The sequence below is a fragment of the Citrobacter sp. Cpo103 genome (genome assembly GCF_030332605.1).
GTDB lineage: Bacteria > Pseudomonadota > Gammaproteobacteria > Enterobacterales > Enterobacteriaceae > Citrobacter > Citrobacter portucalensis.
In genome coordinates, this window is record NZ_JAOWHO010000020.1 from 230685 (window position 1) to 288138 (window position 57454).

General features: G+C 53.0%; 57 protein-coding genes, 3 tRNA genes and 1 other annotated feature (2 of these 61 only partly in view). Of the genes, 24 read left to right on the top strand and 36 right to left on the bottom strand.

Annotated elements, in window-relative coordinates; translation table 11 throughout:
- From thrC to yjjY, 6 genes are all read right to left on the bottom strand, one after another.
- Positions 1–907: the 5' portion of a threonine synthase gene (gene thrC / locus OGX89_RS03665; RefSeq protein WP_003829757.1), read on the bottom strand. 380 nt of this gene lie to the left of the window's left edge; only the first 907 of its 1287 coding nucleotides appear in the window; the start codon lies at positions 905–907; its stop codon lies off the left edge, out of view.
- Between the two features lie 3 nt (positions 908–910).
- Entirely contained in the window at positions 911–1840 is a 930-nt protein-coding gene (gene thrB / locus OGX89_RS03670) for a homoserine kinase (RefSeq protein WP_008786144.1), read from the bottom strand.
- A 1-nt stretch (position 1841) separates the two neighbouring features.
- Positions 1842–4304 carry a bifunctional aspartate kinase/homoserine dehydrogenase I gene (thrA, locus tag OGX89_RS03675; protein WP_003829761.1) on the bottom strand — a complete coding sequence of 821 codons (2463 nt, stop codon included), beginning with the start codon at positions 4302–4304 and terminating at the stop codon, positions 1842–1844.
- A 23-nt stretch (positions 4305–4327) separates the two neighbouring features.
- Positions 4328–4454, bottom strand: a sequence feature (Thr leader region).
- Positions 4384–4449: a thr operon leader peptide gene (gene thrL / locus OGX89_RS03680; protein ID WP_032337689.1), complete on the bottom strand. Its 66-nt coding sequence runs from the start codon at positions 4447–4449 to the stop codon at positions 4384–4386. Its footprint overlaps the feature before it by 66 nt.
- Before the next feature lie 206 nt (positions 4455–4660).
- The gene (locus OGX89_RS03685) at positions 4661–5347 is read right to left on the bottom strand and encodes a tRNA/rRNA methyltransferase (protein WP_003829762.1); all 687 of its coding nucleotides are present in this window, start codon (positions 5345–5347) and stop codon (positions 4661–4663) included.
- 399 nt (positions 5348–5746) lie between these two features.
- Positions 5747–5887 (bottom strand): YjjY family protein, encoded by a 141-nt coding sequence (gene yjjY / locus OGX89_RS03690; RefSeq protein ID WP_042998021.1) that lies wholly within the window; start codon positions 5885–5887, stop codon positions 5747–5749.
- A gap of 95 nt (positions 5888–5982) precedes the next feature.
- Between yjjY and arcA the strand changes: the two genes are divergently transcribed.
- Complete coding sequence (gene arcA, locus OGX89_RS03695; RefSeq protein WP_001194359.1) at positions 5983–6699, top strand: two-component system response regulator ArcA; 717 nt, start codon at positions 5983–5985, stop codon at positions 6697–6699.
- 60 nt (positions 6700–6759) lie between these two features.
- On the opposite strand, the gene creD is transcribed toward arcA, so the two are convergent.
- Genes creD through creA form a run of 4 tightly spaced genes read right to left on the bottom strand, consistent with a single transcriptional unit; the run spans position 6760 to position 10778 of the window.
- The gene (gene creD, locus OGX89_RS03700) at positions 6760–8121 is read right to left on the bottom strand and encodes a cell envelope integrity protein CreD (protein WP_126956932.1); all 1362 of its coding nucleotides are present in this window, start codon (positions 8119–8121) and stop codon (positions 6760–6762) included.
- 57 nt (positions 8122–8178) lie between these two features.
- Entirely contained in the window at positions 8179–9603 is a 1425-nt protein-coding gene (gene creC / locus OGX89_RS03705) for a two-component system sensor histidine kinase CreC (RefSeq protein WP_126956934.1), read from the bottom strand.
- Positions 9603–10292 (bottom strand): two-component system response regulator CreB, encoded by a 690-nt coding sequence (gene creB / locus OGX89_RS03710; protein WP_003829928.1) that lies wholly within the window; start codon positions 10290–10292, stop codon positions 9603–9605. The genes creC and creB overlap by 1 nt, the downstream gene beginning before the upstream one ends.
- 12 nt (positions 10293–10304) lie before the next feature.
- Positions 10305–10778 carry a protein CreA gene (gene creA, locus OGX89_RS03715; protein ID WP_003018998.1) on the bottom strand — a complete coding sequence of 158 codons (474 nt, stop codon included), beginning with the start codon at positions 10776–10778 and terminating at the stop codon, positions 10305–10307.
- A gap of 211 nt (positions 10779–10989) precedes the next feature.
- Between creA and robA the strand changes: the two genes are divergently transcribed.
- Positions 10990–11859, top strand: a complete 870-nt coding sequence (robA, locus tag OGX89_RS03720; protein WP_003829933.1) for an MDR efflux pump AcrAB transcriptional activator RobA — start codon at positions 10990–10992, stop codon at positions 11857–11859.
- On the opposite strand, the gene gpmB is transcribed toward robA, so the two are convergent.
- Positions 11856–12503, bottom strand: a complete 648-nt coding sequence (gpmB, locus tag OGX89_RS03725; protein ID WP_003019006.1) for a 2,3-diphosphoglycerate-dependent phosphoglycerate mutase GpmB — start codon at positions 12501–12503, stop codon at positions 11856–11858. The genes robA and gpmB overlap by 4 nt on opposite strands.
- Before the next feature lie 174 nt (positions 12504–12677).
- On the opposite strand from gpmB, the gene yjjX reads away from it, so the two are divergent.
- On the top strand, positions 12678–13193 hold the full coding sequence (yjjX, locus tag OGX89_RS03730; protein ID WP_063941076.1) for an inosine/xanthosine triphosphatase: 516 nt from the start codon (positions 12678–12680) through the stop codon (positions 13191–13193).
- A gap of 55 nt (positions 13194–13248) precedes the next feature.
- On the opposite strand, the gene trpR is transcribed toward yjjX, so the two are convergent.
- Positions 13249–13575, bottom strand: coding sequence for a trp operon repressor (gene trpR / locus OGX89_RS03735; protein ID WP_003837292.1), 327 nt, complete (start codon positions 13573–13575; stop codon positions 13249–13251).
- A gap of 89 nt (positions 13576–13664) precedes the next feature.
- On the bottom strand, positions 13665–15602 hold the full coding sequence (gene sltY, locus OGX89_RS03740; RefSeq protein ID WP_063941075.1) for a murein transglycosylase: 1938 nt from the start codon (positions 15600–15602) through the stop codon (positions 13665–13667).
- Between the two features lie 211 nt (positions 15603–15813).
- Between sltY and ettA the strand changes: the two genes are divergently transcribed.
- The gene (gene ettA / locus OGX89_RS03745) at positions 15814–17481 is read left to right on the top strand and encodes an energy-dependent translational throttle protein EttA (RefSeq protein WP_003829940.1); all 1668 of its coding nucleotides are present in this window, start codon (positions 15814–15816) and stop codon (positions 17479–17481) included.
- A gap of 112 nt (positions 17482–17593) precedes the next feature.
- Here ettA and nadR read toward each other — a convergent pair whose 3' ends face one another.
- The 3 genes from nadR to serB form a co-directional block, all read right to left on the bottom strand.
- Entirely contained in the window at positions 17594–18823 is a 1230-nt protein-coding gene (gene nadR, locus OGX89_RS03750; protein WP_003829942.1) for a multifunctional transcriptional regulator/nicotinamide-nucleotide adenylyltransferase/ribosylnicotinamide kinase NadR, read from the bottom strand.
- An 88-nt stretch (positions 18824–18911) separates the two neighbouring features.
- A complete protein-coding gene (gene radA / locus OGX89_RS03755; protein ID WP_003829944.1) occupies positions 18912–20294 on the bottom strand; it encodes a DNA repair protein RadA in 1383 nt (460 codons plus the stop codon).
- A gap of 83 nt (positions 20295–20377) precedes the next feature.
- Complete coding sequence (gene serB / locus OGX89_RS03760; protein WP_003829946.1) at positions 20378–21346, bottom strand: phosphoserine phosphatase; 969 nt, start codon at positions 21344–21346, stop codon at positions 20378–20380.
- A 115-nt stretch (positions 21347–21461) separates the two neighbouring features.
- On the opposite strand from serB, the gene OGX89_RS03765 reads away from it, so the two are divergent.
- Together OGX89_RS03765 and lplA are read left to right on the top strand one after the other, a co-directional pair.
- Positions 21462–22103: a YtjB family periplasmic protein gene (locus OGX89_RS03765; RefSeq protein WP_003829948.1), complete on the top strand. Its 642-nt coding sequence runs from the start codon at positions 21462–21464 to the stop codon at positions 22101–22103.
- A 37-nt stretch (positions 22104–22140) separates the two neighbouring features.
- Entirely contained in the window at positions 22141–23157 is a 1017-nt protein-coding gene (gene lplA, locus OGX89_RS03770; protein ID WP_126956938.1) for a lipoate--protein ligase, read from the top strand.
- 150 nt (positions 23158–23307) lie between these two features.
- On the opposite strand, the gene deoD is transcribed toward lplA, so the two are convergent.
- From deoD to deoC, 4 genes are all read right to left on the bottom strand, one after another.
- Positions 23308–24027 carry a purine-nucleoside phosphorylase gene (gene deoD, locus OGX89_RS03775; protein ID WP_000224864.1) on the bottom strand — a complete coding sequence of 240 codons (720 nt, stop codon included), beginning with the start codon at positions 24025–24027 and terminating at the stop codon, positions 23308–23310.
- A gap of 204 nt (positions 24028–24231) precedes the next feature.
- Entirely contained in the window at positions 24232–25455 is a 1224-nt protein-coding gene (deoB, locus tag OGX89_RS03780; RefSeq protein WP_003019037.1) for a phosphopentomutase, read from the bottom strand.
- Between the two features lie 51 nt (positions 25456–25506).
- A complete protein-coding gene (gene deoA / locus OGX89_RS03785) occupies positions 25507–26829 on the bottom strand; it encodes a thymidine phosphorylase (RefSeq protein WP_016151609.1) in 1323 nt (440 codons plus the stop codon).
- A 135-nt stretch (positions 26830–26964) separates the two neighbouring features.
- A complete protein-coding gene (gene deoC / locus OGX89_RS03790) occupies positions 26965–27744 on the bottom strand; it encodes a deoxyribose-phosphate aldolase (RefSeq protein ID WP_003019042.1) in 780 nt (259 codons plus the stop codon).
- 261 nt (positions 27745–28005) lie between these two features.
- On the opposite strand from deoC, the gene OGX89_RS03795 reads away from it, so the two are divergent.
- On the top strand, positions 28006–29556 hold the full coding sequence (locus OGX89_RS03795) for a YjjI family glycine radical enzyme (protein WP_126956940.1): 1551 nt from the start codon (positions 28006–28008) through the stop codon (positions 29554–29556).
- Positions 29528–30391 (top strand): YjjW family glycine radical enzyme activase, encoded by an 864-nt coding sequence (locus OGX89_RS03800; protein WP_126956942.1) that lies wholly within the window; start codon positions 29528–29530, stop codon positions 30389–30391. The genes OGX89_RS03795 and OGX89_RS03800 overlap by 29 nt, the downstream gene beginning before the upstream one ends.
- Before the next feature lie 130 nt (positions 30392–30521).
- Here OGX89_RS03800 and OGX89_RS03805 read toward each other — a convergent pair whose 3' ends face one another.
- The 8 genes from OGX89_RS03805 to holD all read right to left on the bottom strand — a co-directional run bounded on the left by OGX89_RS03805 (position 30522) and on the right by holD (position 36910).
- Complete coding sequence (locus OGX89_RS03805; protein WP_003829976.1) at positions 30522–31298, bottom strand: metal-dependent hydrolase; 777 nt, start codon at positions 31296–31298, stop codon at positions 30522–30524.
- On the bottom strand, positions 31295–32368 hold the full coding sequence (locus OGX89_RS03810; protein ID WP_126956944.1) for a patatin-like phospholipase family protein: 1074 nt from the start codon (positions 32366–32368) through the stop codon (positions 31295–31297). Before OGX89_RS03810 ends, OGX89_RS03805 begins: the two co-directional genes overlap by 4 nt.
- Positions 32369–32489: 121 nt before the next feature.
- Positions 32490–32651, bottom strand: a complete 162-nt coding sequence (locus OGX89_RS03815; protein WP_003019081.1) for a DUF1328 domain-containing protein — start codon at positions 32649–32651, stop codon at positions 32490–32492.
- 127 nt (positions 32652–32778) lie between these two features.
- Positions 32779–33396: a molecular chaperone OsmY gene (gene osmY / locus OGX89_RS03820; RefSeq protein WP_003829980.1), complete on the bottom strand. Its 618-nt coding sequence runs from the start codon at positions 33394–33396 to the stop codon at positions 32779–32781.
- Between the two features lie 308 nt (positions 33397–33704).
- The gene (gene prfC / locus OGX89_RS03825) at positions 33705–35294 is read right to left on the bottom strand and encodes a peptide chain release factor 3 (protein ID WP_003829982.1); all 1590 of its coding nucleotides are present in this window, start codon (positions 35292–35294) and stop codon (positions 33705–33707) included.
- Positions 35295–35386: 92 nt separating this feature from the next.
- Positions 35387–36067 carry a pyrimidine 5'-nucleotidase gene (gene yjjG, locus OGX89_RS03830; protein ID WP_003829984.1) on the bottom strand — a complete coding sequence of 227 codons (681 nt, stop codon included), beginning with the start codon at positions 36065–36067 and terminating at the stop codon, positions 35387–35389.
- A 14-nt stretch (positions 36068–36081) separates the two neighbouring features.
- Entirely contained in the window at positions 36082–36528 is a 447-nt protein-coding gene (gene rimI, locus OGX89_RS03835) for a ribosomal protein S18-alanine N-acetyltransferase (protein WP_003829985.1), read from the bottom strand.
- Positions 36497–36910 (bottom strand): DNA polymerase III subunit psi, encoded by a 414-nt coding sequence (gene holD / locus OGX89_RS03840; protein WP_126956946.1) that lies wholly within the window; start codon positions 36908–36910, stop codon positions 36497–36499. Before holD ends, rimI begins: the two co-directional genes overlap by 32 nt.
- 103 nt (positions 36911–37013) lie before the next feature.
- Here holD and rsmC point away from each other — a divergent pair, with 103 nt between their 5' ends.
- The 4 genes from rsmC to OGX89_RS03860 all read left to right on the top strand — a co-directional run bounded on the left by rsmC (position 37014) and on the right by OGX89_RS03860 (position 38585).
- Positions 37014–38045: a 16S rRNA (guanine(1207)-N(2))-methyltransferase RsmC gene (gene rsmC, locus OGX89_RS03845; RefSeq protein WP_126956948.1), complete on the top strand. Its 1032-nt coding sequence runs from the start codon at positions 37014–37016 to the stop codon at positions 38043–38045.
- Positions 38046–38266: 221 nt separating this feature from the next.
- Positions 38267–38353: transfer RNA gene (locus OGX89_RS03850), tRNA-Leu, on the top strand.
- Positions 38354–38381: 28 nt separating this feature from the next.
- Positions 38382–38467: transfer RNA gene (locus tag OGX89_RS03855), tRNA-Leu, on the top strand.
- 32 nt (positions 38468–38499) lie between these two features.
- Positions 38500–38585 (top strand) — tRNA-Leu (locus OGX89_RS03860).
- Positions 38586–38624: 39 nt separating this feature from the next.
- Here the strand turns inward: OGX89_RS03860 and OGX89_RS03865 are convergent.
- On the bottom strand, positions 38625–38861 hold the full coding sequence (locus OGX89_RS03865) for a DUF1435 domain-containing protein (RefSeq protein ID WP_003019100.1): 237 nt from the start codon (positions 38859–38861) through the stop codon (positions 38625–38627).
- A 255-nt stretch (positions 38862–39116) separates the two neighbouring features.
- Here OGX89_RS03865 and OGX89_RS03870 point away from each other — a divergent pair, with 255 nt between their 5' ends.
- Entirely contained in the window at positions 39117–40193 is a 1077-nt protein-coding gene (locus OGX89_RS03870) for a diguanylate cyclase (protein WP_126957786.1), read from the top strand.
- A 108-nt stretch (positions 40194–40301) separates the two neighbouring features.
- Positions 40302–41090, top strand: coding sequence for a siderophore-iron reductase FhuF (gene fhuF / locus OGX89_RS03875; RefSeq protein ID WP_126957784.1), 789 nt, complete (start codon positions 40302–40304; stop codon positions 41088–41090).
- 29 nt (positions 41091–41119) lie between these two features.
- Here the strand turns inward: fhuF and OGX89_RS03880 are convergent, their stop codons facing one another.
- Entirely contained in the window at positions 41120–42463 is a 1344-nt protein-coding gene (locus OGX89_RS03880; protein ID WP_063941069.1) for a PTS sugar transporter subunit IIC, read from the bottom strand.
- Positions 42453–42596 (bottom strand): hypothetical protein, encoded by a 144-nt coding sequence (locus tag OGX89_RS03885; protein WP_003829999.1) that lies wholly within the window; start codon positions 42594–42596, stop codon positions 42453–42455. Before OGX89_RS03885 ends, OGX89_RS03880 begins: the two co-directional genes overlap by 11 nt.
- Before the next feature lie 235 nt (positions 42597–42831).
- On the opposite strand from OGX89_RS03885, the gene OGX89_RS03890 reads away from it, so the two are divergent.
- Entirely contained in the window at positions 42832–43290 is a 459-nt protein-coding gene (locus OGX89_RS03890) for a YbaK/EbsC family protein (RefSeq protein ID WP_003830001.1), read from the top strand.
- 57 nt (positions 43291–43347) lie between these two features.
- Here OGX89_RS03890 and bglJ read toward each other — a convergent pair whose 3' ends face one another.
- Positions 43348–44025 (bottom strand): DNA-binding transcriptional activator BglJ, encoded by a 678-nt coding sequence (gene bglJ / locus OGX89_RS03895; RefSeq protein ID WP_003830003.1) that lies wholly within the window; start codon positions 44023–44025, stop codon positions 43348–43350.
- Entirely contained in the window at positions 43986–44711 is a 726-nt protein-coding gene (locus OGX89_RS03900; RefSeq protein ID WP_003830004.1) for a helix-turn-helix transcriptional regulator, read from the bottom strand. The genes bglJ and OGX89_RS03900 overlap by 40 nt, the downstream gene beginning before the upstream one ends.
- Positions 44712–45169: 458 nt before the next feature.
- Between OGX89_RS03900 and OGX89_RS03905 the strand changes: the two genes are divergently transcribed.
- From OGX89_RS03905 to opgB, 6 genes are all read left to right on the top strand, one after another.
- Entirely contained in the window at positions 45170–45946 is a 777-nt protein-coding gene (locus tag OGX89_RS03905; protein ID WP_003830006.1) for a threonine/serine exporter family protein, read from the top strand.
- Positions 45937–46410 carry a threonine/serine exporter gene (locus OGX89_RS03910; protein ID WP_003830008.1) on the top strand — a complete coding sequence of 158 codons (474 nt, stop codon included), beginning with the start codon at positions 45937–45939 and terminating at the stop codon, positions 46408–46410. The genes OGX89_RS03905 and OGX89_RS03910 overlap by 10 nt, the downstream gene beginning before the upstream one ends.
- 125 nt (positions 46411–46535) lie before the next feature.
- Entirely contained in the window at positions 46536–47075 is a 540-nt protein-coding gene (dnaT, locus tag OGX89_RS03915; protein WP_126957782.1) for a primosomal protein DnaT, read from the top strand.
- Positions 47076–47077: 2 nt separating this feature from the next.
- On the top strand, positions 47078–47815 hold the full coding sequence (dnaC, locus tag OGX89_RS03920) for a replicative helicase loader DnaC (protein WP_003019133.1): 738 nt from the start codon (positions 47078–47080) through the stop codon (positions 47813–47815).
- Between the two features lie 70 nt (positions 47816–47885).
- A complete protein-coding gene (locus tag OGX89_RS03925; RefSeq protein WP_003830016.1) occupies positions 47886–48377 on the top strand; it encodes a YjjA family protein in 492 nt (163 codons plus the stop codon).
- Positions 48378–48607: 230 nt separating this feature from the next.
- A complete protein-coding gene (gene opgB / locus OGX89_RS03930; protein WP_126957780.1) occupies positions 48608–50899 on the top strand; it encodes a phosphatidylglycerol--membrane-oligosaccharide glycerophosphotransferase in 2292 nt (763 codons plus the stop codon).
- A 105-nt stretch (positions 50900–51004) separates the two neighbouring features.
- Here the strand turns inward: opgB and OGX89_RS03935 are convergent, their stop codons facing one another.
- Positions 51005–52450: a tagaturonate reductase gene (locus OGX89_RS03935; protein WP_126957778.1), complete on the bottom strand. Its 1446-nt coding sequence runs from the start codon at positions 52448–52450 to the stop codon at positions 51005–51007.
- Between the two features lie 13 nt (positions 52451–52463).
- Positions 52464–53486: a zinc-binding alcohol dehydrogenase family protein gene (locus OGX89_RS03940; RefSeq protein WP_126957776.1), complete on the bottom strand. Its 1023-nt coding sequence runs from the start codon at positions 53484–53486 to the stop codon at positions 52464–52466.
- Between the two features lie 137 nt (positions 53487–53623).
- On the opposite strand from OGX89_RS03940, the gene OGX89_RS03945 reads away from it, so the two are divergent.
- From OGX89_RS03945 to OGX89_RS03955, 3 genes are all read left to right on the top strand, one after another.
- On the top strand, positions 53624–54538 hold the full coding sequence (locus tag OGX89_RS03945; RefSeq protein WP_003830023.1) for a GntR family transcriptional regulator: 915 nt from the start codon (positions 53624–53626) through the stop codon (positions 54536–54538).
- Positions 54539–54751: 213 nt separating this feature from the next.
- Complete coding sequence (locus tag OGX89_RS03950; RefSeq protein ID WP_003830025.1) at positions 54752–56113, top strand: MFS transporter; 1362 nt, start codon at positions 54752–54754, stop codon at positions 56111–56113.
- A gap of 52 nt (positions 56114–56165) precedes the next feature.
- Positions 56166–56681 (top strand): GNAT family N-acetyltransferase, encoded by a 516-nt coding sequence (locus tag OGX89_RS03955; RefSeq protein WP_126957774.1) that lies wholly within the window; start codon positions 56166–56168, stop codon positions 56679–56681.
- A 231-nt stretch (positions 56682–56912) separates the two neighbouring features.
- On the opposite strand, the gene tsr is transcribed toward OGX89_RS03955, so the two are convergent.
- A protein-coding gene (tsr, locus tag OGX89_RS03960; protein ID WP_063941063.1) for a methyl-accepting chemotaxis protein crosses the window boundary here: on the bottom strand, positions 56913–57454 show its final stretch. 1120 nt of this gene lie beyond the right edge of the window; only the last 542 of its 1662 coding nucleotides appear in the window; its start codon lies beyond the right edge, outside the window; the stop codon is at positions 56913–56915.

Consider the following 57454-nt stretch of genomic DNA (forward strand, 5'->3'; position numbering starts at 1 on the left):
CATCCATCGCATTCGACAACGTCGCCTGAGTCGCTTTCGGTGCCCACTCACCTTCTGCAAGGAAGCGCGGAACCGTATCATTAACGTTAGTCGCCGCGATAAAACGCTTCACCGGCAAGCCCAGTGATTTCGCCAGCAGCCCGGCAGTCAGATCGCCAAAGTTACCGCTGGGAACGGAAATCACCAGTTGATTACGCGCCTCTTGCGGCAGTTGAGCCACAGCCTCAAAGTAGTAACAGATTTGCGCCAGCAGACGGCTAATGTTAATTGAGTTAGCCGAGTTCAGTCCCAGAGCCACCTTCAGCTCTTCGTCATCAAACGCCTGTTTCACCAGCGCCTGGCAGGCATCAAAATCGCCATCAATAGCCACAGTTTCAATGTTACCGCCCAGCGTACAGAACAGTTTTTCCTGTAATGGGCTGATCTTGCCGTTCGGGTAGAGGATCACCACGCGCACATTTTTCAGGCCATAAAAGGCATGCGCAACGGCCGCCCCGGTATCTCCGGAGGTCGCCGTCAGAATCGTTACCGGTTTGTCGCCACTAATGTGCGTCAGCATCTGCGCCATAAAGCGCCCGCCAAAGTCTTTAAATGCAAGCGTTGGGCCGTGGAACAGTTCCAGACAGCCGACATCCGCGGCAACCTGAGCAACCGGTGCCGGAAAGGCAAATGCCGCACGCACGCGCTCTTCCAGAATTTCCTGAGGGATCTCATCACCAATAAATGCGGACAGGATCTTCGCGCTGCGGCTAACGAAGTCCTGCTTCAGCATCTCATCCACTTCTGTCAGATTGAATTCCGGTAGATCGTGCGGAAAAAACAATCCCTGATTCTTGCCCAGTCCTTGCGTAACAGCCTGTGCAAAGCTGACCTGTTCGTTGTGATCTTTCAGATTATACAGTTTCATTGATTATCCCAGTACCCGTGCGCCCGCCGTGTCCAGCCGGCAAATATGAACAAAGCCTTCCTGATTTTGCAGGTAATTTTTACCCAGCCAATCTGCTACGCGCTGTGCCGTATCCGGCTTATCGCACAAGGCGAACAACGTCGGCCCAGACCCAGATATACCGCTGGCCAGTGCGCCAATTTCGGCTACCGCCTGACGCGCCTGGCTAAAGCCTGGCAGCAAGCGGGTACGATACGGCTCAGCAATGACATCTTTCATCAGCTTCGCGGCCAGAAGAGGCTGACGGGAATAGCAGGCATGGATGAATCCCGCCAGATGCCGCCCGTGAGCGATACAGTCCTGACGGCGATACTGCGCTGGGAGAATCGCCCGCGCTTCAGCCGTCGACACTTTAATCCCTGGATACGCCAGTACCCACAGCCACTCATCAAAGCCTGGCACCTGCTGGCTAATAATGCCGTTTTCTTCAATCATTAACTGCATACCGCCCAAAAAGCACGGGGCGACGTTATCGTAATGAATACTGCCGGAGATACGTCCTTCAAGTTCGCCCATTATCGCTAACAGGCGCGTATCGTTGAGCGGCTTACCGCAATGTTCGTTCATAGCGACTAACGCCGCCACGACGGAACAGGCGCTGGAGCCTAACCCGGAGCCAATCGGCATATTTTTTTCCAGCGTCATCGCCACCGGAACGGTTTTACCCAGCTCCTGGCAGAATCGCTCCCAACACTGGTAGACAATATTTTCACGTGGCTCGGACGGCAGCTTATTGGCAAAGCGCCCAAGGTTGTTCAGGCTAAACTGGTCAGCCGCCTCAACGGACACCACATCACCCAACAGCGAACCATCCACCGGAGTTACCGCCGCACCGAGGACATCAAACCCGACGCTCATATTGGCACTGGAAGCCGGGGCATAAACTCTCACCATGTCAGACTCCTAACTTCCATGAAAGGGTGCGTAGCAGGTCGGCAAAGACGCCCGCCGCCGTCACATCGTTACCCGCGCCATATCCGCGCAGAACCAACGGTAACGGCTGATAATAGTGGCTATAGAACGCCAGCGCGTTTTCACCGTTTTTCACTTTAAACAGCGGATCGTTGCCGTCTACTGCATCAATTTTCACGCGACAAACGCCGTCCTCTTCGATATTGCCAACATAGCGCAATACTTTTCCCTCATCACGGGCTTTCGCCACGCGCGCGGCAAAGACGTCATCCAGCTGCGACAATTTCGCCATAAACGCGGAAACATCACCGGAGTCATCAAACTCTTTTGGCAGGACCGGCTCAATGACAATGTCAGAAAGCTCCAGCTCACGACCGGTTTCACGGGCCAGGATCAGCAGCTTACGCGCCACGTCCGTACCGGAAAGATCGTCACGCGGATCGGGTTCGGTATAGCCCATCTCACGCGCCAGGGTGGTGGCCTGCGAGAAGCTCATGCCTTCATCCAGCTTGCCGAAAATAAACGACAGTGAGCCAGAAAGGATGCCTGAAAAACGTTGCAGTTCATCACCTGCGCTGAGCAGATTTTGCAGGTTTTCAATAACCGGCAGGCCCGCGCCCACGTTGGTGTCGTACAGGAATTTACGACGTGACTTCGCGGCGGCAAAACGCAGCTGATGGTAGTAATCCATCGACGACGTATTGGCCTTTTTGTTCGGCGTAACCACATGGAAGCCTTCGCGCAGGAAGTCGGCATACTGGTCTGCTACCGCCTGGCTTGACGTACAGTCGACAATCACCGGATTGAGCAGATGGTATTCTTTCACCAGACGAATTAAGCGCCCAAGATTGAAAGGCTCTTTCGCGCTCTCCAGCTCCGACTGCCAGTTTTCCAGATTCAGACCGTGGACGTTGGTCAGCAGGGCCTTCGAGTTCGCCACGCCGCACACGCGCAGATCGATGTGTTTCTTTTTGAGCCAGGTTTGCTGACGTTTAAGCTGCTCCAGCAGCGCACCGCCCACGCCGCCTACGCCAATCACAAACACTTCAATCACCTGGTCGGTGTTGAACAGCATCTGATGGGTAACGCGTACGCCGGTGGTCGCGTCATCGTTATTCACCACCACCGAAATAGAACGCTCAGACGAGCCCTGGGCGATCGCTACAATATTGATGTTCGCCCGAGCCAGCGCGGCAAAGAACTTCGCCGAGATGCCGCGCAGGGTGCGCATACCATCGCCAACGACCGAGATGATGGCCAGACGCTCAGTCACCGCCAGCGGCTCCAGCAGGCCTTCTTTCAGTTCGAGATAGAATTCATCCTGCATGGCGCGTTGCGCACGCGCGCAGTCGCCCTGCGGGACGCAGAAGCTGATGCTGTATTCAGAAGAGGATTGGGTGATCAGCACTACCGAGATGCCCGCACGCGACATTGCGGCAAAAACGCGCGCCGCCATGCCCACCATACCTTTCATTCCAGGGCCGGAAACGCTAAACATCGCCATGTTATTGAGGTTAGAAATACCTTTTACCGGCAAATCATCGTCATCACTGCTGGCACCGATCAGCGTGCCGGGCGCTTGCGGATTGCCGGTATTTTTAATCAGGCACGGGATCTGGAACTGGGCAATAGGGGTAATGGTGCGCGGGTGCAGCACTTTAGCGCCGAAGTAAGAAAGCTCCATCGCTTCCTGATAAGACATCGACTTCAGCAGTCGGGCGTCGGGTACCTGACGCGGATCGCAAGTATATACGCCGTCGACATCGGTCCAGATTTCACAACAATCGGCACGCAAACAGGCGGCCAGTACGGCGGCAGAGTAGTCAGAGCCGTTACGCCCCAACACCACTAACTCACCTTTTTCATTTCCGGCAGTAAACCCTGCCATCAGAATCATGTGGTCCGCAGGAATACGGCTGGCGGCGATGCGGCGCGTAGATTCGGCGATATCAACGGTAGATTCGAGGTAATGGCCGACAGCCAGCAATTTCTCCACCGGGTCGATGACCGTTACGTTATGCCCGCGTGCTTCCAGCAGGCCGGCCATGATAGCAATCGACATTTTTTCACCACGGCAGATAAGCGCGGCATTGATGCTGTCCGGGCACTGTCCCAGCAGGCTGATGCCGTGCAGGACGTGCTTAATCTGAGCAAATTCTTGTTCAACAAAGGCTTTGAGCTGCGCCAGCGGAAAACCTGGTTGCTCGGCGGCAAGACCCACCAGCAGCTCGGAGAAAATGCGTTCGGCATCGCTGATATTGGCTAAAGCATCCTGACCACCGATGGTCTTCTCAATCATTGCCACCAGATGGTTGGTAATTTTTGCGGGGGCAGAGAGAACGGTCGCGACCTGCCCCTGTCTGGCATTGCTTTCCAGAATATCGGCAACCCGCAGAAAGCGCTCTGCATTTGCCACTGATGTACCGCCGAACTTCAACACTCGCATGGTTTACCTCATTGCCTTTGGTCGAAAAAAAAGCCCGCACTGTTTAGGTGCGGGCTTTTTCTTGTGTTTCCTGTACGCGTCAGCCCGCACCGTTACCTGTGGTAATGGTGATGGTTGTAGTAATGGTGATGCTGATGCGTTTCATGATGTTGTGTGCTCTGTAATTATTTATTATCTGTCCTGTATTCTTTTAGGGTTAAAGTATCTGCTGACCTAAGTCAATAAATTTTTAAATTGATCACATTCCGAAACTTGTTCATGAGCGACTGCTTGCCCTTTTACTTTCAACCAATACAGCATGTCGAGCCCACTTGAACCAAGATCAAAACACTACAAAACAAAAATTATTCAACATTTTATTTTGTGATGTTTTTTTCAATATCATGTAAAAAACGGTGCAACATTGCCGTGTCTCGCTGCCCCAACAGACCCATTCGCTGTTGCAACCAGTCCGTCAGCTTGATGTCGTCAGAAACGTTCAGCGTGGCTAATAAACGCAAAACGCGCGCGCGCAATGCCTGCAGCTGAAGCTCATCCGTCACCTCAACGTTTTTGGCCGGTTGTTGTATTAAACCTGCTAATTGATAGCAATACACCATCACCGCCTGCCCCAAATTGAGTGAAGGATAGTCAGCGACCATCGGTACACCAGTGAGTACATCTGCCAGCGCTAATTCTTCATTGGTCAGCCCCGAATCTTCGCGACCAAACACCAGCGCAGCATGTTCCATCCACGTGGATTTCTCCTGTAACAGGGGAACCAGTTCGACCGGGGTGGCGTAATAATGGAACTTCGCCCGGCTACGCGCGGTGGTCGCAACGGTAAAATCAACGTCGTGAAGCGCATCGGCTAACGTTGGAAAAACGTTAATATTATCAATAATGTCGCCCGATCCATGCGCGACCCATCGCGTGGCGGGTTCCAGATGCGCCTCGCTGTCAACGATACGTAATTGAGTGAATCCCATGGTCTTCATCGCACGGGCAGCCGCGCCAATATTTTCCGCTCTGGCAGGGGCAACCAGAATAATTGTTAAACGCATTTCGATACTCTTTTTGGTCAGTCTGCAAGTAATAATGTGACGCACATCAACATATTACGCAGCGCAAATTTACATTTTTTTAACAGAAGTCACTGAAAAAGGATTTCGCATCCGGTAAAAAATGCTAAACTATTTCCAAACTGTACTATTGCTTTTTATGTTAACAGAAGTTGTATATCCCTCTGTTTATCCATGATAATTTATTTTAAAATGGATCGCATTGGTTGGATTCATTACATTTATTAATTAGCTCGTGCAACTAGTTGTAATATTGCAATTTTGTGATGAAAGCAAACATTTGGATACGTTGATTTCATCAAACTGTTAACGTGCTACAATTGAACTTGATATATGTCAACGAAGCGTAGTTTTATTGGGTGTCCGGCATGTCTTAGCCTGTTATGTTGCTGTTAAAATGGTTAGGATGACAGCCGTTTTTGACACTGTCGGGTCCAGAGGGAAACTACCCACGACCAAGCTAATGATGTTGTTGACGTTGATGGAAAGTGCATCAAGAACGCAATTACGTACTTTAGTCATGTTACGCCGATCATGTTAATTTACGGCATGCATCAGGCAGGTCAGGGACTTTTGTACTTCCTGTTTCGATTTAGTTGGCAATTTAGGTAGCAAACATGCAGACCCCGCACATTCTTATCGTTGAAGACGAGTTAGTAACACGCAACACGTTGAAAAGCATTTTCGAAGCAGAAGGCTATGATGTATTCGAAGCGACAGATGGCGCGGAAATGCATCAGATTCTCTCTGAATATGACATCAACCTTGTGATTATGGATATCAATCTGCCTGGGAAAAATGGCCTCCTGTTAGCGCGCGAACTTCGCGAACAAGCTAACGTTGCGTTGATGTTCCTGACGGGCCGTGATAACGAAGTCGATAAAATTCTCGGCCTCGAAATCGGCGCAGACGATTACATCACCAAGCCGTTTAACCCGCGCGAACTGACTATCCGTGCTCGTAACCTGCTGTCCCGTACCATGAACCTGGGTACTGTCAGCGAAGAACGCCGTAGCGTCGAAAGCTACAAGTTCAACGGCTGGGAGCTGGACATCAACAGCCGCTCTCTGATTGGTCCTGACGGCGAGCAGTATAAACTGCCACGCAGCGAATTCCGTGCAATGCTTCACTTCTGTGAGAATCCGGGCAAAATCCAGTCTCGCGCAGAACTGCTGAAAAAAATGACCGGTCGCGAACTGAAGCCGCATGACCGTACCGTTGACGTGACTATCCGCCGCATTCGTAAACATTTCGAATCTACGCCGGATACGCCAGAAATCATCGCCACCATTCACGGTGAAGGCTACCGTTTCTGCGGCGACCTGCAGGATTAATTCAATCCTTACAGGTAAAAAAACGGCGCATTATGCGCCGTTTTTCATTTCACCACAGCCCTATTTCCATAAGCGAAACTCGTCACTCTGCGCAGGCTGAGGCTTCGGAATTTCTGTCGGCTTTGGTTTTGGCTGTGCCAGCGAGTGCCAGTCAAGATGACGCGTCAGGAACATCACGCCACACAACGCCACCAACAGCACGCCAGTTCCCAGCAGTAAAGAGCTGTCCTGTGAACGTAGCAGCACCCACATCACCCCATCCAGCCCCAGTAGCGCCACGGTGAACAAAATACTGTTCCGCCAACTCTGTAATATCGCCTGCAGATACACCCCGTTCATCAATGCCCCCACCAGGCTTGCCGTAATCCACGCCGCCGTAAAACCAATGTGCTCAGACAATGCCAGTAGCAGCAGATAAAACATCACCAGCGATAGCCCCACCAGCAGATACTGCATCGGGTGCAGACGCAGGCTGGTCATACTTTCAAGCACGAAGAAAGACATAAAGGTCAGTACAATCAGCAGGATGGCATACTTGGTAGCCCTGTCCGTTAACTGATACTGATCCGCTGGCGTGGCGACGGCAACGCTAAATGCAGGCATTCCCTTCCAGCCAATCTTTTCGCCATCAAAGCGTTCGCCGAGGTTATTCGCGAACCAGCTGCTCTGCCACTGGGCCTTAAATCCTGATTCGCTGATTTCGCGCTTCGCCGGGAGGAAATCCCCCAGAAAGTTGGGATGCGGCCAGTTGCTGGTTAAGATCATTTCACTGTTACGGCCAACCGGAACAACGGAGAAATCTCCGGTTCCGCTCAAATTCAGCGACAGCGCCATGCTCAGGTTTTGCTCCGCCCAGCTCGCGTCAGGTAGCGGAATGTGGATCCCTTGAGCCCCTCCATCCAGCCCCGTCCCTGGCTCAACGGCCAGTGATTCCCCATTGATCTGCGGCGCTTGCACCACACCGATCCCGCGCGCATCCCCCACGCCAACCACGATAAACGGTTTGCCGACGCTGACGTTGGGATGGTTTAAATCACGCAAACGTTCAGCGTTAAACTCGGCCTTCACCGAGAGTTCATTGTGCCAGACCTGGCCCTCATAAATGCCGATTTTACGCGCTTCAACGTTCTGATTCCCCTCAACCACCAACGAATCCGGCAGCCAGAAATGGATATAGCTGCGCTTACGCTGGATCTCTTTGCCATCCTCCAGCGAGGTGTAAAGCTCTGTCACCGGAATGGCTATCAACGGCCCGACCATCTTTTGCGGCCCGCTGGTGCTCTGGCGGATAGCATCTTCGACTTCATCACGATAATCCGATCGCTCAACGATTATCTGCCTGACCATCGTCAGTGGTATTAACAGCAGTATTATGGCGCCGCCTAAGGTGACGATTTTCCAAAACAGGGGTGATTTAAACATAGCGTTCTCCTTTGCAATATCAGCAAGGTAGAACAGCTATGTGCGGAGAATTTGAAGTTATGTGAAGTGACGGTGAAGCGTAAACGAGGCCTGTGCGCCGCCCTCTGGTCGGTTAGATAATGTCACCGTACCTTCATGCAGTCGTGCAACTTCACTGACAAACGCCAGCCCCAAACCGCTGCTCTTGTGTCCATTCTCGCGGGGCAGCGAGTAGAAGCGCTCAAAAATACGCGGCAATGCAAAATCAGGGATGCCGCTACCGCTGTCGGTAACCTGCAATGTGACCAGCTCCTCCTGCTGATGCGCGCTCAGCGTAATCGTCCCGTCCTGTGGCGTGAAGTCGATAGCATTGTCGAGTAAATTCCCCAACGCCTGCTCCAGTAACGCAGGATCGGCAGCGACGCTAAGCGATGAAGGCAAAATGGTCAGCGTGATGTTTTTTGCCGCCAGCTGCACGCTACGCGCCTCTTTGAGCTGAGCAAATAGCGTATCTACCTCCACCGCCGTCAACGTAACGTCCTGTCGATTCTCCAGTCGCGCCTGGCGCAGCAAAGTTTCGACCAGCGCCTGCATACGCGCATTTTGCGTCAGAATATTATCGGTAAAACGCGCTACCACGTTTGGCGGCGGGCCTTCTCGCAATATCTCTGCCGCGCCACGAATGGCCGCCAGCGGACTTTTCAGCTCATGCGTTAACGCGTAGACATACTGCTCAATGTAGTTCTTGCCTTCGAGCTTCAGACGCATACTTTCCAGCGCCTGCGCCAGTTTGCGTAACTCGCTGCTGCCTAAATCAGGCAGTGGGACGGGGCGATTCTCGGTAACGGAGTCGGCATAACGCGCCAGCCGGGCAATAGATCGGTTTATCCACCATACCATCCCGAAGCCAATCACCAGGGCAATGCCCAGCAATACGGCGCTGGCCCACAGCATTCGCCGTTCACTGCGTTTAATCACCGGTGCCATCGCCGCATTTGGTTTGCCGACACTGAGCACGCCGATAATACGCCCACCGTCTACGATCGGCGCGGCAACGTACATCACCGAGCTTTCCGGATCGTTCGGGTTTTGCGGCGTACTGCGGGCGCCATACTCACCACGCAGCGTTAACCACACGTCGTTCCAGCGGGAGTAGTCCTGACCGACGGCCTGGTTGGCGGAATCAAACAACACCTTGCCCTGCGCGTCGGTCATGTAGACATGGTATTCGTTACGCACTTTGTTAATGCCACTGATGTTGGCGTTAAATGGGCGGTTATGCAGCTGCGCAAATGCCTGCGCCAGCTTGCCGTTAGCCGGTGAGTCAGAGAGCACGTCATCACGCGCCAGTGCAGCCAGCAGCGTGGCGGTATCAATTAAAGTACCTTCGGTCGCCCGACGGACGCCTGGCTTAATTTCCTGCACAAAGATAGACAGAACAAACCAGGCGGCGACCGCGACAATCAGAAAATAGCCGAGCAGCAAACGCATGCCAATGCGCATCAGCAATTCCTCAGGCTGTATCCCATACCGCGATGCGTATTGATGGGGGAAAGCTCCGGATTGATAGCCCGCAGCTTGGCGCGCAGCGTTTTGATGTGAGTATCAACCGTTCTGTCAAAGGTATCCTGCGCGTCTGCCCAGACTAAATCCATCAGTTGCTGGCGAGAGTAAATACGTCCCGGCGACATCAGCAATGTTTTCAGCAGCAGGAATTCATAACGCGTCAGGTTCAACGGCATGCTGAACCAGGTAATCTGCGCGGCCAGCTCATTAAGTTCAAAATCCCCACAGCGTGTCATCGATGAAGGCGTGGAGAATTTTTGCACCCGCCGCAGCAGCGTACGCACACGAGCGCACACCTCGCGCGGCGAGAAAGGCTTGGCAACATAGTCATCTGCGCCAATTTCCAGCCCCAACAGGCGATCCACTTCATCGCTGCGCGCGGTCAGAAAAAGGATCGGCAGCGCCGGGTGGCGTTCCAGTAAACGTCGGCACAGTTCAAAACCGCTGATATCCGGTAGCCCGACATCCAGAATGATGGCATCAGGGCATTGCTGGCGAGATTTCTCCAGCACGGGAAATCCGCGCTCAAACGCCTCTACGCTAAACCCTTCCTGTTGCAGCATGTAGATAAGCGTATCAGCGATTCCCTGCTCATCCTCAACCAACCAGATCAACGGCTGTTGCATTGTGCTTCCTTGTTATTGCCGCCACGGCATGATGGGTACCGCACTGATGGCATTTTTGGGCGATCCATCGACAACTTTATCTGAATAGGCCAGATAGGCCAGCGCATTACGTTTCGCATCGTAAAAACGCACGACCTGTAAAGATTTAAACACCAGCGAGGTACGTTTCTTAAATACCACTTCGCCCTGAGCTTTACCGTTCTTGATTCTGTCGCTCAGTTCTACCGGCCCAACCTGCTGGCAAGAGATGGCGGCATCGGAAGTATCTTCCGCCAGCCCCAGTCCACCTTTGATGCCGCCGGTCTTCGCACGACTCACGTAACAGGTCACATTGGTAACATCCGGATCGTCAAACGCTTCGACCACAATTTTATGATCCGGCCCAAACATTTTGAACACTGTATCGACAGATCCAATCTGCTCCGCATGGGCGACCTGCGCCAACATCAGCAGAATTGAGGAAATGACTAAGCTCTTATATTTCATATTGTTACCATTCTTAAAAGTTGTTCTGCGTGATTATTAAACATTTTATGATAAAATGTATACAGATCACAGGATTACAATAATCACGCTTTCGTATGTCCGAAAAAAGCACTTATGAGCAAAAAAAACACTGAATGCTAAAACAGCAAAAAATGCTATTATCCTCATACCTGACGTCAGGTACTCGTTGTTGAAAGGATGAGGATATTTTATGGATCAGGCTGGCATTATTCGCGACCTATTAATCTGGCTGGAAGGTCATCTGGATCAGCCTTTGTCGCTTGACAATGTGGCGGCAAAAGCGGGCTATTCCAAGTGGCACCTGCAGAGAATGTTTAAGGACGTGACGGGCCATGCTATTGGCGCCTATATCCGCGCCCGTCGTTTATCGAAATCCGCAGTGGCGCTGCGCCTGACTGCGCGTCCAATTTTGGATATTGCGCTGCAATATCGCTTCGACTCTCAACAAACTTTTACTCGCGCATTCAAGAAACAATTTTCGCAGACACCAGCGCTGTATCGCCGCTCCCCGGAATGGAGCGCATTCGGTATTCGCCCACCAATGCGACTGGGTGAATTTACAATGCCTGCGCACGAGTTTGTCACCCTGGAAGATACGCAACTGCTCGGCACCACGCAAAGCTATTCCTGCTCGCTGGAACAGATTTCAGATTTCCGTCATGAAATGCGTATTCAGTTCTGGCGCGACTTCCTTGCTCAGGCTCCGGCGATCCCGCCAGTGCTGTACGGGCTTAACGAAACGCGTCCGAGCATTGAAAAAGATGACGAACAGGAAGTGTTTTACACCACAGCACTGACGCCGGAACAGGCCAATGGCTATGTGCCGTCGGCGCAGCCTATCCTGTTACAGGGTGGCGAGTACGTGATGTTTACCTACGAAGGGCTGGGAACCGGTGTGCAAGAGTTTATCCTGACGGTTTACGGCACATGCATGCCAATGCTGAACCTGACGCGCCGTAAAGGACAGGATATCGAGCGATACTACCCGGCAGAAGATGCCAAAGCGGGAGATCGCCCGATTAACCTGCGCTGCGAATTCCTGATTCCGATTCGCCGCTAGCGCTGCAGTTCATCCAACGCAGGGGCGTCCAGATGTGAGATGTCCCCTGCCGTTTCAACGACCCATCCCGGCGCCAGCCATAAGCTTTCCTGGTAATCAACTCGAGAAATAGAACAGTTGCGCAGACGCAAGCGACGTTCAGCCCATGCCGGTAATCCCAGAATTGTACTCACCAGGCAACCCAGCGCGATACCGTGACTGACCAGCAGCGGACGACTTCCCGGCGGCAATTCCAGACAGGATGCCAGCGCCGCGTTGACGCGATCGCTCAATTCCTGCATCGATTCCCCTTCCGGGATACGACCATCCACCGTGCCATTCACCAACTGGCGACGCCAGCCCTCTTCCTCTGGCGTCAGCGTATCGATGTGACGTTTTTCCAGCACTCCCATATTTAGCTCGCGCAGACGGGAGTCATAGGTGATATCACAGCCACAGGCCTGGGCGATGATTTCTGCGGTGCGTCGTGTACGACCAAGATCGCTACTGATGACATGCGTAATACCAAACGAGCGGGCGCGTTCACCCACCTGCATGGCTTGTTGTTCACCTTTAGCGGTTAGTGGGCTGTCTGACTGGCCTTGAATACGTCGCTCGGCGTTCCACTGCGTTTCGCCATGGCGAACAAGGTATACCTGTAACATGCTTTTTTTCCGTTATATACTCGTCATACTTTGAGTAACAGATGCGTTGGTTTCGCTCGCTCACCCCAGTCACATAGTTATCTATGTTCCTGAGGATTCCCTTGCTTACCGCCTTTCTGTTACTCAAATTATTTAGAGTAGACTCTGCGATGAATTTTCAAACTGAGCTTAATTATGCACAAGGTTATCTCTGCGACCACCAATCCTGCCAAAATTCAGGCAATTCTGCGGGCATTTGAAGAGATTTTCGGGGAAGGATCCTGCCATATTGAACCCGTCGCCGTCGAGAGTGGCGTGCCGGAACAACCTTTCGGAAACCAGGAAACGCGCACTGGCGCACGAAATCGCGTTGTTAACGCTCGCCGCCTGCACCCGCAGGCTGATTTCTGGGTCGCCATTGAAGCAGGAATTGACGATGACGCCACCTTCAGTTGGGTGGTGATTGATAACGGCATTCAGCGCGGTGAAGCCCGTTCAGCCACGCTGCCATTGCCGACTGTCATTCTCGACAGAGTCCGCAAAGGTGAAGCACTCGGCCCGGTGATGTCGGACTATACGGGTATTGATGAAATTGGCCGTAAAGAAGGCGCAATCGGCGTTTTTACCGCGGGCAAGCTGACGCGCTCAAGCGTCTATCACCAGGCGGTGATTCTGGCGCTCAGCCCGTTTCATAACGCGGTGTATTTATAGCATTGTGCCGGATGTTCAATCGTAGGCCGGATAAGGCAAAGCCGCATCCGGCGGATCAATTTTTCCCGAGCAACACCTGTTCCAGCCACTGACGCAAATCCACCGGTGCGGATTTGAGGCTGTTCGACCCCCGCGTAATAGTGGCAATTCCCGCCCCGAGCTCGTTTTTAAGCTCACGCTGGCTCATCTCGCCGCGCAGCAGCTCTTCAATGATACGCACACGCGTGCCCAACGCTTCACGCTCATCCGGCGTTAACATCAAATTGAGCAGTGGCAGGTGTAAATCTTGTTCGTAGGCGTGTTTAAGCAGATCGACAAAACGTAACCACTCCTGGTGACGTTGTTCTGCCATCTCTGCTGAATAGGGTGATTGCTGAGTCATAAGATATCGCCATCGTTGCGGGGGAAGCGTGCTTGCTTCCCCCTTTTGTACTCTTTAACGAGTACGATAGCATAACACAATCGACACGATCAGTAACGACGTTGCCATTCTGCCTCGCTCATCAACTCCGGTTTATCGCCGAGGAAATAGCGATAGTACGCATCATAAGCCAGCACATTCTTCACGTAACCACGCGTCTCTGAGAATGGAATACTTTCGACAAACGCCACAGCATCAATGCGTCCAGCGCTATTGCCAAGCCAGGTGCGAACGCGCCCCGGACCGGCGTTATAGGCTGCCGACGCAAAGATGCGGTTATTGCCGAATTGCTGATATACGTACTGCAAATAGCTGGTACCAATGTTGATGTTGGTATCAGGATCCAGTAGCTGGCTCGGACTGCTGTAACCTGGAATCGAGAACATTTTCACCGTATGCGTCGCCGTGCCCGGCATAATCTGCATCAGCCCGCTGGCGCCGACCGGTGATTTCACTTTCGGGTTCCAGGCGCTTTCCTGACGCGCTATCGCCATCGCATAGCTTGGCTGAATATCCTTGCCGCTGGTGTAACGGGTAAACAGATCTTTATAGGCCAACGGGAAACGCTCTTCCAGATGATCCCACAGCTTACCGGCGATCGTCGCCTGAACGCTAAGATCCCACCAGTGATTGTTGAACGCGTAACGCGCCAACTGAGCCTGCTCGGACTTGGTACGGCTGGTGACCAAATTTGCCCATTCACTGCGCGCGGTATTATCCATGTTCCAGTACATTAGCTCGCGTACGCGTGCCATTTCTGGCCCCTGAGTCAGCGCAGAATCAACGTTCGCTGGCGCTTTATCCACTTTCAGCTCGTACTCTTCGCCCAGGCGCTGTGCCGCCACCATCGGATAGAAACCGCGTTGCTGCATGAGCTGGTGCAGGATCTCTTTGGCTTCCGCATCACGTCCGCGCTCCAGCAGCAGATCCGCCTGCCAGTAGCGCCACTCGTCTTTTTCTTTTGCTTCCATTGGCAGACGCGCCAGCCAGGTATTCAGGCCACGACGATCGCCGGTTCCCAGCGCCATGCGCACCCGGCGCTCCACAAGCGAGGTGGAATTGGAGCGCATAATCGCATCATCACGCCATTTGGCCTGCTCGTCGGTGACATCATTGCCCATCAGACGCCAGGCAACAATATCGCGCAGCTCCTGGGTTTGCTCATCATTAAGCTGTTGCGCCTGCACCAGGGACGGGATCATCAGGCGGGCGTTTTCCACATCCTGACGCGCCACGCTGGCAAAGGCGACCGCCGCCATCTGTCGGGTGAAATCCGTGGCGCCGGTGGTACGTGCAAAAGTCATCACCGAATTCGGATCGTTGGCCAGCGAGATGATCGCAGAGGCAATGGTTTGGTATTGCGCGGGCATCTGTCCGGCTAGCGCCGTCACCAGACCGGTATTCCCGGCTTTCATCGCCAGACGAATACGCTCCAGATACGCCAGCGGATCCTGAGTGCCTGAGGCGCGCCATACGCCAAATAATTTGTCACAGGCGTTCGGCTGACTTTTCCCGGTCAACCACAGCTCTTTCGCGCCCTGCCAGGCTTCTTCGGTTTGCCCGGTACTCCATTTCGCGAAGTAATAGTTACATTGCGCTTCCGTGGTACCCGGTTTTTCCGGGCTGAACGCCAGCAGTCCACGCCAGTCTTCGCGGCGCGCCAGTTCATTCACGAAACGCGATTGCAGCGTACGCGCAGGGGGCAGTGTCGGATTGGCACGCACAAAATTGGTAACGGTAATGGTGGGCTGATTCATCAGATCGTCAGTGATTTGACGATATTCCAGATACGGGTACAGAGGATAGTTCTTCAGGCCGGGCATCATCTGCTCTACGACATCCATCTGTCGGTTGTCCCAGGCTTGCTTGATTTGCGCATAACGATTGCGCTGCTCATCCAGAGAGTCGGCTCGCGCCACCTGACTGACCGTCAGCAGACATACGCTTGCTGCCAGCAGGCGCCAGGTAAATTGATTGGCTTTGTCCACAAGCTCTTCCTCTTCTCATGTTATGTCTGTGCAGCATCTTGCCGCTTAATTAATTCATGCTAACCAGACATTGCAGAATGCGCCACGTCACGGACACTTTTTTACTTTTGTTGCGAGTGGGATCTGCTGGCTGGGATTGGGCAATGAAAAAGGCTACACTTCGCCTTTGATAACTATTCATCATCACGATAAACATAGAGGCGAGTCCAACGTGGCCCAATTCGTTTATACCATGCATCGTGTCGGCAAGGTCGTTCCGCCGAAACGTCATATTCTTAAAAACATCTCACTGAGCTTCTTCCCTGGCGCCAAAATCGGTGTTCTCGGTCTGAACGGTGCGGGTAAATCTACCCTGCTGCGTATCATGGCCGGTATTGATACCGATATCGAAGGTGAAGCTCGCCCACAGCCAGGCATTAAAATCGGTTACCTGCCGCAGGAACCAAAACTAAACCCAGAGCATACCGTTCGTGAATCCGTTGAAGAAGCGGTTGCCGAAGTGGTTAGTGCGCTGAAAGGTCTGGATGAAGTGTACGCCAAGTACGCCGAGCCGGACGCCGACTTCGATAAACTGGCCGCACAACAGGGCAAGTTTGAAGAAATTATCCAGGCGCACGACGGCCATAACCTGAACGTGCAGCTTGAGCGTGCCGCTGACGCCCTGCGTCTGCCGGACTGGGACGCTAAAATTGAGAATCTCTCCGGTGGTGAACGCCGCCGCGTTGCGCTGTGCCGCCTGCTGCTGGAAAAACCAGACATGCTGCTGCTCGACGAACCGACCAACCACCTGGATGCGGAATCCGTCGCGTGGCTGGAACGCTTCCTGCACGACTTCGAAGGCACCGTAGTGGCGATTACCCACGACCGTTACTTCCTCGACAACGTTGCGGGCTGGATCCTGGAGCTGGACCGTGGTGAAGGTATTCCGTGGGAAGGTAACTACTCTTCCTGGCTGGAGCAGAAAGATCAGCGTCTGGCCCAGGAAGCCTCTCAGGAAGCGGCTCGCCGTAAATCTATTGAGAAAGAGCTGGAGTGGGTACGTCAGGGCGCTAAAGGCCGTCAGTCTAAGGGTAAAGCCCGTCTGGCACGCTTTGAAGAGCTAAACAACACCGAATACCAGAAACGTAACGAAACCAACGAACTGTTTATTCCACCTGGAGCACGTCTGGGCGATAAAGTTGTTGAAGTCACCAATCTGCGTAAATCCTACGGCGATCGCGTTCTGATCGACGATCTGAGTTTCTCCGTACCGAAAGGTGCAATTGTCGGCATCATCGGTCCGAACGGCGCGGGTAAATCTACCCTGTTCCGTATGATGTCCGGTCAGGAACAGCCTGACAGCGGCACCATCACGCTGGGTGAAACCGTCAAACTGGCCTCCGTTGACCAGTTCCGTGACGCCATGGACAACAGCAAAACCGTGTGGGAAGAAGTATCCGGCGGGCTGGATATCATGCGTATCGGCAACACCGAGATGCCAAGCCGTGCCTACGTGGGCCGCTTCAACTTCAAAGGTGTGGATCAGGGCAAACGCGTCGGCGAACTGTCCGGTGGTGAGCGTGGTCGTCTGCACCTGGCGAAGCTGCTGCAGGTTGGCGGCAACATGCTGCTGCTCGATGAACCAACCAACGACCTGGATATCGAAACCCTGCGCGCGCTGGAAAACGCCCTGCTGGAATTCCCGGGCTGCGCGATGGTTATCTCGCACGACCGTTGGTTCCTCGACCGTATCGCCACCCACATTCTGGATTACCAGGATGAAGGTAAGGTTGAGTTCTTCGAAGGTAACTTTACCGAATACGAAGAGTACAAGAAACGTACGCTGGGCGCCGATGCGCTGGAGCCGAAGCGTATTAAGTACAAGCGTATTTCTAAGTAATTAGCGTTAAGCGCCGGATGGCGGCGTTACGCCTTATCCGGCCTACGAGGTTAGTGCGACTTGTAGGCCGGATAAGCGCAGCGCATCCGGCATTAAAACCTACCTCTAAAACCTACCTCTGCTCACCCATCAACTCTTTCACCAACTCCACGCAGCGCAGGAAGCGACCGTCGTAGTCAGGCTCCTGAACGTGCACAAAATTGATATTGTTTTCCTGCAGCATCTCGACCAGCAGCGTCTGAAACGCTTTTCTGTCAACTGAGCTTCCAAGGCTGCGTAAGCCATCCGCCACCCACGGGGTATTGTTTTCCAACAGGATCACAAGGTCGAAGCGATACTCGTCAATCAGGGCCTGCACAAACGGATGTTCGCGCCCTTCATACTTTTTGCAGAAGGCCTGAGTGGTCACGAAATCGGTGTCGATGAACGCCACTTTATTGGCGTACTTAACAGCAAAATCAATGTATTGCGCTTGTCCCAGGGCGATTTTATCGTAGTCAGAATACTGCAACGCCATCTCATCACCGCCCAAATGGGAGAAAACGTAATCACGCCCATATTCCCACGCACTGGTGGTATTAAAGATGTTGGCGAGCTTGTTCACCAGCGTCGATTTGCCGCTCGACTCCCCACCGAGGATCGCCACGGTGCGCACGAAAAACGGCTTCACTTCGGTCGGAATATACTCCCAGTAGCGAAACGGGTTTTCACGGATTTGCCCACCGCTGATGCTCATAAACGTTCGCTTGGGATCCACCAGCACGGTTTCAATCCCCAGATGTTCCAGATATTGTGGGGCATCTGATTCTTCAGAGGTGTAGATCCAGTTTGGCTGGATCCCTTTCTCCTGCATAAACGTTTTGATCCCGTTGCTCCACACGTCCCAGCCGTGCGGATACGGCTCCATGCCTTCTTCGTTGAAGGCATGAATACGGATATTTTTCTGATACTTAAAGGTTTGCAGCAGCCAGCGTAAACGATCGGGCACCGTAGGCTGTTGCGACATGGCACTGTCTTCAAACAGGCTGCGATCGCGCGTGTCGTCATAGCCCATGATGATATGCAGTTCATCGACCTGGCTACAGGCGCGCTGGATAAGATAGATATGGCCGGTGTGCAGCGGATAAAACTTGCCGAATACCACACCGATATTTTTCTGCTGGCGCGGAAACTCCAGCCCGAGAAAACGGTGCAACGCCTCCAGCTTCTGCGCGCTGGGGCTTTTGATTTTGGCATTCAGCAGTTGGCTTAGGTATCCCTTGGTCATGCCACTGGCATCCGCCACCTGTTGCAGGGTACAGCCCTTTTGCTTTATGGCGGTTTTCAGATATTCAAATGACACAAGAGCCTCCTGCTGGAAAAATCGCGTAACACTGCCTGATGGCGCTTCGCTTATCAGGCCTACAAAATCAGTACGTACGGGTATTTGATTATAGGTCGTCAAACACGCTTAACGCATCCGCAAGCTTCTTAACGCCAAAGACCTGCATCCCTTCCGGTACTTTTTTCGGTACGTTAGCGGCAGGGACAATCGCCCGGCGAAAGCCGTGCTTCGCCGCTTCCGAAATACGCTCCTGGCCGCTGGGTACCGGACGGATTTCGCCCGCCAGCCCCACTTCGCCAAAGACCACTAAATCCTGCGGCAGCGGCCTGTCGCGCAGACTGGAAACCATTGCCAGCAGCAACGCCAGGTCGGCGCTGGTTTCGGTGACTTTTACGCCGCCGACTACGTTAACGAACACGTCCTGATCCGCCATCTGCAAGCCGCCGTGACGATGCAGTACCGCCAGCAGAATCGCCAGACGGTTCTGTTCCAGACCGACCGCCACGCGACGCGGGTTCGCCATCATCGAATGATCGACCAGCGCCTGAATCTCTACCAGCAGCGGGCGCGTGCCTTCCCAGACCACCATCACCGAACTGCCGGAGGTGACCTCATCGCCACGGCTTAAGAAGATAGCGGAAGGGTTGCTGACTTCACGCAGGCCCTGTTCGGTCATGGCAAAGACGCCCAGCTCATTCACCGCACCAAAGCGGTTTTTATGGCTACGCAGAGTACGGAAACGGGAATCGGCGTCACCGTCGAGCAGTACCGAACAGTCAATACAGTGCTCCAGCACCTTCGGCCCGGCCAGCGAGCCATCTTTGGTGACGTGGCCGACCATGACAATCGCCACGCCGCGCGTTTTGGCAAAGCGCGTCAGGTAAGCCGCCGTTTCGCGCACCTGCGCCACGCTGCCCGGCGAAGACTGAATATCCGCCATGTGCATTACCTGAATGGAGTCGATCACCATCAGTTTCGGCTGTTCTTCTTCGGCAATCAGGCAAATTTGTTCAATACTGGTTTCCGACAGCATGTTCAGATTCGCCGTCGGCAAGCCAAGCCGGTGCGCGCGCATCGCCACCTGTTGTAGCGACTCTTCGCCAGTAACGTACAGGGTTTTCATCTGCTCAGCGAGTTTACACAGCGTTTGTAGCAGCAGCGTTGATTTCCCCGCGCCGGGATTACCGCCAATCAGGATAGCGCTGCCGGGTACCACCCCGCCACCCAGCACGCGGTCAAACTCTTTAAATCCAGTGGAAAAACGCGGCAGTTCTTCAAGGCTGATGTCAGACAGCTTCTGCACTTTTGCCACGCCCGCATTCCCGGCATAGCCACTGAGCCGCTCGTTACGCGCCACCGTTGGCGATGCGGCAAGGCGCACCTCGGTAATGGTATTCCAGGCCTGACAGGCGCTGCATTGCCCCTGCCAGCGCGGGTAATCGGCCCCGCATTCATTACAAACAAAGGCGCGTTTAGGAGCTTTTGCCACGTTTTACCTCTTTCGTTAACGCTTTTGCCGGATGGCGTGGGTGCTTATCCGGCCTACGGACAGCTTGCCACCGGGCAATTTAATCATTTCTGGTTCATGCTGCCGGAGAGAATGCAGAACACGCCCATCAGGTCAGCGTGGCGGATAGTAATCTCCGTCTTTTCATTCACTTTCGGTTTAGCATGATACGCAATACCCAGCCCAGCCGTTTTGATCATCGGCAGGTCGTTGGCACCGTCGCCGATCGCCACCGTCTGCGCCATCGGGATCTCATATTCTTGCGCCAGGCGGGTCAGGGTATTGGCTTTGTACTGGGCATCGACGATATCGCCGATCACGTTGCCGGTAAATTTACCGTCCATGATCTCCAGCTCGTTTGCTACCGCCGCCGTCAGACGCAGTTTATTACGCAGGTAATCGGCAAAGAAGGTAAAGCCGCCAGAGGCAATAGCCACTTTCCAGCCGAGCGTTTCCAGTTTTAACACCAGTTGAGTCAGGCCGGGCATCAGCGGTAGCGTTTCGCGCACCTGGTGCAGAATATTGGCATCAGCGCCCTTCAGCGTCGCCACGCGGCTACGCAGGCTGGCGGTAAAGTCCAGTTCGCCACGCATCGCGCGTTCCGTGACTTCCGCAACCATCTCACCGGTTCCAGCCAGTTTAGCAATTTCATCAATGCATTCGATCTGGATTGCCGTTGAGTCCATGTCCATCACCAGCAAACCCGGCGTGCGCAGATGCGGAATTTTGCCTAACGGGGCAACATCCAGTTTGGCATCATGCGCCAGTTTTGCCGCGCGCGGCGTTAACGAACCCGCCAGGCGAATCACCTGATAATCCTCGACGCACCAGGCAGCAACAATCACCATCGCTGCACCCAGTTTGCTCTGGTATTGCGTTAAACGTTGTTTATCCAGACCACGACCGTACAGCAGCCAGCCACTGCGGCCCGCGTGGTAGTCCAGCGGCATGACTTCATCGCCACTTAAAGAGAGAGGCAGACCTGGCCACAGAGAAACATCTTCAGGTAGATCGCACCAGGTTATGTTAGGCATTAAAGCTCCTGTAAAATCGTTCGGGTCGGAATCATCAGGGGAAAATAACGCATGAGGCTACCCTGTAACCAGCGCTTCTGGCAACATTAAGTCTCAAATTTTCAGCAGGTGGAATATGGCTCGCGCAAAACTGAAATTCCGACTTCATCGTGCAGTGATTGTATTGTTCTGTCTTGCGCTGCTCGTCGCCCTGATGCAGGGCGCATCCTGGTTTAGTCAAAGTCACCAGCAGCAGCGTAATCCGCAGCTCGAAGAGCTGGCCCGTACGCTGGCCCGCCAGGTGGCGCTAAATGTTGCTCCGCTAATGCGTACCGAAACGCCGGATGAAAAACGCATCAAAGCGGTACTCACGCAGCTGACGGAAAGTAGCCGTATTCTGGACGCTGGCGTGTACGATGAACAGGGAGACCTGATTACGCGTACCGGCGAGAGCGTCAACGTTCGTGACCGACTGGCGCTCGACGGCAAAAAAGCCGGGGGTTATTTTAACCAGCAGATTGTCGAACCCATTCAGGGGAAAAATGGTCCGCTGGGCTATTTGCGCCTGACGCTGGATACCCACACCCTCGCCACCGAGGCGAAGCAGGTAGATAACACCACCAATATCTTACGCCTGATGCTGCTGCTGGCGCTGGCGATTGGCGTCGTGCTCACCCGTACATTATTGCAAGGCAAGCGTACCCGCTGGCAGCAATCCCCTTTCCTGCTGACCGCCAACAAACCGGTGCAGGAAGAAGACAACGAGAAAAAAGAGTAAAAGCAGTAAAAACTGTAAAACAGAAGGGAAATCAACCATGACTACACTACGCCTGCTTATCTCAGACTCTTACGATCCGTGGTTTAATCTCGCGGTCGAAGAGTGCATTTTTCGCCAGATGCCCGCCACGCAGCGCGTCCTGTTCTTGTGGCGTAACGCCGATACGGTGGTGATTGGCCGGGCGCAAAACCCGTGGAAAGAGTGTAATACCCGCCGTATGGAGGAAGACAACGTGCGGCTCGCCCGCCGTAGCAGCGGCGGCGGCGCGGTGTTCCATGACTTAGGCAATACCTGCTTTACCTTTATGGCCGGTAAACCGGAGTACGACAAAACCATTTCCACCACGATTGTCCTCAACGCATTGAATTCTCTGGGTGTGACGGCGGACGCCTCCGGGCGTAACGATCTGGTTGTGAAAACGCCAGACGGCGATCGCAAAGTTTCAGGCTCTGCTTACCGGGAAACGAAAGATCGCGGATTCCACCACGGCACGCTGCTTCTAAATGCCGATCTCAGCCGCCTGGCAAACTATCTCAATCCCGACAAAAAGAAACTCGCAGCAAAGGGGATTACCTCTGTCCGCTCACGGGTGGCGAATTTGACGGAGCTGTTACCGGGCATCACCCATGACCAGGTCTGTCAGGCCATCACGGAAGCCTTTTTTGCTCATTATGGCGAACGCGTTGAAGCGGAAGTGATCTCACCGGATAAAACGCCGGACCTGCCAAATTTTGCCGAAACCTTTGCCCGCCAGAGCAGTTGGGAATGGAATTTTGGTCAGGCACCTGCTTTCTCGCATCTGCTGGACGAGCGTTTCACCTGGGGCGGTGTTGAGCTGCATTTCGACGTCGAAAAAGGTCATATCACGCGCACACAGGTGTTTACCGACAGTCTCAATCCCGCGCCGTTAGAAGCGCTGGCAGAGCGACTACAGGGCTGCCAGTATCGCGCCGATGTTTTACAGCAGACTTGCGAAGCGCTGGTTACGGAATATCCGGATCAGGAAAGCGAGCTGCGTGAACTGGCGGCGTGGGTGGCGAAGGCCGTGCGTTAAGCGATTAGTGGCAAATTGCCGGATGGCGGCTGCTCCTTATCCGGCCTACAAGACCGCTCCTGTAGGCCTGATAAGCGAAGCGCCATCAGGCATTAATAGCGGCATTCCCGTAGGCCCGGCCAGCGCAACGCCACCGGGCCACAACAACCCTTACTCTTTATCGCCCAGCAGAACGGATTCCAGCGCGATTTTGATCATGTCGTTAAAGGTCGTCTGACGTTCAGCGGCAGTGGTCTGCTCGTGAGTACGGATATGGTCGGAAACGGTGCAGATGGTCAGCGCTTTTGCACCAAATTCCGCAGCAACACCGTAGATGCCCGCCGCTTCCATTTCCACGCCCAGCACGCCGTATTTTTCCATCACGTCGAACATTTCACCGTCCGGAGAGTAGAACAGGTCAGCGGAGAACAGGTTGCCCACGCGCGCGTCTACACCCAGTGCTTTTGCCGCATCAACCGCGTTACGCACCATGTCGAAATCAGCGATAGCAGCGAAGTCATGATCTTTAAAACGGATACGGTTAACTTTGGAGTCGGTGCAAGCGCCCATACCGATAACCACGTCACGCAGTTTAACGTCCATACGCACAGCGCCGCAGGAGCCTACGCGAATGATTTTCTTCACGCCGAAATCGGTGATCAGCTCTTTGGTGTAGATGGAGCAGGACGGGATACCCATACCATGACCCATAACGGAGATCTTACGGCCTTTGTAAGTACCGGTAAAACCTAACATGCCGCGAACGTTGTTCACTTCACGAACATCTTCGAGGAAAGTTTCAGCAATATGCTTTGCACGCAGCGGGTCGCCCGGCATCAATACGACGTCAGCGAAATCACCCATTTCTGCATTAATATGTGGAGTTGCCATTTTTTGTCCTTATTTCGTTGTTATTGCCTGATGGCGGCTACGCCTTATCAGGCCTACAAAACGTATGCAAAACAGTGAAATACCTTAAGGATTTCGCGTTGTAGGAAGGCGACGAATTCGTGAATCCCCGGGAGCATAGATTCACTATGTGACCGGGGGGAGCGAATGAAGTCAACGCATCTACAGCGCGAAAGATAACGGGTATTACAGCATGTTTTTACCGTAGTCCATCGGTGACGTACCAAAGTAGCTCGCCAGCGTCTGACCGATATCAGCGAAGGTTTCACGGTGACCTAACGAACCAGGTTTCACTTTCGGGCCGTAAACCAGTACCGGGATGTGTTCACGGGTGTGGTCAGTGCCGGTCCAGCTTGGGTCGCAGCCGTGGTCAGCGGTCAGGATCAGAATGTCATCTTCACCCACCAGCTCCATCAGCTCAGGCAGACGGCGGTCGAACAGTTCCAGGCCCGCTGCATAACCGGCGATATCGCGACGATGTCCCCAGGAAGAGTCGAAATCAACGAAGTTGGTGAAGACGATGGTCTTATCACCTGCTTCTTTCATCTCTTTGATGGTGGCGTCGAACAGCGCATCCAGACCGGTGGCTTTCACTTTTTTGGTGATGCCGCAGTTAGCGTAGATATCCGCGATTTTACCGACGGAAACCACGTGACCGTCTTTTTCGTCGACCAGTTTCTGCAGCACGGTCGGTGCTGGCGGCTCAACGGCCAGGTCGTGACGGTTACCGGTACGCTGGAAGTTACCGGCTTTATCACCGATAAACGGACGTGCGATAACACGACCGATGTTGTAACCACCTTCGGTCAGCTCTTCACGTGCGATTTCGCACAGCTCGTAGAGTTTATCCAGGCCAAACGTCTCTTCGTGGCAGGCAATCTGGAACACGGAGTCAGCGGAGGTATAGAAAATCGGCTTGCCGGTTTTCATATGCTCTTCACCCAGTTGATCCAGGATCACGGTACCGGAAGAGTGGCAGTTGCCGAGGTAGCCTGGCAGGTTGGCACGTTTTACCAGTTTATCCAGCAGTTCCTGCGGGAAGCTGTTTTCATGATCGGAGAAATAACCCCAATCAAACAGAACCGGGACACCCGCGATTTCCCAGTGGCCAGACGGCGTGTCTTTCCCGGAAGAAAGTTCATGCGCCCATGCGTAGGCACCAATCACTTCCGCGTTACCGTCCATACCAGCAGCAATTTTACCGGTAGAACCTTCGTGAGCTTTCACCAGGCCCAGACGGGTCAGGTTAGGCAGATTCAGTGGACCTTTGCGACCATTGTCAGCCTCACCTTTCGCACAGGCTTCTGCAATGTGTCCCATAGTGTCTGAACCTACGTCGCCAAAGCGATCCGCATCTTCAGTCGCACCAATACCAAAGGAGTCCAGCACCATAATAAATGCACGTTTCATCTTGTTCTCCATACATCTGCGCCGCAAAAAAGCGATCAGATCAGTATACAGTTATTCGGTAATACGACGATAGACTGTCGGTGTAATTTCTGGCGCTTTATCGTCAAGGCTAATTGCCGCTTTGACCGCTTTCGCCGCTTCCTGCCAGCTGGCTTCGTCTTTCGCGTGGATCACCGCCAGCGGGCGTTGTCCGTCTACGCTGTCGCCCAGACGCGCCATATCGCTAAAGCCAACGCTGTAATCAATGGTGTCCGAAGCCTGACGACGACCGCCGCCCATGGAAACGACCGCCATCCCCAGCGCGCGGGTATCCATCGCGCTGACAAAGCCTTCGGTATCAGCATATACCGCTTTGCTGAGCATTGCCGTCGGCAGGTACTTCGCATAATTTTCGACGAAATCGGTCGGGCCTTTTTGCGCCGCAACCATGCGACCAAAAATCTCTGCCGCTTTACCGTTGTCCAGCACCGCCTGCAATTTCGCACGGGCTTCGGCGTCATCTTTCGCCAGATTGCCGGAGATCAGCATTTCCACGCACAGCGCCATGGTGACGTCTAACAGACGTGGATTACGGTATTCACCGGTCAGGAACTGCACCGCTTCGCGGACTTCGACCGCGTTACCTGCGCTGGAGGCCAGCACCTGGTTCATATCGGTTAACAGCGCGGTGGTACGGACACCCGCACCGTTTGCCACGCCGACAATCGCCTCAGCAAGGGCTTCAGAAAGCTCGTAGGTCGGCATAAAGGCGCCGCTGCCCACTTTCACATCCATCACTAGCGCATCCAGCCCTTCCGCCAGTTTTTTCGCCAGAATGGAACCGGTAATCAGCGGGATGGAATCCACCGTCGCGGTAATATCGCGGGTGGCATAAAAACGTTTATCCGCCGGTGCGAGCGAGCTGGTTTGCCCAATAATCGCCACACCCACGTCTTTAATAATTTCACGGAAGCGCGCGTCGTCCGGGAAGATGTCAAATCCAGGAATCGCTTCCAGTTTATCGAGTGTACCGCCGGTATGCCCCAGGCCACGCCCGGAGATCATCGGAATATAGCCGCCGCACGCTGCGACCATCGGGCCTAACATCAGTGACGTTACGTCACCTACACCGCCGGTAGAGTGTTTATCCACAATCGGGCCGTTCAGCTGCAGGCTTTTCCAGTCCAGCACGGTTCCTGAATCACGCATTGCCATGGTCAGCGAAACTCGCTCAGGCATTGTCATATCGTGGAAGAAAATGGTCATCGCCAGGGCGGCGATTTGCCCTTCAGAGATGGTGTTGTCGCGAATACCATTGATAAAGAAACGAATTTCTTCATCGCTCAGCGCATGACCATCACGTTTTTTACGAATAATTTCTTGTGCGAGAAACACGGTAACCCCCAGGGGAAAAGAGTAGAAGGCCGTTGTAGGCCGGGTAAGCAACGCGCCACCCGGCAGTCGTCTTAATGCCGGATGGCGGCTACGCCTTATCCGGCCTACGTCGCTACAGCTCCGGCAATATAAGGCTTAGTAGCTGCTTGCGCTCTTGCCGTCGCCGTGACCCAGCGCTTTCAGCAGACTCGCCAGCAGGCTGGATGCGCCAAAACGGTAGTGACGAGAATCAGCCCAGTCAGCGCCAAACAGTTCATCGGCAATCGCCAGGAACTGCTGTGCATCTTCTGCAGTGCGTACGCCACCAGCCGGTTTGAAACCTACAGTTTTAGAAACACCCATGTCGCGGATCACTTCCATCATGATGCGTGCGCTTTCCGGCGTCGCATTGACCGGCACTTTACCGGTAGAAGTTTTGATGAAATCAGCACCGGCTTTGATGGAGATTTCAGACGCTTTGCGAATCAGTGCTTCTTCTTTCAGCTCACCGGTTTCGATGATGACTTTCAGCAGCACGTTTGCTGCCGCACACGCGTCTTTGCAGGCTTTAACCAGATCGAAACCAATCTGTTCGTTACCGGCGATCAGCGCACGGTACGGGAACACCACGTCAACTTCATCTGCGCCGTAAGCAATCGCCGCGCGAGTTTCAGCCAGCGCAATCTCGATGTCGTCGTTGCCATGCGGGAAGTTGGTTACGGTTGCAATGCGGATGTCCGGCGTGCCCTGCTCTTTCAGGGTCTTACGCGCAATAGGGATGAAACGCGGATAGATACAGATTGCGGCAGTGTTGCCAACCGGGGTCTTCGCCTGATGACACAGCGCGATCACTTTTTCATTGGTGTCGTCGTCATTCAGGGTGGTCAGGTCCATCAGTTTCAGTGCACGCAGGCTGCTTGCTGTTAAATCGGTCATAACATTCTCCAACGGCATCGCCGTATAAAATTTCACCTTGCGAGTTTGTTAGTATTCTAACATCCGCTCGCTATTACACTTCGATATACATCACAGTTAATGAAAACCACATACAGATTTGCATTACTCTAATGAGATCTACTTCAAATAAATCACCTTTTCTAAAGGGATGCGGTGGCATCAGGCGCATCCGGATCAAAGGTTGCGGCGGCGTTGCTTTCTACAATGGCGTTACACCTTCGGGATAAAAAGGAATCAACGATGCCCACTTCAAGCGAACTCGCGCTGCAACAGCGTTGCCAACAAATCGTGACCAGCCCAGTGCTCAGCCCTGAGCAGAAACGCCACTTTCTGGCGCTGGAAGCTGAAAACGCGCTGCCTTACCCGCAACTGCCTGCACAGGCACGTCAGGCGCTGGATGATGGGGTAATCTGCGATATGTACGAAGGTCATGCCCCGTTCAAACCACGCTATGTTTTACCCGATTACGCGCGTTTTCTGGCCAATGGCTCATCGTGGCTGGAGCTGGAAGGCGCCAGGGATCTTGATGACGCGTTATCCTTACTCACTATTCTTTACCACCATGTTCCGTCAGTGACGTCGATGCCGGTTTATCTCGGCCAGCTTGATGCCCTGCTGCAACCGTATGTTAGAATTCTAACACAAGACGAGATCGATATTCGAATAAAACGTTTCTGGCGTTATCTCGACAGAACCCTGCCAGACGCGTTTATGCATGCCAATATCGGCCCCGCCGATACACCAGTTACCCGTGCAATTTTACGCGCAGACGCAGAGTTAAAGCAGGTTTCACCTAATCTAACATTCATTTATGATCCGCAAATCACACCTGACGATCTGCTGCTCAACGTGGCGCAAAATATCTGCGAGTGCAGTAAGCCGCATATTTCCAACGGCCCTGAAAATGATAAAATTTTCACAAAAGGTCAGTATGGCGTCGTCAGTTGTTACAACTCTTTGCCGCTCGCCGGGGGTGGAAGCACGCTGGTCAGGCTTAATCTGAAAGCCATCGCAGAGCGCAGCACCTCTGTCGATGACTTCTTTACGCGCACCCTACCGCACTACTGCCAGCAGCAAATCGCCATCATTGATTCACGATGTGAATTCCTCTATGAGAAATCACATTTCTTTGAGAATAGCTTCCTCGTGCAGGAAGGGTTGATTGATCCCGAACGTTTTGTGCCTATGTTCGGGATGTACGGCCTGGCGGAGGCGGTGAACCTGCTGTGCGATAAGGCGGGACAGAATGCGCGCTATGGGAAAGATGAGTTCGCCAATCAGCTCGGCTATCGCATCAGCACCCAACTGGCGGAATTTGTCGAAAACACCCCGGTGAAATATGGCTGGAAGCAGCGCGCGATGCTGCATGCACAGTCGGGGATCAGTTCTGACATCGGCACCACGCCAGGTGCACGCCTGCCTTACGGCGATGAGCCGGACCCGATCACCCATCTGCAAACCGTCGCACCACATCACGCGTTTTATCACGCCGGGATCAGCGACATTCTCACGCTGGATGAAACCATCAAGCGTAATCCTCAGGCGCTGGTGCAGTTGTGCCTCGGGGCGTTTAAAGCTGGAATGCGCGAGTTTACCGCCAACGTGAGCGGCAACGATCTGGTTCGCGTTACGGGTTACATGGTGCGCCTGTCGGATCTGGAAAAGTATCGCGCCGAAGGGTCACGAACCAACACCACCTGGCTTGGCGAAGAAGCCGCGCGCAATACGCGCATTCTGGAACGACAACCTCGCGTGATTAGCCATGAACAGCAGATGCGCTTTAGTAAGTAGGCTGATTCCTTTCTCCTGCGTCGACGGGCCGGGCAGTCGCCTGGCTCTGTTTCTGCAAGGATGTAATCTGCGCTGTAAAAATTGCCACAATCCGTGGACGATGGGACGCTGCAACGACTGCGGGGAGTGTGTGCTGCATTGCCCGCATGAGGCGCTGAACCTGAGCGCGGGGAAAGTGTGGTGGCAGTCCGATATGTGTCAGCAGTGTGACACCTGCCTGCATATGTGCCCCCAGCAGGCCACGCCGATGGCGCAGAGTATGAGCGTTGATGAAGTGCTGCAACATATTCGTAAAGCGTCACTGTTTATCGAAGGGATAACCGTTAGTGGCGGTGAAGCGACTACTCAACTCCCCTTTATTGTGGCGCTATTTACCGCGATAAAAACCGATCCGCAGTTGCAACACCTGACCTGCATGGTCGACAGCAACGGCATGCTGAGCGAAACCGGCTGGCAGAAGCTGCTGCCGGTGTGCGACGGCGTAATGCTGGATTTAAAAGCCTGGGACAGCACGTGTCATCGGCAGCTTACCGGCCGCGATAACACGCTGATTAAAAAAAGTATTACCTTTTTGTCCGGGCAGAGAAAACTGGCGGAACTGCGCCTGCTGGTTATTCCTGGTGAGGTGGATTATCTACAGCATATTGATGCGCTGGCGGCGTTTATCATACGCACCGGTGACGTACCTGTGCGGCTGAATGCCTTCCATGCGCACGGGGTGTATGGCGAAGCGAAGGACTGGCCGAGCGCCACGCCGGAGGATGTGGAACAGCTGGCGCAAAGATTGCGCGAACGCGGGGTGGATAATTTGATTTTCCCGGCGCTGTACCTGTGATTGCCGGATGCGACGACATCATCTGTAGGCCGGAAAAAACACAGCTGCCATCCGACGAAGTTATGCCTGATGCGCTTCGCTTATCAGGCCTACGGAGCGCACACATTTGTCGGCCGGATACGCCATCCAATCACACATTAAACAACGCCGTGGTATTACGATACAGCGCGTCAGCGATCACGTCCGCAGGTTCCGGGCGCAGATCGCATAAGACGTCGAAGACTCTGACTACCTGCTCCGGCCGGTTAGGCTGCCCCTGAAAGCCATTGAGCGGCATATCCGGCGCGTCGGTTTCCAGCAACAGCGATTCCAGCGGTAATTGCGCCATTACCTCGCGGGTTTTACTGGCGCGCGGATAGGTAATGGTGCCTCCCACGCCAATTTTGTATCCCAGTTGCACAAAGCGCTCTGCCTGCTGCACGCTCCCGGAAAAACCATGCACAACGCCAGTTCGCGGCAAAGCATGACGTTTCAGGTGCATCGCCAACTTGTCATGGGTGCGCCGCGAATGCAGGATCACCGGCAATTCGTACCGCTTCGCCAGCTTTAGTTGCGCTTCCAGCACCCACTCTTGCTTATCGAATTGCGGATCGTCCCGATACAGATCCAATCCAATCTCGCCTAGCGCCACCAGTTTTCGTGGGCGCTTATCCAGCTCCTGTTGCAACTGGTCCAGGCAGTCATCGCTATGTTGTTCAATAACAATGGGATGCAGACCAAGCGCGGCAAACAATGGAGGATAATTTTCCGCTAACGCCAGTACGCGGGGAAAATTCGCCGCCTGTGTGGCCGGAACGATAATGCTCTGTACACCAACCTCCACCGCGCGCTGAATGCTGGCAGATTCATCGCCGGTAAACGGCGGGAAATCAAAGTGACAATGCGTATCGATAAAACGATAACTCACGCCAAATCCTCATTATCAAACGTCGTGTCGTTCGCCTGAGGCACATTGGTCACCACTGGCACATGGGCATCGTTGGCCACCGGCGCGGGAGGAACTACCACCGGCCCCGGCACCACCATCTTCGGCGTCTGACGAGGCAGTGGCGCATTTTTCGCCAACAGTTTGCCGACTGTCGCCAGAAAGTAACGACCGCACAGGCGTCCGGTTTTGTAATCTTCCCGCAGTGCCGGAATACGGCTGCCCAACGCCATGCTATGGAGTGGTTTTGGCGGATAGATCTCAAAAATACGCAGCTTGCCCGGCGGCTTCTCAATAAAACTCTGGATAGCACGATAGCTGGTCTCATGATGCTGCACCAGATTCAGAAACGGTTGCAGGCTACTTTCACCCAACCAGCGCTCCATACGTTTGAACCACTGCGGGGTGTAGTACATTTGCGAAGGCACAGTGCGAATCACTACCAACGTTTTTGCCCCCTGCTTCGCTGCCTCCTGCACAGGTATGGCATCACTAACTCCTCCATCCAGATAGTTCACGCCGTCCAATACAACCCCTGTGCGGTAGAACCCGGGAATCGCGCTGGAGGCTCGAATGAGGTCGAGCCAGTTTTGCCGGTTCGGCGAAAAATAGCCGGGCGTGTAATCATCGCCCCGACAGGCGCACATATAAAATGCTTTCCCTGCGGCAAACAGGCGCTCGGCGTTGTCCATCGCCAGCGGCATATGCGTTGCAGTCGAATCCACCAGCCAGTCGAGATCGATCAGATTTCCCCCACGCACAAAACGCACCGGGTCAAAAAATTCGCGTCGGGTGGTGTAACGCATAATAACTTTGCGGCCGTAACCGGGCTGGTTACAGAGATAGGCTGAAAGGTTTTGCGCGCCAGCCGACGTCCCATAGTAGAGATCAAAGGGATTGAACTGCGCGCGCATGAACTCATCCAGTACGCCGGCGGTGAAGATGCCTCTTTGTCCCCCGCCCTCGCACACCAGCGCCACACTGCCTGGTTGAAATGGACGTAACGATAACGGCGCAATATTACCGAGCGTGACGGGTATTCTCTGCCCCACCTCTGCCTTCCTGTTGTTTTTGTAATAGAGCAACAAAGTAACGCAAATTGCCTGACGCTAAAACCGTAAAAGCCAGTCCAATGGACTGGCTTAGTAGCAATTTTTCTTTACGGTTTACGTACTAGGGTCGTTTACGCCCGGTAAACAGGCTGACCAGGAACAAAATGATCCCCACCACAAACACAATTTTCGCTGCGCCGGCTGCAGTACCCGCCAGTCCACCAAAACCGAGTGCGGCGGCAATTAACGCGATAACCAGAAATATGATGCCCCATCGAAACATATGCTTCTCCTTTACCATAGTTAATTTCACCGCTTGATATGAGCGCTCAGGCTGCCCATCGGCGATATTTTCAGTGTGGTGCACAACACGCCTCCCGACAAACGTCAGGAGGACGAATTAAGTCTAATTACTGAGTTTTGAGATCGTTTTTGACGCTTTTCACGCCATCAATCGCTTTGGCGATGCTCTCAGCACGATCGCTTTGAGCCTGTGAATCGACGGTGCCTGAAAGTTGCACAACGCCATCGGTGGTCTCAACTTTCACCTTGCGGGAAGGGACGATATCATCGGCCAGCAGCTTGGCTTTTACCTCACTGGTGATTGCCGTATCGCCCGCATAGCCTTTAACGGAGGTTTCTTTACTATCACGCACATGCAGTTTGTCGCTAACGGAGGTCACGCCCTCAACGCCTTTCGCCACTTTCACCGCTTCTTCGGCCTGTGCCTGGCTTTCAACAAACCCGCTTAGTGTCACCACCTTTTGATCTGTTTTGACGGAAATATCGGTGCTCTTAATGCTTTCGTGGTCCACCAGCGCGGCTTTTACTTTCGCGGTGATGGTGCTGTCATCCATGAAATTACCGACTTTGTTCATAGAGCTATCGACTTTCTGCCCCGCACTTTCGACGCCGGATTGCGCTTTATCCATCGTAGCGTTTTCTGCATAAGCAGAACCCGTTGCAACAGCGGAGGTCAGCATCACGGCCAGCAGCGTTTTAGAAATCTTAAGTCCTGTCATTGTCATCGATGTATTCCTGTATGTTTTGCTAAAAGCTATGCTCTGCCGTTACACGGCCTGAACCAGCAACTAATCTTGTAAGTGGAATAAATATCAGCAATAGACGCTGCAACAGGCAGCCTAAAAAGCATTAAACGCCGATATTTATGTCATCACATTGTTAAATATAGTTCACGATTTCGTGATCGCAGTCAGAATTGATTAAAAAACAGGCAAACAAAAGAAAAACGCGAGGTTTTAAGAACATTCCGCAAGGGATTTAAAAGACAGGAAAAGTTGCAGGACACGGCGGATACCGTGCCCTGGAAGGTCGATTAGTGTTCGCGTGTTTTACGGAACTGAACGTCCGGGTAACGTTCCTGGGTGAGATTCAGGTTAACCATGGTTGGTGCGATATAGGTGAGGTTATCGCCGCCATCAAGAGCTAGCTGAATTTCGTTCTTACGCTTAAATTCTTCGAATTTCTTCACGTCAGAACATTCTACCCAGCGCGCAGTCGCTACGTTGACAGATTCATAAATCGCTTCAACGTTGTACTCGCTCTTCAGACGTGAAACCACCACGTCAAACTGCAGCACACCCACCGCGCCCACGATCAGATCGTTATTGGCGATCGGACGGAATACCTGTACTGCGCCCTCTTCTGACAGCTGAACCAGCCCTTTCAGCAGCTGTTTCTGCTTCAATGGATCCTTCAGGCGAATACGGCGGAACAGCTCCGGTGCGAAGTTCGGAATACCGGTGAACTTCATCATTTCGCCCTGGGTAAAGGTATCGCCGATCTGGATAGTGCCGTGGTTATGCAGACCGAGAATATCGCCCGGATACGCTTCTTCCACATGAGAACGGTCACCGGCCATAAAGGTGAGTGCGTCGGAGATCACCACGTCTTTACCAATGCGCACCTGGCGCATTTTCATGCCTTTCTCATACTTGCCGGATACCACACGCATGAACGCCACGCGGTCACGGTGTTTCGGGTCCATGTTGGCCTGAATTTTAAACACGAAACCGGTGAACTTCTCTTCTGAGGCTTCGACGACGCGGGTGTCGGTTTTACGCGGCATCGGCGCAGGCGCCCACTCCACCAGGCCGTCCAGCATATGGTCAACGCCGAAGTTACCCAGCGCGGTACCGAAGAAGACCGGGGTGATTTCGCCCGCGAGGAACAGCTCATGGTCGAACTCGTTGGACGCGCCCTGCACCAGCTCCAGCTCGTCACGCAGCTGCTGCGCCAGGTCTTCACCCACGGCAGCATCAAGTTCCGGGTTGTTCAGACCTTTAACAACACGCACTTCCTGAATGGTGTGGCCTTTACCGGTCTGATACAGGTAAGTTTCATCTTTATAAAGGTGATAGACACCTTTGAACAACTTACCACAGCCAATCGGCCAGGTGATTGGCGCACAGCCGATTTTCAGTTCGTTCTCGACTTCATCCAGCAGCTCCATCGGATCGCGGATGTCACGGTCGAGTTTGTTCATAAAGGTCAGGATCGGCGTATCGCGCAGACGGGTAACTTCCATCAGCTTACGGGTACGATCCTCGACGCCTTTTGCGGCATCGATAACCATCAGGCAGCAGTCCACCGCCGTCAGAGTACGATAGGTATCTTCGGAGAAATCTTCGTGCCCCGGGGTGTCCAGCAGGTTCACCAGGCAGTCATGATACGGAAACTGCATCACAGAGGTGGTAATGGAGATACCACGCTGCTTTTCCATTTCCATCCAGTCAGATTTTGCATGCTGGCTGGAGCCACGGCCTTTTACCGTACCGGCGGTCTGAATGGCCTGTCCGAATAACAGTACCTTTTCAGTAATTGTCGTTTTACCGGCATCCGGGTGAGAAATAATGGCAAAAGTGCGGCGTTTGGCCACCTCTTGCAAATAAGGAGACAACGTCATAGTCAAATCTTCTTAGGTAAGCACGGCAACGGGCCGGGCAAGTTGAATACGAAAAATTGCGGCTATTTTACCCATCAACGGGGGGGAGGCAATCAGTGTTTACACAGGAGCTGCTCCAGTTCGCTTAATGACGCTACGGTCCAGGTCGGCTGAATGCCCGCTGGCTGCTCGCGGTGGTGCGTATTTAGCCAGCAGGTGGATAGCCCGGCGTTAATGCCGCCAAGAATATCGGACTCTGCGGTGTCACCCACCATCAGCACGCGAGAACGGTCAGGATTACCCGCCTGCTCCAGCGCATGGTCAAAAATACGGGGGTCGGGTTTTGCCACCCCAACCTGCTCAGAAATCACCAGCAGGTCGAAATAGTCGCGCAGCCCCGTCCGCTCAAGGCGGATTTGCTGCAACGCGGTAAAGCCGTTAGTAATGATGCCGATTTTCGTTTTATCACGAATCGCATTGAGCAGAGAAACCGCCCCCGGCAACGGTGAGCAGATCTCCGCCATCGCATTGATGAATGCGTCATTAAGCTGGCCCGGTTCAACCTTCAGGCGTTCGGCCCAGCTCTGAAAACGGGCATGCTGCAGTTGTAATGAGGTAATCGCGCCGTTTTGGTAATCCACCCACAGCGGTTTATTCACGGCCTGGTAGTCCTGAAAATCTTCAGCGGTAAAGGTAATGCTAAAGTCGAGAAACATCCGCTGTAAGCCGGTAAACGAGTCAAACGTAAACAGCGTTTCGTCGGCATCAAAGAAAATCCAGTCCCACTTCTTCATCATTACACCTTATCTTACATGCTGATTGGCAACGCCATGATGATGGCGTCTTCGTGACCATCGGCCGTTGGATAGTAGTTGCGACGGATCGTCGCCTCGTTAAAGCCTAAGCTTTCGTACAGCGCGATAGCGGCCGCATTCGAGGCGCGCACTTCAAGCCACAGGGTCAAAATGCCACGCTTTTCCAGCTCATCGATCAGATGCTCCAGCAGCTCACGCCCCAGGCCCCGGCGCTGAAAGTCAGGATCGACGGCGATATTGAACAACGTCGCTTCATCCAGTACGACCTGCGTAATTGCAAAGGCGGCCATCACGTCGTCAACCCTCAACTGAAAATTGAGGTAGCGATCGCCCTGGTTGCTGGCAAATGTTTTTTCACTCCACGGAAAAGCGTGGGCGCGTTTTTCAATCTGAAATGCTGCGGGTAAATCAGTCGGCTCGAGGGAAGAAATCGTGTTCATATGCGCAGATTTGTTGCCATAACGCGGCGCGTGCCGCTGGGTTTTCCCGTAATTCATTAAACGCAGGACTCTCGACCTGAGCGCCCTCCAGCAGCAGCGGCTCTTCGGTTCCCAGCCACCAGCTATTACAGCGACTGCCTTGCGGCAGCATGGCGACACGGTCAGGCGTCAGTTGTAAAACCTGATCCGGGCTAACGGTTAATGCGCGTAAAATATCGCTGATCAACGGTTCGGTTAGCGCGGGTAACTGTGCAGCAACCATCACCAAACGGACATGCGCAGGAATGGAAATCGCGATCTCGCCCTGCAGTGCGCCAGGACGACGCAACGACCACTGCGTAATGCCCAGTTGCTGTAACTGCCAGTCTCGTCGGGATGTCATAGCGAAACACTCCTGTCTATCAGGGGCGCAAATATAGCAAATTTGTCGAATCCGTGCCATCAAACAACTATAATCCCCCGCTGTACAATTTAAGGAGCATTCCATGTCTGCTTTTACCCCGGCAAGTGAAGTCTTGCTGCGCCACAGTGATGATTTCGAACAAAGCCGTATTCTGTTTGCCGGTGATTTGCAGGATGACCTGCCTGCCCATTTTGAAAGCGCCGCCAGCCGTGCGCACACCCAGCAACTTCACCACTGGCAGGTGCTTAACCGCCAGATGGGCGACAACATCCGCTTCAGCCTCGTCGCGCAGGCCGATGACGTTGCCGATAGCGATACGCTGATCTACTACTGGCCGAAGAATAAGCCGGAAGCCCAGTTCCAGTTGATGAACATTCTGTCGCTGTTACCGGTGGGCACCGATATTTTTGTTGTCGGTGAGAATCGCAGCGGTGTACGTAGCGCAGAGCAGATGCTGGCCGAATACGCACCGTTAAACAAAGTCGACAGCGCACGTCGCTGTGGCCTGTACCACGGTCGTCTGGAAAAACAGCCGGTCTTTGATGCAGAAAAATACTGGGATGAATACCAGACAGAAAATCTGACCATCAAAACGCTGCCGGGCGTCTTCAGCCGTGACGGCCTGGATGTTGGCAGCCAACTGCTGCTCTCCACGCTGACGCCGCACACCAAAGGCAAAGTGCTGGATGTCGGCTGTGGCGCAGGCGTTCTCTCCGTCGCCTTAGCCAGCCACTCGCCGAAAGTGCGCTTAACCCTGTGCGATGTTAGCGCCGCCGCCGTTGAAGCCAGCCGCGCAACGCTTGCAGCCAACGGCATTGAAGGTGACGTCATCGCCAGTAACGTCTTTTCTGACGTGACGGGTCGATTTGATATGATCATCTCCAACCCGCCGTTCCACGACGGTATGCAGACCAGCCTTGATGCAGCACAAACGCTGATTCGCGGAGCCGTGCGTCATCTGAACAGCGGTGGTGAACTGCGTATTGTGGCGAACGCCTTCCTGCCTTATCCGAAGGTACTGGATGAAGTGTTTGGCTTCCACGAAGTTATCGCGCAGACCGGGCGCTTCAAGGTCTATCGCACCATCATGACGCGTCAGGCGAAAAAAGCCTAACTGCTCCAGGCCAGATAAGGCGTTTACGCCGCCATCCGGCGTGACACCGAGCAACGCCGGATGGCGCTATCGCTTATCCGGCCTGCATAAAACACCAAAGCCGAAGAAACGCCTTTTTTTTCGGCAATCACGTTAAGTTCGATAATTAACAGTTGACGCCCTGCATAAAATCTCTAAAATCCGCCCCCGTGGTAACGATACTTTTTGAGTGTCGATGGTATGCGAAGGTGGCGGAATTGGTAGACGCGCTAGCTTCAGGTGTTAGTGTCCTTTCGGACGTGGGGGTTCAAGTCCCCCCCCTCGCACCATAATCCACGTTGATATTGCTCGCACTGGGCGAAGGTGGCGGAATTGGTAGACGCGCTAGCTTCAGGTGTTAGTGTCCTTAGGATGTGGGGGTTCGAGTCCCCCCCCTCGCACCAACGAGGCGATATCAAAAAAATAAGATGACTGTGCGAAGGTGGCGGAATTGGTAGACGCGCTAGCTTCAGGTGTTAGTGTCCTTAGGATGTGGGGGTTCGAGTCCCCCCCCTCGCACCAATTATCTTATTTCCCTCTCGATTTCCTTCTCTGTTTTGTTCATCCCTGATTCCAGTTCATCATTACCAAAACAATGCCACCAATCAGTGCCGCGCATGAAGGTAACAAAACAAAGTGCCGTAAACGTTTGTGGTACAGCATGAGCGAAGTCAGCAGTAATCCTAATACAATCATCACCTTCCATACGTAGACCGACAGGTCGCTATATGCCATCCCGGCAATCAGCATTCCCGGCAGCAGAACACCCCATCCACTGCCCAGCGTACGTTGCAACATGATTTCACCTATGACATTGATAATGATAACCAATATCATATGATAAAATTTCTCATTTGTCAGCCGTGAAGCACTATCAATTATATGAGTTTTACTTAACGATTGATGACATGAATAATCCAAGGTGATAAATTGCTCACCGGTTAGCTCTTCAACTAAAAACAATAAAAACCTCTGCGAATGATACCCCGTTCGTTATTTGTTTTATTTACCAACACACCTTCGTACATTGCAGATAACTAACAATATTTACCTATGACAGTACAATCCTGGCGAACTCTGCGCACAAAAAAATACCAACTCTCTTTACGACTGTTTCTACTGCTCAACGCAGTCTCCGCGCTGTTTACGCTTTTTTTCCCTCTGTTTGCGGTCAAAGCCTTATCAGTACCGGCGTTGCTGATGCTGGTGATGAGTACACTGCTGCTGGTATGGCATGGGAAATACGCGGATAAAAGAATTAATCTCCCTTTTATTTCAATCGTTTTTGGCTTGTTATGGGCGTTACATATATTCTTGAAATATAACGCTCTAGGTCAGAATGATTATTATTTCCTGTTAATAGCGCTGCTCAGCGTACTGTTTATTGGCTCTATCGCTTTTGCCAATAATATCATCGCGTTTACGCTCCACTCACTCCCCTCCGTCGCCGTTTGTTTATGGCTTAACGGCAGCGAACATGGTTTGCGGATTTTCTATTTTATGGCGCTGCCTATGGCCGGTATCGCCATCCAGCATGTGATACAAAAGCGCTACGATGGATTCGCTCAGCAACTGATGTACAAACTGCTGGAGGAGAGGGAAACCCTGAACGGGCTCAGCATGCTCGACCCGCTAACCGGTTTGTATAATCGCCGGGGGCTGCAACACCGGCTCGATACGCTGTTGGCTCTGAGTAATTCGAGGCACTTCGTTCTGCTGTTGGATATCGACCATTTCAAATCCTATAACGATCATTACGGACATATGATGGGCGACCAGGCGTTGATCCGTGTTTCTGCCGCCATCCGAGACTCCGTACGCTCCCGGGATGTGGTGGCGCGTTTTGGCGGTGAAGAGTTTATGATTTTGCTGACCGCGGTCGATCCACAGCAGGCCCAGGCTGCCGCCGAACGTATCCGCCAGAAAGTGTACGATCTTAAAATCCCTCACATGTTTAATGAGAGCGTGGCAACCAACGTAACCGTCAGTATCGGCATTGCACCTCTGGTAAAACAGGATATTGATGCTGCTATCGCCAAAGCGGATAAAGCCCTTTACGAGGCCAAGAATCTTGGACGTAACAATACGCTGGTCAGCGATGAGCTGCGGGTAAACTGCCCCTCTACCTGAGCTTTCTGTGCGCTGCCGCTCGGGATGGCGACAAAGATCTTGCCATCGCTCAATGTCAATTATAGGATTAGCAATCATTATCATTAAGATTAACATCCTTATATCGACATGGCTTATCGTTCCGCACCGATCGTTGAAGATGTCATCTGGCGTAGCCATCTCCCCTCAGAGATGCCCTCGCTGGCTGCTGCCGTACGCGCAACGATAGCCAAAACTCGCGAGCACCTGCTGGACTTCATTCGTCTTGACGAAACGCCTGTGCCAGGCGCAATGACGCTGCATGAATGGACGCAACCGGCGACGCTTAGCTCGCTGCTGGCCGTTTATTCAGACCATATCTATCGCAACCAACCCACGCTACCCCGCGAAAATAAGCCCCTGATTTCTCTTTGGGCGCAATGGTATATCGGCCTGATGATGCCTCCGTTAATGGTGGCCCTACTGACGCAAAAAGAGGCTATCGACGTCTCTCCTGAACATATGCGCGCAGAGTTTCACGAAACGGGCCGTGCGGCCTGCTTCTGGATCGACGTCCATCAGGATCACCAGGCAACAGCTCTGTCCCCTCAACAACGCATGGAAACGCTGATTCTCTCAGCGCTGACGCCGGTTGTGCAGGCGCTGGAAGCGACGGGCGAGATCAACGCGAAGCTTATCTGGAGCAACACCGGATATTTAATTCACTGGTATTTAACGGAAATGAAGCCGTTGCTAGGTGAGGAACTGCTGACCACGCTGCGCCAGACCTGCTTTTTTGAGAAACAACTCTCCTGCGGTCAGGATAACCCTCTGTGGCGAACCGTTGTTCCGCGCGAGGGGCTGTTAGTACGCAGAACCTGCTGCCAACGCTATCGCCTGCCTGACGTTCAGCAATGCGGAGACTGCACGCTGAAGTAAGCGAGGAGCCGTAGCCCCTCGCCAGATATTTATGCAACCTGCTGGTTTTCCTCTTCCATACGCTGCGCTTCTTCTTTTTCCTGCGCCAATAGCTGCTTTTCGTAGACCTTAAAGAATGGGAAGTAGATAACGGCCGACACCAGCGCCAACAGCACCACCAGGATAGCCGCACGATAATCCCAGCCTAATGCCCATGCCGCGCCAACCGGTGCCGGTGCGGTCCAGGGAACCACTGAAATGACCCGCCCAATTAAATCCAGTTTCATCGCCGCCCAGGCCAGTACCGCATTCACCATTGGGGCCAGCAGGAAAGGGATAAAAAACACCGGGTTCATGACAATCGGCGTACCAAAAATCACCGGTTCGTTAATATTAAAAATGCTGGGGACTACGCTCAGACGCCCAATCGAGCGTAGATGAGCCGAACGACTACGCAGATAGCAAATCACCAACCCCATCGTTGCGCCTGACCCACCGACCACAATAAAGAACGTCCAGAACGCTTCCATAAAGATATGCGGTAACGGCGCGCCCTGCGCCAGCGCCGACTGGTTCATTCCAAGATTAGTTAGCCAGAACATTTGCAGCATTCCCGACACAATTGCCGCGCCGTGAATACCCGCAAACCACAATAGGTGGCCAATCAATACCGCCAGAAGTATCGCCGGCAGAGAATCTGCAGCCGACACCAGTGGTTTAAAGATGGCCATAATGGCCTGCGGGATCAGCATGTCAAACTGCGACTGTATCACCAGACTCAGCGGGTAAAGCGTCAGTACTACCACCAGCACCGGGATCAGCAGATCGAAAGAGTTTTTGATCATCGGCGGCACCTGATCGGGTAAACGGATGCCGATGTTGTGCGCCTTCAGGAAGCGCATCATTTCAACACAGTAAATGGCCACCAGGATGGCGGTGAAAATCCCCGTTCCTCCCAGGCTATCAACCGGCATTGTGCCTTTGGTTTTTGGCGCGGCAATCAGCAAAAAAGCCATGATTGATAGCATCGCACACATAAACGGATCTAACTGATGCGACTTCACATAGTGCTTACCCAGGTTATAAGCAATAGCCGCACATATGTAGACCGACATAATCCCCATCGTCATATCAAACGGTGTGAGGATTTGGCCTTCAAACTGTTTTGCCAGATCCAGCCACACGCGGGCGAATCCCCAGGTGGTATCCGGAGAAAAAGGCGGGTAGGCAAAAACCAGCAGAAAAGAGCCTACAATCATAAAAGGCATCGCCGAAATAAAACCGTCGCGAATGGCCATTACATGTCGTTGCGAAGAGATGCGCCCGGCGACAGGACTAACGTAATTTTCAACAAAACGGAAAATTACGTTAAACACAGCATGGTTAGTAGACATAGCCGTTCTCCCGTTGTGCAAAACCCTGCAACGGTGCTGGCATCAACACCGCCACCACGTAAAGCCCATTACCACTTTTCGCAACCGTGCCGGGAGGAACACCAGCGCTACCGCTTTTCGAGTTAAGTTTCATAGATGGCTCTTATTATGTGATACAGAGGAAGTGACAACTTCAGTATTAATCGTCATTTCAGCATTCTGCAACCGGTTACTGTAACCGGTTTCTTTGATTGTGAAGAAGATCGAAAAACTGCTAATGTTGCTATGTTGTTACAATAAAATATTTACAGTGTGGTTGCCCCTATGACAAATTACATCCTGCAATTTTCTGCTGTGCAGGGCTATCTGTAAGCGTTAGGGAGAGAAGAATGAGTTTGCAATCAGTACGCCAATTCCTGGCGCAACATGCACCAGATATCGAGATCATCGAATTAAACCAGAGCACAGCAACCGTTGATCTGGCAGCAAAAGCCCATAACGTTGAACCTGGCCAAATAGCGAAAACACTTTCGCTAAAGGTGAAGAACGATATCATCCTGGTCGTGGCAAAAGGCGATGCCAGACTGGATAATAAAAAGCTAAAGAGTACGTTCGGTGCTAAAGCCCGAATGTTAAGTAGTGATGAGGTCGTGAACGCGACGGGGCACCCCGTTGGAGGCGTTTGCCCCTTCGGATTAGAAACACCGATATCAGTGTACTGTGATGTTTCTCTGAAACACTACGCTGAAGTGCTGCCTGCCGCAGGTGCCATCCACAGCGCGGTTCGCATCACGCCTGAAAGGATGGCTGAACTGACTTCTGCCACCTGGGTTGACGTGTGTCAGTAATGTTTCACACGCTAAACCGGCGGCCAAACCCGGCAAGAAACACGTCAACGTTGCCCGTCACGAAACCGCCTGCATAAAAGGCGCTGGCTCTCCAGCACGCAGATACAGCAGGATATCGGCCGCATCCAGTAACCCGGCATCCGAGCTGACCCCCAGTTTGGACATCACATTAAATTTGTGTGCCCGAATGGTTTTGATGTTCCGTTCAAGCTGAACAGCAATCTGTGGCATCGAATAACCATTCGACATAAAGCGCAGTATTTCTCGTTCTGTCGGACTGAGCATACGGCTTTGATTAATATACCAATGGTTTTTCGTGCCTTCGGTTCCCCGGCCAGGGCTGCTTAACGCCGTAAATAACGCGTCCTGCAACACCGTTAACGAAGAAGCTTTACTCACAACGCCATCTAACGGCAAGGGGGACAGGGAACCAATTAAACGCGCTTCAGCGTCATCATCGGCAATCACCACACGGCGAATCCGCGGATAATTTATCGCCAGCTCCGTTAAATAGGCCAACCCTGCTCTACGATCGGTTCTGATTGCAGAGAGGGAAAAAATAACTGCCGAAAACGACATCTTTAACATTGCCTGGCTAAAAGCGGGCTGGTTTGAAAAGAGATGAAGTTTATATTGGTCATCCGGTATGGTATTAAATAAACTCTTAATACCCACACTGCTCATCGTGCACTTTTCTACCAGTGCAACGTTTCTTTTGATGATTCTGCTTTCCATTCCGTGGTTTCTCCATAAACTGAAGGTAAATTAAGTTCTCGCGATCCTTGAGAACTATTTATCCAGGCATACATTTCTGCATTGCTATTTATCGACAAGCGACGCATAGCGCTATTCTTTTGGGCACTTATTGTTTTATTGCTTTTTTTCAGCAACGCCGCAATCTGGTTAATCCCCCAGCCTTTCCCAAGGAGGCGCAATACTTTTCTTTCAGAGAGAGTGAGAACAATAGATCGTGCGCTATGGTCTAACAATTGCGGCATAGCAGGCGGAGAGAGCAGTGCCTTGCTTATTCTCTCTGCTCGTGTATTTCCCGCGTGAATGACATTCACTAAACTTTCAATCGGCTCGGCGTCAGAGAGCAGCGAACTGACAGGACACATCAGTAGTTCAACCGCCAGAGGATAAAAGATACGAGATACGAGAAATACCCAGTGAATATCACGATATTGAGATAATAAAGAATAATATTGCTCGCAGACTGAACGAGGATAATTGCAGTCTCCGGTTAAATCAGCAATCACCAAATCAGCACACCGTAGCTGTAATAACGTCAGTTCTTCAACAGAACGACAGTAGGTAAGTTCGTAATCGGAGAACTTTCCCTGCATTATACCTTTAAGCCCAGTTTGTATAATCGGTGATTTACTAATAATAATTGCGTTTTTGCAGCGTCCTGGCAACATATCCCCTCCACACTCACCAGTCCGCAATCGTACTTAATTAAATCTTCCCGGGTGGATTAATAATCTTAACTCACAGGAAAATACTCCGAACAATAAGCGGGGTGAATTGTTATCCTTGGTATTTATTTCAAAAAGTATTGACGGCACCATCCAAATAGCGCCAAATTCTAAGCTATTATTGCACAATTACGTATAAATACATTATCTGTACAATTATAATAACTACAATAGATCGTTAGCATGGCTTACGTATTTGCCATCCGGAAAAATAACGCTACATTTCAATCATGTCTCCCCCTCGTACCTTAGCGAACGGGAGCGTTAAGATACCGCAACCGTATCACCTGTGTCTTTTTTCGACACAAAGATTGATCTTAGCCAGAGCCAGCGGGCTCATGCTTCATGATAAAAAGAAGACATTCGTCACTCAAAGAGATCCTTTTCAGTCAGAGCGAACCATGCAAACAGAGCAGTCGTCACAGCGAACGGTTACACGGTTATGTATTCAATGCGGACTTTTTTTACTTCAGCATGGGGCAGAAAGCGCTCTGGTTGACGAGTTATCCACCCGACTCGGGCTGGCACTTGGCATGGATAGCGTAGAAAGCGCCATCTCCTCTAACGCTATCGTCCTGACCACCATTAAAGACGGGCAATGCCTGACATCAACGCGAAAAAATCAGGATCGCGGCATTAATATGCACGTCGTGACGGAAGTGCAGCACATTGTCATTTTGGCGGAACATAAACTGCTGGATATTAAAGGGGTAGAGAAACGCTTTAGCCAGATTAAGCCGCTACGCTATCCAAGATGGCTGGTCGCCTTCATGGTCGGCTTGTCCTGCGCCTGCTTTTGTAAGCTCAATAACGGCGGATGGGATGGTGCGGTGATCACTTTTTTCGCCAGCATGGTGGCAATGTATATCCGTCAGATTCTGGCATCCCGGCATTTGCACCCACAAATTAACTTTTGCATCACCGCGTTTGTGGCGACAACGATTTCTGGTCTGCTGCTGACGCTACCGACGTTTAACCACACCCCGACCATCGCCATGGCTGCCAGCGTGCTGCTGCTGGTTCCAGGCTTTCCGCTGATCAACTCCGTCGCGGATATGTTTAAGGGACACATTAATACCGGGCTCGCCCGCTGGGCAATTGCCAGTTTGCTTACACTGGCGACCTGCATTGGCGTGGTCATGTCGATGACCTTATGGGGGCTGCGCGGATGGGCGTGATCGATTTCATGTTGGCGTTAATGCAGGACATGATCCTGTCGGCGATCCCGGCAGTAGGCTTTGCCATGGTATTTAATGTCCCTCATCGGGCGCTCCCCTGGTGTGCGTTACTCGGCGCGCTCGGTCACGGTTCGCGAATGGCAATGATGAGCGCAGGGTTTAATATCGAATGGTCAACCTTTATGGCATCGCTGCTGGTCGGCTGCATTGGGATCCAGTGGTCGCGTTGGTATCTGGCGCATCCGAAAGTCTTTACCGTTGCGGCAGTGATCCCGATGTTTCCTGGGATCTCCGCCTACACCGCCATGATCTCGGCGGTAAAAATCGGCCATTTTGGCTACAGCGAAGCGCTGATGATCACCCTGCTGACCAATTTCCTGAAAGCCTCATCAATTGTCGGCGCGCTCTCCATCGGACTATCCGTGCCAGGGTTATGGCTGTATCGCAAACGCCCACGCGTTTGACGGTGCACTTTCTTTAATGCCATGCAGAGAGGGGAATCTCCCCCCTCATCTGCTGCTCTCCTTCTTCTCTGTGTTACTATAAAAGCAGTCCCCTTCTCGGTTGTTGTTCAGTATTGAGAAACATTATGCCCTGCAAAATTTTGACGCCAGACGTCACTAGCATTGACGCCTTACTACACGATCACCACGCCGTGCTGGCCAGGTCTGCGGGTGGCACCGTAGCCGTATTCGCTAACAATGCGCCAGCGTTTTACGCGGTGACGCCTGCGAGACTGGCTGAGCTGTTGGCGCTTGAGGAGAAACTGTCACGCCCGGGAAGCGATGTGACATTAGATGATCAATTTTATGAAGAGCCGCAAGCTGCTCCCGTTGCCGTACCAATGGGGAAATTTGCGATGTACGCTGCCTGGCAGCCTGATGCCGACTTTCAGCGTCAGGCCGCTTTATGGGGCGTAGCGTTGAGAGAGCCGGTTACTGCTGAAGAACTGGCCTCATTTGTTGCCTACTGGCAGGCTGAAGGAAAAGTCTTTCACCATATTCAGTGGCAGCAAAAACTGGCGCGCAGCATTCAGATTGGACGGGCCAGCAATGGCGGAATGCCAAAGCGCGATGTGAACAGCGTCAGTGAACCTGACAGCCACATTCCACCGGGTTTTAGAGGATAACGATGAAAAACGTTGGCGACCTGATGAAACGTCTGCAAAAAATGATGCCACCTAATGTCGAGCCCGCCTTTAAAACGGGCGAAGAGCTGCTGGCATGGCAAAAAGAGCAAGGTGAAATTCGTGCCGCAGCGCTGGCCCGCGAAAACCGGGCTATGAAAATGCAGCGCACATTCAATCGTTCCGGTATCCGCCCGCTGCATCAGAACTGTTCGTTCGAAAACTATCGGGTAGAGTGCGAAGGTCAGATGAACGCCCTGAGCAAAGCCCGCCAGTATGTTGAAGAGTTTGACGGCAACATCGCCAGCTTTATCTTCTCCGGCAAACCCGGCACCGGCAAAAACCATTTAGCCGCCGCCATCTGCAACGAACTGCTGCTGCGTGGTAAGTCAGTGTTGATCATTACCGTGGCCGATATAATGTCGGCGATGAAAGAAACGTTCAGTAATCGTGAAACCAGCGAAGAACAGCTGCTCAACGATCTGAGCAATGTGGATCTGCTGGTGATCGACGAGATCGGCATGCAGACCGAATCCCGCTATGAAAAAGTGATCATTAATCAGATTGTCGATCGCCGTTCGTCCTCAAAACGTCCGACCGGCATGTTAACTAACAGCAATATGGATGAAATGAACAAGCTGCTCGGCGAGCGCGTGATGGATCGTATGCGCCTTGGCAACAGCCTGTGGGTCATTTTTAACTGGGAAAGCTACCGTAGTCGGGTCACCGGTAAAGAGTATTAACGTATTAGGACCACTCCTAAGACTGCCAGCGCTATACTGCGCTGAAAAGGCATAACACGAGTTGCATATAATGATGAAAACTACCAAACGTCTGCTGTGCTGTGCGCTTGCCGCCAGCACGCTCATCTCTACCAGCGTTTTCGCCGCCTCCTGGCAGGATTCGCTCTCCAGCGCGGCCAGTGAGCTGAGCAAACAAAGCTCCGGCTCGCAAAGCAGCTCGTCGCTCTCTTCCCTGACCAGCCTGCTGAATGGCAGCAATCAGTCGTTGACCTCCAGCAGCATGAATAACGCCGCCGGGATCCTGGAATATTGCGCGAAACAGAAGCTGGCCTCGGTCACCGACACGCAAAACGTCAAAAACCAGGTGCTGGATAAACTAGGGCTCAGTGCTCCTGAGCAGAAGCAAGACACCAACTATATGGACGGGATTCAGGGTCTGCTCAACGCCAAAGATGGTCAACAGCTGGACCTGAACACGATTGGCAACAGCTCGCTGGCGAAGCAGGTAAAAACCAAGGCCTGCGATCTGGTGTTAAAACAGGGCATGAACTTCATTTCCTGACGCACGACATGCCGCGTATAACCTGCGCGGCATCTATTTATTTTCGACAATACATTCACATTCCAAATAAACAGTATTTCCCCACAAAAACGCGCATAACTAAACCAATTCTGAATAACAACGTAATTTAATGTCACTACAATTGCAGCAATGTAACAACGCTATTACATTGTTCTCTCACCAAATGATTAGCCTGCCAGGCAATTGCCCGGTTTACTGAGGATCGACCGTTGTCAGAATTAATCTCCATCACTCTGTTTCTCGCTTCAGTGCTGATTTATGCCTGGAAAGCGGGTCGCAACACCTGGTGGTTTGCCGCCACGTTAACGGTGCTGGGGATTTTTATTGTCTTGAATATCACGCTGTACGCCAGTGACTATTTCACCGGCGACGGGATCAATGACGCGGTTCTGTACACGCTGACCAACAGCCTGACCGGTGCAGGTATCGGCAAATATATCCTGCCGGGCGTTGGGATCGCGCTGGCGCTGACGACCGTTTTTGTCGCTCTCGGCTGGGTTCTGCGCCGCCGTCGCCATCACCCGCATCACGTGGGTTACAGTCTGCTGGCCCTGCTGCTGGCGCTGGCCTCCGTTGACGCCAGCCCGGCGTTTCACCAGATAACCGAACTGGTGAAGTCGCAGTCACGCGATGGCGACCCGGATTTCCCGACGTATTATAAAGAGCCATCAAAAACCATTCCCAACCCGAAGCTGAACCTGGTTTATATCTACGGCGAAAGCCTCGAAGGCACCTATTTTAATAACGACGCATTCCCGGATCTGACCCCGGAACTCGGCGCGTTGAAAAACGAAGGTCTGGATTTCAGCAACACCATGCAGCTGCCGGGTACGGATTACACCATCGCGGGCATGGTCGCCTCCCAGTGCGGTATTCCGCTGTTTGCGCCGTTTGAAGGCAACGCCTCTGCGTCTGTTTCAAGTTTCTTCCCTAACAATATTTGTCTGGGCGATATCCTGAAAAACTCCGGCTATCAGAACTACTTTGTGCAGGGTGCCAACCTGCGCTTTGCTGGCAAAGACGTGTTCCTGAAATCTCACGGCTTTGACCATCTGTATGGTGCGGAAGAGTTAAAAAGCGTGGTGGCGGACCCGGCCTATCGTAACGACTGGGGCTTCTACGACGATACCGTACTGGACGAAGCGTGGAAAAAATTCGAAGAGCTTTCGCGCTCGGGCCAGCGTTTTTCACTGTTTACCCTGACCGTGGATACCCATCATCCGGATGGATTTATCTCCCGTAGCTGCAACCGTAAACGTTATGACATCGACGGGAAGGCCAACCAATCGTTCAGCGCGGTCAGCTGCAGCCAGGAAAACATTGCCGAATTTATCAATAAAATCAAAGCATCGCCGTGGTTTAAAGATACCATTATCGTGGTGTCTTCCGATCATCTGGCGATGAACAACACCGCATGGAAGTATCTGAACAAGCAGGACCGCAACAACCTGTTCTTCGTGCTGCGCGGCGATCAACCGCAACAGGACACGCTGGCGGTGAAACGTAATACGATGGATAACGGCGCAACGGTACTGGATATTCTCGGCGGCGATAACTTTATCGGCCTTGGCCGCAGCAGCTTGTCGAGCGAATCCGTGTCGGAAGTGTTCCTGAACATCAAAGAAAAAATGCTGGCGTGGAAGCCCGATATCATTCGCCTGTGGAATTTCCCGAAAGAGATGAAAGAGTTCACCGTCGACCAGGACAAAAATATGATCTCTTTCTCCGGCAGTCATTTCCGCCTGCCGCTGCTGCTGCGCGTATCGGACAAACGCGTCGAGCCGCTGCCGGAAAGCGAATACTCGGCCCCGCTGCGCTTCCAACTGGCAGATTTCGCCCCACGCGATAACTTCGTCTGGGTCGATCGCTGCTACAAAATGGCGCAACTGTGGGCGCCGGAGCTGGCGCTTTCTACCGACTGGTGCGTATCACAGGGGCAGTTGGGCGGGCAGCAAATCGTACAGCACGTCGATAAAGCTAAGTGGAAAAGTAAAACCGTATTTAAAGACACGGTGATCGACATGGAGCGCTATAAAGGTAACGTCGATACGCTGAAAATTGTCGATAATGACATTCGCTACAAAGCAGATAGCTTCGTTTTCAACGTGGCGGGCGCGCCGGAAGAGGTCAAACAGTTTAGCGGCATTTCACGCCCCGAATCCTGGGGACGCTGGTCCAATGCGCAGCTCGGCGAAGAAATAACGATTGAGTACAAAGCCCCGCTACCGAAGAAATTCGATCTGGTCATTACCGCGAAAGCCTTCGGCGACAATGCTAATCGCCCTATTCCCGTGCGCGTTGGCAACGAGGAACAGACGCTGGTGTTAGGCCATGACGTCACCACCACCATCTTACATTTTGATAACCCGGCTGATGCCGATACGCTGGTAATTGTTCCACCCGATCCGGTCGCCACCAACGAGGGTAATATTCTCGGTCACTCACCGCGTAAGCTGGGGGTCGGGATGGTTGAAATCAAAGTCGTGGCTCAGGGTTCGTAACATGAAAGGCCTGATAGCGCTTTGCTTATCAGGCCTATCGTGAACCAAATGTATTGTCTGAAAAAAAACAGCGCCCAACACCACACCGGGCGCTGCATGGCAACCTTATTCCAGACCGTTCACCGTCTGGCGCATACCCTGCACCAGAATCATCTCCAGATTGGCCGTGACCTGCCCGGCAAGGCCAGGTAACAACGTCAAATCCTCTCCCCAGTGCGCCGCATCGCCAAGCACGGCATCCACCAGTTCACGCAGCGTTAAATCATTGCCAACTCGCGGCCACAGGCTGGCATAGAGGCTTACCCACTGCTCATCATCCTGTATTGGATAGCGTTCCCCGTCGCGTTCTGCACGATAAAACGCCAGCAGCGCAGCGAGGGCAAACGTTAACCGCACGGGCCAGCGCCCATTGTGCTGACCCGCCAGCAGCTGCGGCAAAATTCGGGTGCGGAATTTGGTCATCCCATTAAGCGCAATGGAAAGCAACTGGTGGCGAATGTAGGGGTTCTGAAAACGCCCGCTCACCGCGTCGGCAAATTCACGCAATTCGTCCGCCGGGAGATCCAACACCGGAATAATCTCCTCACTAATCGCTCGTTCGACAAAGCGGCGGACATCAGCATCCTGCATCGCCTCACCAACGGTCTCCAGCCCGCACAGCCACGCGACCGGCACCAGAGCCGTATGCGCACCATTGAGGATAGCGACCTTGCGCTCTTTGTACGGTTTGATATCGCTCACCACCCGGATATTCAGCGGACACTGCGCCAGCTTCAGCTCCTCTGCCAGCCACTGCGGCCCCTGGATCACAAACAGGTAAAAATGCTCCGCGGTATCGAGAAACGTATCGTGATAGCCTAGCGTAGCCTCCAGCGCAGCGGCTTCTTCACGCGGATAGCCGGTGACAATACGGTCGACCAGCGTGGAACAGAACGTGTTTGCCGTCTCCACCCAGTCGGCAAATGCCGGAGGAAGTTGCCACTCCTGCGCATACCGCAGCACCAGCGTTTTGAGCGCCTCACCGTTATAGTCGATAAGCTCGCACGGGATAATTACCCAGCCCTTATCCACCGCGCCCGCAAAGTGGTTAAAGCGCTCCAACAGCAGGCGTGTCAGCTTGGCCGGAAAACTCACCGGCGGCGCATCATCCACACGGTCCGCTGCGTGATAGCTAATTCCGGCTTCGGTGGTATTCGAAAACACAAAACGGATTTCCGCATTGTGCGCCAGCGCCAGATACGCCGCGAAATCCTGATACGGATTGATTTCGTTATTCACCGAACGGATAAGCCGCGCCTCACTCACCGCCTCGCCCTGCTCGTTTAGCCCGCGAATAAGCGTGGTATACAGCCCGTCCTGGGTATTCAGCGACGGCGGAAAATCGGTATTGATCGGGCGAACGATGGTCACGCCAGCGTTCAGATCGGTTTGCTCGTTGAGGATATCCAGTTGCCAGTCAACAAACGCCCGCAGGAAGTTTCCTTCACCAAACTGGATCACGCGCGTTGGGTAGCTGGCCCCCGGAAAATCACGTCGATTCAATGTCTTCATCGCATTTCCCCTCTCAGAACGTGATCACGCCTTTAATCAGCTCACGGTTGTTAATCACATCCCGCTCGTAGATTTCTGCCAGTGTGGCAAACGCGTAACGGTGCGTAAGCATCATGTCAGCGGTCAGTTTGCCTTCCGACATCAGACGGCCCACTTTGGCGAAATCTTCCGGCGTGGCGTTGCGACTGCCCATCATGGTGGTCTCTTTCTTGTGGAACTCCGGATCAGAGAACTGCAAATCGCCTTTGAACAGCCCAACGAAAACGATGCTGCCGCCATGACGAATCAAATTCACCGTGTTGTTCATCGCATGCTGATTCCCCGTGGCATCAATAACCTTTTGCGCCAACGAACCGCCAAACTGAGCGCGCAGCTGCGCATCAAAATCTTCAGCGGATGGGTCGATAACCGGGAGTCCCAACCGGGAAGACACGTGCTCCCGGCGTGCTGGACTGGTATCGGCGACCACCACCTGTGCGCCATCGGCTTTGGCAATCGCTGCCGCCCCCAGACCAATCGGACCCGCGCCGACCACCAGTACCTGCTCACCCGGAGCCACCGCCGCCCGGCGTACCGCATGGGCGCTGATGGCATAAGGCTCAATCAGCGCCGCCGCCTGTGGGTCAATCCCCTGCGCATCCAGCAGGTTGGTCACCGGAACGGACAGATATTCACTGAAACCGCCATCCTGGTGCACGCCAATCACTGAAATCTTCTCGCAGCAGTTGGTGCGCCCGCTCAGGCATGCCGGACACTGCTGGCAGGCCACGTAAGGAATAACCGCCACCTGCTGACCATTTTTCAGATTCTGTATATTCTTACCCAGACCGACAATTTCCCCACATATTTCATGCCCTAATACACGCGGGTAGCTGAAAAAAGGTTGATTGCCACCCCAGGCATGAATATCGGTACCACAAATTCCTACCGACTTAATTTTAATTAATGCTTCACCCTCACTCGGAATAGGTATTTCGCGCTCTTTCCAGACTAATTTTTTAGGTTCCTGGCAAATCAACGTATTCATCGTAGACATGATTCTGCTCTCCTGTTTTTTTGTTGCCTCAGATATCAACGAAAATAAAAAAGACGGAGAAAGCAGAAACACAATCTGTGAATCCCAGCGCATAAAAATGTTTTAAATCGGGTTTTAATAGATAAAAAGGAGAAGCCATGAGCCGTTCGCAGAACTTACGCCACAATGTGATTAACCAGATAATCGATGATATGGCGCGTGGTCATATCCCTTCCCCACTCCCCTCACAAAGCGCACTGGCGGAGATGTACAACATCAGCCGCACCACCGTGCGCCATATGCTGAGCCACTTAGGCGAGTGCGGCGTTCTGACCCAGGTCGGCAGCCACTACGTCATCGTGCGAAAACCCGACCATGACGATGGTTTTGCCTGCACCACCGCCTCCATGACCGAGCAAAACCGGATTTTTGAACAGGCGTTTTTCACCATGATCAACCAGCGACAGCTGCGTGCAGGCGAGAGCTTCTCCGAACTGCAGCTTGCCAGAGCTGCAGGCGTCAGCCCGGTGGTAGTGCGGGAATACCTTTTAAAATTCGAACGTTACAACCTGATTAAAAACGAAAAACGCGGTCAGTGGAGCATGAAGCAGTTCGATCAGGCCTATGCGGAACAGCTGTTTGAACTCAGAGAGATGCTGGAAACGCATTCTCTGCAGCATTTCCTCAATCTGCCGGACGATGACCCGCGCTGGTTGCAGGCTAAAACGCTGCTGGAGCGCCATCGGATCCTACGCGACAGCATTGGCAGCAGCTTTCGCATGTTCTCGCAGTTAGATCGTGAGTTCCATGCTTTGCTACTCTCTGCTGCCGATAATGTATTTTTTAATCAATCACTTGAAATCATCTCCGTGATTTTCCACTTCCACTATCAGTGGGATGAGAGCGACCTCAAGCAGCGTAACATCATTGCCATTGATGAGCATATGACCATCCTCAGCGCGCTAATATGTCGCAGCGACCTGGATGCCACCCTCGCGCTCTGTAACCATTTGAATTCAGCCAAACAATCGATGATTCGCTCCATCAACCAGGGTTGTAACGTCGCTCATTAAGTACCGATAAAAAACAGCAAATCATTACCGGGAGCACGATTTTATAAAAATAAAAACGCCTGAAAAATACCTCTTGCCTATGCTCACGCTAAGTCGACTGCATTAAAAACTTTTGTGAGCAGTGATGAGCAAATTGATTCATCACTGGTATTTTTTCAATACTGCACAGTCCTGCTGTGTGAAAAATAAATTATTGAGGTTCAGGAGTCCGGCGTGGAAAAAAATAATATTACCCTCGACCCAAGTTCTTCGTTTGGCACGTCGTCATCTGCGGATATTAATGTTCCGCCTGAGGGCATGGTGCAACGCAGTAGCCGAATTAAACGTATCCAGACCACAGCAATGATTTTATTATTTTTTGCTGCGGTGATTAATTACCTCGACCGCAGCTCACTGTCGGTCGCCAACTTAACGATTCGTGAAGAACTGGGGTTGAGCGCCACGCAAATCGGCGTGCTGCTGTCGGTATTCTCTCTTGCTTACGGTATTGCGCAACTGCCCTGCGGTCCGCTGCTGGATCGCAAAGGTCCGCGCATTATGCTGGGACTGGGGATGTTCTTCTGGTCGCTGTTTCAGGCACTATCCGGCATGGTGCACAGCTTCACCCAGTTTGTGTTGGTGCGTATCGGGATGGGGATCGGCGAAGCGCCAATGAACCCGTGCGGCGTAAAGGTCATCAACGACTGGTTTAACATCAAAGAGCGCGGCCGCCCGATGGGATTATTCAACGCCGCCTCCACCATCGGGGTTGCCATTAGCCCGCCGATTCTGGCTGCCATGATGCTGGTAATGGGCTGGCGCTGGATGTTCATCACCATTGGCGTGCTGGGTATTTTCCTCGCCATCGGCTGGTACATGCTGTATCGCAACCGCGAGCAAATTGAGCTGAGCGCCACGGAACAAGCGTACCTGAACGCTGGCAGCGTCAATGCCCGCCGCGATCCGCTGAGCTTTGCCGAATGGCGCAGCCTGTTCCGCAACCGTACCATGTGGGGCATGATGCTGGGCTTTAGCGGCATCAACTATACCGCATGGCTATACCTGGCCTGGCTGCCGGGCTACCTGCAAACCTCCTACAACCTGGATTTAAAAAGCACCGGATTAATGGCGGCGATCCCGTTCCTGTTTGGCGCAGCCGGCATGCTAATTAACGGTTTTGTCACCGACTGGCTGGTGAAAGGCGGTATGGCGCCGATTAAGAGCCGTAAGATTTGTATTATCGCCGGGATGTTCTGCTCCGCAGCCTTCACCTTCGTCGTGCCGCAGGCCACAACGTCAATGGCCGCCGTGTTACTGATCGGTATGGCGCTGTTCTGTATCCACTTCGCAGGTACCTCGTGCTGGGGTCTGATCCACGTCGCCGTCGCCTCACGTATGACCGCTTCCGTGGGCAGTATCCAGAACTTTGCCAGCTTTATCTGCGCGTCGTTCGCACCGATCGTCACCGGTTTTATTGTTGATACCACCAACTCTTTCCGCCTGGCGCTTATCATCTGCGGCTGCGTCACCATGGTGGGTGCCCTCGCCTACATCTTCCTGGTTCGCCAACCCATCAGCGATCCGCGTAAAGATTAATCCTCCAGATGCCCGATAACACCACGTTTATCGGGCATGTTATGCTCCTCGTATGAACATCACCTTGCGCGCCACTACCCTGGCAGATACTGCCGCTCTTCCCGCCATCGAACGATCTGCGGGGCAACGTTTTTTACGCATCCCCGAACTGGCGTGGATTGCTGAAGACCAGATTTTATCGGCTGCTCAGCATCAGGCTTTTGCCGCCGCAGGCATGAGCTGGCTGGCGCAGGTCGATGCACTTCCGGTCGGTTTTTTGGTTGCCGAAACGCTGGGGTCATCGCTGTTTATTGCTGAACTGTCGCTGCATCTGGAGTGGCAGGGAAAAGGAATTGGCCGCAGATTGATTGAGTATGTTGCCGAACAGGCGCGCAAGAAAGGTTACACGTCGCTCACGCTGACCACCTTCCGCGATGTGACGTGGAATGCGCCGTGGTACGCGCGACTGGGATTTGAAATGCTGGCTGACGAGACGCTGCCTGAAAAGTTGCGCCAGAAAAGAGAAGAGGAAGCAGCGCATGGACTGGCATTTGAATCGCGCTGCGCCATGCATCTGATGTTGCGCTAATTGCCCGATGGCGGCTACGCCTTATCGGGCCTACGTAACATTTCCGGTAAGCCCGATAAGCGGCAGCACCATCCGGCAACCACGTATCTTTCCCCGTAGGCCGGATAAGCGACAGCGCCATCCGGCAACCACGTAACTTTCCCGTAGGCCGGATAAGCGACAGCGCCATCCGGCAACCACGTAACTTTCCCGTAGGCCGGATAAGCGACAGCGCCATCCGGCATCACAGGCTTAGAACGTTTCCCAGTTATCCCCGGCATCCGTTACCGCGGCTTTGCGCGGCTGGACCGTTGAAACCGGTTTTGCTGTCGCAACATCGCGAGCACGCTGTTGGTCATGCTGAATACGGAACACGGCAACGGCCTGAGTCAGGCGGCTGGCCTGCTCTTCCAGCGCCGCAGCGGCGGCGGCGGATTCTTCCACCAGCGAGGCGTTCTGCTGCGTCACGCGATCCATCTCGGCAACGGCCAGACCAACCTGGTCAATACCGCGGCTCTGTTCATCAGAAGCAGAGGCGATTTCACCCATGATATCGGTCACGCGGGTTACCGCATTGACGATCTCATCCATGGTTTCACCGGCGCTTTCTACCAGCGTTGAACCAACATCCACGCGGCTGACCGAGTCTTCAATCAGGCTCTTAATCTCGCGCGCGGCCTGCGCACTACGCTGGGCCAGGTTACGCACTTCACCCGCAACCACCGCAAATCCACGGCCCTGCTCGCCTGCACGTGCTGCTTCTACCGCGGCATTGAGTGCCAGAATGTTAGTCT

Excerpts from the sequence above, each read along its gene's own strand:
- thrB (WP_008786144.1), bottom strand. The coding sequence starts at position 1,840 with ATGGTGAGAGTTTATGCCCCGGCTTCCAGTGCCAATATGAGCGTCGGG.
- thrA (WP_003829761.1), bottom strand. The coding sequence starts at position 4,304 with ATGCGAGTGTTGAAGTTCGGCGGTACATCAGTGGCAAATGCAGAGCGC.
- OGX89_RS03685 (WP_003829762.1), bottom strand. The coding sequence starts at position 5,347 with ATGCGTTTAACAATTATTCTGGTTGCCCCTGCCAGAGCGGAAAATATT.
- yjjY (WP_042998021.1), bottom strand. The coding sequence starts at position 5,887 with ATGACTAAAGTACGTAATTGCGTTCTTGATGCACTTTCCATCAACGTC.
- arcA (WP_001194359.1), top strand. The coding sequence starts at position 5,983 with ATGCAGACCCCGCACATTCTTATCGTTGAAGACGAGTTAGTAACACGC.
- creD (WP_126956932.1), bottom strand. The coding sequence starts at position 8,121 with ATGTTTAAATCACCCCTGTTTTGGAAAATCGTCACCTTAGGCGGCGCC.
- creC (WP_126956934.1), bottom strand. The coding sequence starts at position 9,603 with ATGCGCATTGGCATGCGTTTGCTGCTCGGCTATTTTCTGATTGTCGCG.
- creB (WP_003829928.1), bottom strand. The coding sequence starts at position 10,292 with ATGCAACAGCCGTTGATCTGGTTGGTTGAGGATGAGCAGGGAATCGCT.
- creA (WP_003018998.1), bottom strand. The coding sequence starts at position 10,778 with ATGAAATATAAGAGCTTAGTCATTTCCTCAATTCTGCTGATGTTGGCG.
- robA (WP_003829933.1), top strand. The coding sequence starts at position 10,990 with ATGGATCAGGCTGGCATTATTCGCGACCTATTAATCTGGCTGGAAGGT.
- gpmB (WP_003019006.1), bottom strand. The coding sequence starts at position 12,503 with ATGTTACAGGTATACCTTGTTCGCCATGGCGAAACGCAGTGGAACGCC.
- yjjX (WP_063941076.1), top strand. The coding sequence starts at position 12,678 with ATGCACAAGGTTATCTCTGCGACCACCAATCCTGCCAAAATTCAGGCA.
- trpR (WP_003837292.1), bottom strand. The coding sequence starts at position 13,575 with ATGACTCAGCAATCACCCTATTCAGCAGAGATGGCAGAACAACGTCAC.
- serB (WP_003829946.1), bottom strand. The coding sequence starts at position 21,346 with ATGCCTAACATAACCTGGTGCGATCTACCTGAAGATGTTTCTCTGTGG.
- OGX89_RS03765 (WP_003829948.1), top strand. The coding sequence starts at position 21,462 with ATGGCTCGCGCAAAACTGAAATTCCGACTTCATCGTGCAGTGATTGTA.
- lplA (WP_126956938.1), top strand. The coding sequence starts at position 22,141 with ATGACTACACTACGCCTGCTTATCTCAGACTCTTACGATCCGTGGTTT.
- deoD (WP_000224864.1), bottom strand. The coding sequence starts at position 24,027 with ATGGCAACTCCACATATTAATGCAGAAATGGGTGATTTCGCTGACGTC.
- deoB (WP_003019037.1), bottom strand. The coding sequence starts at position 25,455 with ATGAAACGTGCATTTATTATGGTGCTGGACTCCTTTGGTATTGGTGCG.
- deoC (WP_003019042.1), bottom strand. The coding sequence starts at position 27,744 with ATGACCGATTTAACAGCAAGCAGCCTGCGTGCACTGAAACTGATGGAC.
- OGX89_RS03795 (WP_126956940.1), top strand. The coding sequence starts at position 28,006 with ATGCCCACTTCAAGCGAACTCGCGCTGCAACAGCGTTGCCAACAAATC.
- OGX89_RS03800 (WP_126956942.1), top strand. The coding sequence starts at position 29,528 with ATGAACAGCAGATGCGCTTTAGTAAGTAGGCTGATTCCTTTCTCCTGC.
- OGX89_RS03815 (WP_003019081.1), bottom strand. The coding sequence starts at position 32,651 with ATGTTTCGATGGGGCATCATATTTCTGGTTATCGCGTTAATTGCCGCC.
- osmY (WP_003829980.1), bottom strand. The coding sequence starts at position 33,396 with ATGACAATGACAGGACTTAAGATTTCTAAAACGCTGCTGGCCGTGATG.
- prfC (WP_003829982.1), bottom strand. The coding sequence starts at position 35,294 with ATGACGTTGTCTCCTTATTTGCAAGAGGTGGCCAAACGCCGCACTTTT.
- yjjG (WP_003829984.1), bottom strand. The coding sequence starts at position 36,067 with ATGAAGAAGTGGGACTGGATTTTCTTTGATGCCGACGAAACGCTGTTT.
- rimI (WP_003829985.1), bottom strand. The coding sequence starts at position 36,528 with ATGAACACGATTTCTTCCCTCGAGCCGACTGATTTACCCGCAGCATTT.
- holD (WP_126956946.1), bottom strand. The coding sequence starts at position 36,910 with ATGACATCCCGACGAGACTGGCAGTTACAGCAACTGGGCATTACGCAG.
- rsmC (WP_126956948.1), top strand. The coding sequence starts at position 37,014 with ATGTCTGCTTTTACCCCGGCAAGTGAAGTCTTGCTGCGCCACAGTGAT.
- OGX89_RS03865 (WP_003019100.1), bottom strand. The coding sequence starts at position 38,861 with ATGTTGCAACGTACGCTGGGCAGTGGATGGGGTGTTCTGCTGCCGGGA.
- OGX89_RS03870 (WP_126957786.1), top strand. The coding sequence starts at position 39,117 with ATGACAGTACAATCCTGGCGAACTCTGCGCACAAAAAAATACCAACTC.
- fhuF (WP_126957784.1), top strand. The coding sequence starts at position 40,302 with ATGGCTTATCGTTCCGCACCGATCGTTGAAGATGTCATCTGGCGTAGC.
- OGX89_RS03880 (WP_063941069.1), bottom strand. The coding sequence starts at position 42,463 with ATGTCTACTAACCATGCTGTGTTTAACGTAATTTTCCGTTTTGTTGAA.
- OGX89_RS03885 (WP_003829999.1), bottom strand. The coding sequence starts at position 42,596 with ATGAAACTTAACTCGAAAAGCGGTAGCGCTGGTGTTCCTCCCGGCACG.
- OGX89_RS03890 (WP_003830001.1), top strand. The coding sequence starts at position 42,832 with ATGAGTTTGCAATCAGTACGCCAATTCCTGGCGCAACATGCACCAGAT.
- bglJ (WP_003830003.1), bottom strand. The coding sequence starts at position 44,025 with ATGGAAAGCAGAATCATCAAAAGAAACGTTGCACTGGTAGAAAAGTGC.
- OGX89_RS03900 (WP_003830004.1), bottom strand. The coding sequence starts at position 44,711 with ATGTTGCCAGGACGCTGCAAAAACGCAATTATTATTAGTAAATCACCG.
- OGX89_RS03905 (WP_003830006.1), top strand. The coding sequence starts at position 45,170 with ATGCAAACAGAGCAGTCGTCACAGCGAACGGTTACACGGTTATGTATT.
- OGX89_RS03910 (WP_003830008.1), top strand. The coding sequence starts at position 45,937 with ATGGGCGTGATCGATTTCATGTTGGCGTTAATGCAGGACATGATCCTG.
- dnaT (WP_126957782.1), top strand. The coding sequence starts at position 46,536 with ATGCCCTGCAAAATTTTGACGCCAGACGTCACTAGCATTGACGCCTTA.
- dnaC (WP_003019133.1), top strand. The coding sequence starts at position 47,078 with ATGAAAAACGTTGGCGACCTGATGAAACGTCTGCAAAAAATGATGCCA.
- OGX89_RS03925 (WP_003830016.1), top strand. The coding sequence starts at position 47,886 with ATGATGAAAACTACCAAACGTCTGCTGTGCTGTGCGCTTGCCGCCAGC.
- OGX89_RS03935 (WP_126957778.1), bottom strand. The coding sequence starts at position 52,450 with ATGAAGACATTGAATCGACGTGATTTTCCGGGGGCCAGCTACCCAACG.
- OGX89_RS03940 (WP_126957776.1), bottom strand. The coding sequence starts at position 53,486 with ATGTCTACGATGAATACGTTGATTTGCCAGGAACCTAAAAAATTAGTC.
- OGX89_RS03945 (WP_003830023.1), top strand. The coding sequence starts at position 53,624 with ATGAGCCGTTCGCAGAACTTACGCCACAATGTGATTAACCAGATAATC.
- OGX89_RS03955 (WP_126957774.1), top strand. The coding sequence starts at position 56,166 with ATGAACATCACCTTGCGCGCCACTACCCTGGCAGATACTGCCGCTCTT.